The sequence below is a fragment of the Bifidobacterium olomucense genome, assembly GCF_012932375.1.
In the GTDB taxonomy this organism is placed as follows: domain Bacteria; phylum Actinomycetota; class Actinomycetes; order Actinomycetales; family Bifidobacteriaceae; genus Bifidobacterium; species Bifidobacterium olomucense.
Window position 1 is genome coordinate 1 of sequence record NZ_JAAIIG010000015.1, and the last position, 41,426, is coordinate 41,426.

General features: G+C 61.6%; 38 protein-coding genes, 2 pseudogenes and 1 CRISPR repeat array. Of the genes and pseudogenes, 23 read left to right on the forward strand and 17 right to left on the reverse strand.

From position 1 onward, the window contains the following. Window positions 1-170: 170 nt before the first annotated feature. From G1C97_RS10875 to G1C97_RS10905, 7 genes are all read right to left on the reverse strand, one after another. A complete protein-coding gene (locus G1C97_RS10875; protein WP_335341365.1) occupies window positions 171-1,361 on the reverse strand; it encodes an IS1249 family transposase in 1,191 nt (396 codons plus the stop codon). Between the two features lie 188 nt (window positions 1,362-1,549). Then, window positions 1,550-2,218: a response regulator transcription factor gene (locus tag G1C97_RS10880; protein ID WP_169241763.1), complete on the reverse strand. Its 669-nt coding sequence runs from the start codon at window positions 2,216-2,218 to the stop codon at window positions 1,550-1,552. Next, window positions 2,193-3,527 (reverse strand): sensor histidine kinase, encoded by a 1,335-nt coding sequence (locus G1C97_RS10885; RefSeq protein WP_240951123.1) that lies wholly within the window; start codon window positions 3,525-3,527, stop codon window positions 2,193-2,195. Before G1C97_RS10885 ends, G1C97_RS10880 begins: the two co-directional genes overlap by 26 nt. A 55-nt stretch (window positions 3,528-3,582) precedes the next feature. Then, window positions 3,583-5,019, reverse strand: a complete 1,437-nt coding sequence (locus G1C97_RS10890; RefSeq protein ID WP_169241765.1) for an FtsX-like permease family protein — start codon at window positions 5,017-5,019, stop codon at window positions 3,583-3,585. Beyond that, window positions 5,019-5,774: an ABC transporter ATP-binding protein gene (locus tag G1C97_RS10895; RefSeq protein ID WP_240951124.1), complete on the reverse strand. Its 756-nt coding sequence runs from the start codon at window positions 5,772-5,774 to the stop codon at window positions 5,019-5,021. The genes G1C97_RS10890 and G1C97_RS10895 overlap by 1 nt, the downstream gene beginning before the upstream one ends. A gap of 142 nt (window positions 5,775-5,916) precedes the next feature. Beyond that, complete coding sequence (locus tag G1C97_RS10900) at window positions 5,917-6,639, reverse strand: response regulator (protein WP_169241766.1); 723 nt, start codon at window positions 6,637-6,639, stop codon at window positions 5,917-5,919. After that, the gene (locus G1C97_RS10905; RefSeq protein ID WP_169241767.1) at window positions 6,633-7,823 is read right to left on the reverse strand and encodes a sensor histidine kinase; all 1,191 of its coding nucleotides are present in this window, start codon (window positions 7,821-7,823) and stop codon (window positions 6,633-6,635) included. The genes G1C97_RS10900 and G1C97_RS10905 overlap by 7 nt, the downstream gene beginning before the upstream one ends. 241 nt (window positions 7,824-8,064) lie before the next feature. On the opposite strand from G1C97_RS10905, the gene G1C97_RS10910 reads away from it, so the two are divergent. Together G1C97_RS10910 and G1C97_RS10915 are read left to right on the forward strand one after the other, a co-directional pair. Continuing rightward, window positions 8,065-8,856, forward strand: coding sequence for an ABC transporter ATP-binding protein (locus G1C97_RS10910; RefSeq protein WP_169241768.1), 792 nt, complete (start codon window positions 8,065-8,067; stop codon window positions 8,854-8,856). Next, window positions 8,853-11,387, forward strand: a complete 2,535-nt coding sequence (locus G1C97_RS10915; protein ID WP_169241769.1) for an FtsX-like permease family protein — start codon at window positions 8,853-8,855, stop codon at window positions 11,385-11,387. The genes G1C97_RS10910 and G1C97_RS10915 overlap by 4 nt, the downstream gene beginning before the upstream one ends. 46 nt (window positions 11,388-11,433) lie before the next feature. Here the strand turns inward: G1C97_RS10915 and G1C97_RS10920 are convergent, their stop codons facing one another. Together G1C97_RS10920 and G1C97_RS10925 are read right to left on the reverse strand one after the other, a co-directional pair. Next, window positions 11,434-12,720 carry a sensor histidine kinase gene (locus G1C97_RS10920; protein WP_169241770.1) on the reverse strand — a complete coding sequence of 429 codons (1,287 nt, stop codon included), beginning with the start codon at window positions 12,718-12,720 and terminating at the stop codon, window positions 11,434-11,436. Beyond that, on the reverse strand, window positions 12,717-13,481 hold the full coding sequence (locus G1C97_RS10925; RefSeq protein WP_240951125.1) for a response regulator transcription factor: 765 nt from the start codon (window positions 13,479-13,481) through the stop codon (window positions 12,717-12,719). Before G1C97_RS10925 ends, G1C97_RS10920 begins: the two co-directional genes overlap by 4 nt. A 62-nt stretch (window positions 13,482-13,543) precedes the next feature. Here G1C97_RS10925 and G1C97_RS10930 point away from each other — a divergent pair, with 62 nt between their 5' ends. From G1C97_RS10930 to G1C97_RS10950, 5 genes are all read left to right on the forward strand, one after another. Continuing rightward, window positions 13,544-14,185, forward strand: coding sequence for a hypothetical protein (locus tag G1C97_RS10930; RefSeq protein WP_240951126.1), 642 nt, complete (start codon window positions 13,544-13,546; stop codon window positions 14,183-14,185). A 10-nt stretch (window positions 14,186-14,195) separates the two neighbouring features. Beyond that, window positions 14,196-15,296 carry a peptidoglycan-binding domain-containing protein gene (locus G1C97_RS12360; protein ID WP_240951127.1) on the forward strand — a complete coding sequence of 367 codons (1,101 nt, stop codon included), beginning with the start codon at window positions 14,196-14,198 and terminating at the stop codon, window positions 15,294-15,296. Then, window positions 15,286-15,888 (forward strand): ATP-binding cassette domain-containing protein, encoded by a 603-nt coding sequence (locus G1C97_RS10940; protein ID WP_169241771.1) that lies wholly within the window; start codon window positions 15,286-15,288, stop codon window positions 15,886-15,888. The genes G1C97_RS12360 and G1C97_RS10940 overlap by 11 nt, the downstream gene beginning before the upstream one ends. An 11-nt stretch (window positions 15,889-15,899) precedes the next feature. Continuing rightward, entirely contained in the window at window positions 15,900-16,982 is a 1,083-nt protein-coding gene (locus tag G1C97_RS10945; protein WP_240951131.1) for a hypothetical protein, read from the forward strand. A 139-nt stretch (window positions 16,983-17,121) separates the two neighbouring features. After that, window positions 17,122-17,754 (forward strand): hypothetical protein, encoded by a 633-nt coding sequence (locus tag G1C97_RS10950; protein WP_169241773.1) that lies wholly within the window; start codon window positions 17,122-17,124, stop codon window positions 17,752-17,754. A gap of 379 nt (window positions 17,755-18,133) precedes the next feature. Here the strand turns inward: G1C97_RS10950 and G1C97_RS10955 are convergent, their stop codons facing one another. After that, the gene (locus tag G1C97_RS10955; RefSeq protein WP_169241774.1) at window positions 18,134-18,850 is read right to left on the reverse strand and encodes a hypothetical protein; all 717 of its coding nucleotides are present in this window, start codon (window positions 18,848-18,850) and stop codon (window positions 18,134-18,136) included. 265 nt (window positions 18,851-19,115) lie between these two features. Here G1C97_RS10955 and G1C97_RS10960 point away from each other — a divergent pair, with 265 nt between their 5' ends. Continuing rightward, entirely contained in the window at window positions 19,116-19,757 is a 642-nt protein-coding gene (locus G1C97_RS10960) for a hypothetical protein (RefSeq protein WP_169241775.1), read from the forward strand. A gap of 239 nt (window positions 19,758-19,996) precedes the next feature. Here the strand turns inward: G1C97_RS10960 and G1C97_RS10965 are convergent, their stop codons facing one another. Both G1C97_RS10965 and G1C97_RS10970 read right to left on the reverse strand, forming a co-directional pair. Then, window positions 19,997-20,710, reverse strand: coding sequence for a hypothetical protein (locus tag G1C97_RS10965; protein ID WP_169241776.1), 714 nt, complete (start codon window positions 20,708-20,710; stop codon window positions 19,997-19,999). Between the two features lie 33 nt (window positions 20,711-20,743). Then, on the reverse strand, window positions 20,744-21,412 hold the full coding sequence (locus tag G1C97_RS10970; RefSeq protein WP_169241777.1) for a hypothetical protein: 669 nt from the start codon (window positions 21,410-21,412) through the stop codon (window positions 20,744-20,746). Between the two features lie 1,341 nt (window positions 21,413-22,753). Here G1C97_RS10970 and G1C97_RS10975 point away from each other — a divergent pair. From G1C97_RS10975 to G1C97_RS10990, 4 genes are all read left to right on the forward strand, one after another. Then, a complete protein-coding gene (locus G1C97_RS10975; protein WP_169241778.1) occupies window positions 22,754-22,966 on the forward strand; it encodes a hypothetical protein in 213 nt (70 codons plus the stop codon). Then, window positions 22,960-23,250, forward strand: coding sequence for a hypothetical protein (locus G1C97_RS10980; protein ID WP_169241779.1), 291 nt, complete (start codon window positions 22,960-22,962; stop codon window positions 23,248-23,250). Before G1C97_RS10975 ends, G1C97_RS10980 begins: the two co-directional genes overlap by 7 nt. Before the next feature lie 332 nt (window positions 23,251-23,582). Further along, on the forward strand, window positions 23,583-25,706 hold the full coding sequence (locus G1C97_RS10985; protein ID WP_169241780.1) for a hypothetical protein: 2,124 nt from the start codon (window positions 23,583-23,585) through the stop codon (window positions 25,704-25,706). 430 nt (window positions 25,707-26,136) lie between these two features. Then, a complete protein-coding gene (locus tag G1C97_RS10990; RefSeq protein WP_169241781.1) occupies window positions 26,137-26,664 on the forward strand; it encodes a hypothetical protein in 528 nt (175 codons plus the stop codon). A 228-nt stretch (window positions 26,665-26,892) separates the two neighbouring features. Here G1C97_RS10990 and G1C97_RS10995 read toward each other — a convergent pair whose 3' ends face one another. From G1C97_RS10995 to G1C97_RS11005, 3 genes are all read right to left on the reverse strand, one after another. Next, window positions 26,893-27,342 carry a hypothetical protein gene (locus G1C97_RS10995; protein WP_169241782.1) on the reverse strand — a complete coding sequence of 150 codons (450 nt, stop codon included), beginning with the start codon at window positions 27,340-27,342 and terminating at the stop codon, window positions 26,893-26,895. Window positions 27,343-27,357: 15 nt separating this feature from the next. Next, on the reverse strand, window positions 27,358-28,365 hold the full coding sequence (locus G1C97_RS11000) for a hypothetical protein (RefSeq protein WP_169241783.1): 1,008 nt from the start codon (window positions 28,363-28,365) through the stop codon (window positions 27,358-27,360). Window positions 28,366-29,118: 753 nt separating this feature from the next. Then, entirely contained in the window at window positions 29,119-31,155 is a 2,037-nt protein-coding gene (locus G1C97_RS11005; protein WP_169241784.1) for a tyrosine-type recombinase/integrase, read from the reverse strand. A 513-nt stretch (window positions 31,156-31,668) separates the two neighbouring features. Between G1C97_RS11005 and G1C97_RS12365 the strand changes: the two genes are divergently transcribed. The 11 genes and pseudogenes from G1C97_RS12365 (at window position 31,669) to G1C97_RS11050 (ending at window position 40,417) form a co-directional block, all read left to right on the forward strand. Beyond that, a complete protein-coding gene (locus G1C97_RS12365; protein WP_240951128.1) occupies window positions 31,669-31,974 on the forward strand; it encodes an MBL fold metallo-hydrolase in 306 nt (101 codons plus the stop codon). Between the two features lie 17 nt (window positions 31,975-31,991). Then, a complete protein-coding gene (locus G1C97_RS12370; protein WP_335341366.1) occupies window positions 31,992-32,510 on the forward strand; it encodes an MBL fold metallo-hydrolase in 519 nt (172 codons plus the stop codon). 29 nt (window positions 32,511-32,539) lie between these two features. Beyond that, the gene (locus tag G1C97_RS12375; protein ID WP_240951130.1) at window positions 32,540-32,827 is read left to right on the forward strand and encodes a transposase; all 288 of its coding nucleotides are present in this window, start codon (window positions 32,540-32,542) and stop codon (window positions 32,825-32,827) included. Between the two features lie 5 nt (window positions 32,828-32,832). Then, window positions 32,833-33,663 (forward strand): IS3 family transposase, encoded by an 831-nt coding sequence (locus G1C97_RS11015; protein WP_335341367.1) that lies wholly within the window; start codon window positions 32,833-32,835, stop codon window positions 33,661-33,663. Between the two features lie 17 nt (window positions 33,664-33,680). After that, window positions 33,681-34,019 (forward strand): annotated as a pseudogene (locus G1C97_RS11020) (IS30 family transposase); the annotation flags it as partial. A 282-nt stretch (window positions 34,020-34,301) separates the two neighbouring features. Further along, the gene (locus G1C97_RS11025) at window positions 34,302-34,790 is read left to right on the forward strand and encodes a type I-C CRISPR-associated protein Cas8c/Csd1 (RefSeq protein WP_470287754.1); all 489 of its coding nucleotides are present in this window, start codon (window positions 34,302-34,304) and stop codon (window positions 34,788-34,790) included. Next, window positions 34,783-35,715: a type I-C CRISPR-associated protein Cas7/Csd2 gene (cas7c, locus tag G1C97_RS11030; protein ID WP_169241785.1), complete on the forward strand. Its 933-nt coding sequence runs from the start codon at window positions 34,783-34,785 to the stop codon at window positions 35,713-35,715. Before G1C97_RS11025 ends, cas7c begins: the two co-directional genes overlap by 8 nt. Before the next feature lie 107 nt (window positions 35,716-35,822). Further along, window positions 35,823-36,533 (forward strand): CRISPR-associated protein Cas4, encoded by a 711-nt coding sequence (gene cas4 / locus G1C97_RS11035; protein WP_169241786.1) that lies wholly within the window; start codon window positions 35,823-35,825, stop codon window positions 36,531-36,533. A gap of 3 nt (window positions 36,534-36,536) precedes the next feature. Next, on the forward strand, window positions 36,537-37,568 hold the full coding sequence (gene cas1c, locus G1C97_RS11040) for a type I-C CRISPR-associated endonuclease Cas1c (protein WP_169241787.1): 1,032 nt from the start codon (window positions 36,537-36,539) through the stop codon (window positions 37,566-37,568). A gap of 5 nt (window positions 37,569-37,573) precedes the next feature. Further along, window positions 37,574-37,864 (forward strand): CRISPR-associated endonuclease Cas2, encoded by a 291-nt coding sequence (gene cas2, locus G1C97_RS11045; RefSeq protein WP_169241793.1) that lies wholly within the window; start codon window positions 37,574-37,576, stop codon window positions 37,862-37,864. A 327-nt stretch (window positions 37,865-38,191) separates the two neighbouring features. Next, window positions 38,192-38,964: direct repeats of the CRISPR family, unit length 33 nt; unit sequence GTCACCCTCCTCGCGGAGGGTGCGGATTGAAAT. A 211-nt stretch (window positions 38,965-39,175) separates the two neighbouring features. Then, complete coding sequence (locus G1C97_RS11050) at window positions 39,176-40,417, forward strand: Fic family protein (protein WP_205832627.1); 1,242 nt, start codon at window positions 39,176-39,178, stop codon at window positions 40,415-40,417. Window positions 40,418-40,812: 395 nt separating this feature from the next. On the opposite strand, the gene G1C97_RS11055 is transcribed toward G1C97_RS11050, so the two are convergent. Both G1C97_RS11055 and G1C97_RS11060 read right to left on the reverse strand, forming a co-directional pair. After that, entirely contained in the window at window positions 40,813-41,076 is a 264-nt protein-coding gene (locus tag G1C97_RS11055) for a phage holin (protein ID WP_169241788.1), read from the reverse strand. A 76-nt stretch (window positions 41,077-41,152) separates the two neighbouring features. Continuing rightward, window positions 41,153-41,426: pseudogene (locus tag G1C97_RS11060) on the reverse strand (GH25 family lysozyme); the annotation flags it as partial.

Consider the following 41,426-nt stretch of genomic DNA (forward strand, 5'->3'; position numbering starts at 1 on the left):
AACAAGCCAACACGAAAAGTCAAGCACCCGACCGGATTAACGCCCGGACCGTTAATCACGCCCCGACACGCAAGACAGGAGAACGCCCAACCCCGGATTTAAGACCCACGTTTCTTTACTTAACCCCAAAATGTGGGTCTTATTCGCGTGTGTTATTGGCGTGGCGTGGGTCATTTTGAGCGTCCGGCCCATCCTGTCCTGATGCCGAATCCATTCTCGTAAGCGTTGATGCCGGTGGTGGGCAGTTGCACTGCGGTCAAGGTTCCCGGAACCGGCTCGTCGTGCCCCGCACTCTCCGCCTTCTTGGTTTTCCAGTGCTCGGGAATGATGAACGACATGGGATCGGGGTTAGCTGTGAGCATGTACACCGTCCACTCGCAGCAACGCTTCATGTGCATCTCGGACAGTCCTCGGTGATGGTCGAGCATGCGTTTGATTACAGCGTTAACCCCACCTTCCAACTGGTTCGTGGTCGACGGCAGAATCCCACCGTCTCCGACGACAGTGGGATTACAGAACGTGAACAGCATCCCACTGCGATTGAGTCTGGTGAGTCTGAAGTAGGCACGGCGTAACCGTTCATGTGTCCACCACCATTTACGTCCCTTCGCGTGTATGGGATCCTGCCGAGCGGTAGTACGCTCCTTGAGATAGCTGCCGTGTTCACTGTGCCATGTATTGAGAGCCGCAAGCCATGCGGCAGCCTCATCAGCGGTTTTCACTCTGGTGAGCTTGCGAACGAGCCTGAGCAATTCCTGTCCCGCCTTGCTTTTCGGCTTGTTCGTCAAGTCGATGCGAGTGTTGCGTAATACGTGCACGAGGCAACGCTGCACGGGAACTGTTTTCCACCGGGTCTCTACGGCTGCTAGACATCCTTGCCCACCATCACACACCAGCAATCCCGGTTTCTTTATGCCACGAAACAATTGCAGGTATGCCAGTCTCGTCTCTGTGGAGCACCACTGCCATCTCACCGGCCGACCATCCTCGCCGGTCAGGACCAGCAGGCACCAGCCATACGGCACGTACGTGCCATCCACCATCACATACCGGTGGAAACGGGAATCTCCTGGCAACGTCGGCTCCACGTTCCAGCACCACGCGATACGTCTTGAAAACTGCCGGCTCCCGGACAAGCCAAGGGACCTCGCGGCCTCGCTCATGGACTGTTTACCCGTAATCCACGTGAGGAACGCACGGAACTCTGTCATGCGTGTCCGGTCCTCCCGTCTCATGGTCGAACTCAACCGGCATACGTCGCATTTCCAGCGTTGCGTCCCGGCCTTCGTGAATCCCTTCTTACGCATCGACTCATTGCAAACCGGGCATTTCCTCGCCTTTGAAGACTTGCTCCTGCTCATGGAACAAGCCAACCTGAAAAGTCAAGCAACCGAATGGATTAACACTTAGAACGTTAATCACACCCCAACACACAAGACAGGAGAACACCTCACCCCAGATTTAAGACCCACATTTCGTCTATTAACCCCGGAGTTAAGTAAAAAAACGGGTTAAGGGTCAGACGTGGGTCTTAACACCCCAGAAAGTCCTATAGCCCGGATTTGAGCCAGCTGACGGCGATTTGCGTGCGGTCATGCAGTTGCAAGGTGGCGAGGATTCGACTGATGGTTCGTCGTATCGTCGCGGGTTCCAGTACCAGTTTGCGGGCGATTTCCTCGTTGGTCATACCTTCCGCGATCAGGGAGCATATCTCGCGTTGGCGCGGCGGCAGAGCCGCAAACGAATCCCGTAGCTTCTGCTGTTCGCGGCCCGCTGCGGGTCTGGGCATGCCGTGTTCGAGAATCTGCCGGGTGATGCGTGGCGTGACCACGGCGTCTCCGTTCGCTACCGCGTGAATCGCGTCCTTGACGGCTGCGGCACTGGCGTCTTTGAGCAGGAATCCGCTGGCTCCCGCGTCCAGCCCGCCGTATGCGTAGTCGTCCTCGTCGTATGTGGTGAGGATCAGCACGTGAATGGCGGGCCATCGGCGGGTGATTTCCCAGGTCGCGGTGATGCCGTCCATCACGGGCATGCGCACGTCCATGAGCACCACGTCCGGCAGCGGGCCTCCTTCCGATTCCAGTCGTTCGATTTCCGCGATGGCCTGCCGGCCATCGCCCGCCTGGGAGACGATCGTGATGTCGCTTGCCTTGCCAAGCATGAGTTTGTAGCCGAGCCTCGCGTATTGCAGGTCATCGACCAGCATGATGTTCGTCATCCACGTCACCCCTTTCCCTTGTCGGCCGGACGGACGTCAGCATCGCGGTCACCCGCCAGACACCGGTTTCCGCCCCGTCCGGCCCGTAGCGGAGGGATCCTCCGGCTCGGGCGAGGGCGTCCGCGATCCGCGCCAGACCGGTGCCTCCGGCATCATCGGAAGGCTTGGGGAGGTTCGTCGATCCGTCGTTGGTGATGGTCGCGATCATGCTTCCATCCGTCGCGTGATCCCATGAGACATTCAGGTGCGCGAGACCGGGCGCATGGCGTACCGCGTTGGTGACGGCCTCGCGGGTCACCCGGAAGCACAGGTCCGCCTGATCGGGATCCTCACTGCGTCGGCCGGTCTCGGTGAATGTGGCGATCACGCCGGAGACCCGTACGTGCGCGAGCACCGGCCGGATGTCGTCCCATGTGTAACGACTCTCCGATTCTCCGATCGCGTAGTGATTCATCTCGTATGGTCGCGTGTCGCTGGTGACCGTCGGGGTGCCGGGCAGGTCCGTGTCGGTGGCGGTCAGGGCCCGTAAGGCGTGCCGGGTGTCCTGCAGGCCGCTTTTGGCGATGTCGCGGATCGCGTCGATGGCCTGCATGATCTCCGGTTCCACGTCCCGGCCGTCCAGCTGTTCGGCCAGTCCTTGGGCCAGGGTGATGATGGTGGTCAGGTCATGGCCGACGCTGTCGTGCATCTCGCCGACGATGCCGCTGCGTTGCACGGCCGCGTCCCGTTGCCGGGCGAGCATGTCCGCGCGCAGACGCTCGTCGTGTTCGCGTTGGATCGCGAGGGCGGACAGGCGGCGGTTGCGGACCGCATAGCCCAACACGCCGATGACCATCATAGGGAGCATGCCGGGCAGCACGTCAAGCCAGATCGACCATCCGGCCTGACGCCAAGCGTCCCCGGCGAACGCCTGACTGCCCAGCACCATACAGGAGACAAGCCCGAAGCACAGGACCCGCAAATCACCGGCGACGGTCATGATCAACGCCCAATAGGCGATCATCGGCATGATCGGAGCCCATTCGCCCACTCCAGCCAGATCCAGCAGCAACGCGGGGACAAGCACCCCGGCCATCACCCATTCGGGTCTCTCGTACCGCCAGACCAGCGCGATGCCGCCGGCAAGGACGGCCGCCGCCAGCAGCATGAACACGATCGGCGTGTGCATGGCCCAATACGAGTGATCCGACGGGACGGAATCACGCTTGGTGGCCCACAGCATGCGAAGCATGAACAGCGTGACCGCGGCGGGAAGCCCATAGACCAGCATGCCACCCGGTTTCCTCAATTCCAACGGAGCATCGCCCATATCCCGTATCCTCGGCTCACGGTCAGACATACGCGCATGCGTATCCGCTCGGCGCTTATTCTCCCGCCGCATGCGCGATGACGACCGTCGGCGGTGTGCGTATGCCACGTTGCGCGGTGATCCACGAGCCGAGCATCGCCATGACGGCAAGAACGAGAACGACCACGAGCCACGGAATCCACGGCATGCCGAATACCAGCACATCGAACGACAGCCAGATGCCGATGGAGAACGAGACGGATACGAGCAGGCTGGGGACGAACGCGATCAGGGACGAGGTGGCGACCGTCATAAGCCCGTCCAATGCGGCAATGGCGTTGAGCTGACCCTGGGTTCCACCGCTGACGGACACCAGCGCGAGGTCGAGCTCCCGTCCCCGCTGGGCGATCAGATAACCCGAACACACCGCCGTCAGCACCAGGACCAGCGACGTGCCGATCAATGCTAGGATACGGGCGAAACCGGGCACCTCCACCGTCGGTGTTCCGGCGGGGAGCAGCCGCGTCCACGCGGTGATGGTCGCGGTGAGCGACTCGTATGACATGAGCAGCGTCAAACCGGCGGCCAAGGGAATGATGGTGGACGAGGACGCGCACACCCTGGCCCGGGTCTGCTGGCATGCGATACGCCATGCCGGCCAGGGAAGACATGCCACCGTCGTCCACGCGCGAACCGTCGCCGACAGCACGGCCGGGCCGGCAAGACAGACGGAGACGGTGAACAGCAGCATCGCGATCATGCTGCCATACGCCAGCGGCGACATGGACGAAAACGTGACCTGCACCGACATCCGCGCCATCGACGTCTTCCGCACATTCAGCAGACCGGCCGCCAATGAGACTAGTGCCCCGGCGAACATGATCCAAGCAAGGACGAGCCGGGGCGCGCCGACCGTTTTCGGAGGATCCGACGCCTCGCGCAACGCCTCGACCGGCGATATGCCGCCAATCGCACGCACCGTCAACAGCGAGCCGACCAAGGCCATCGCGAAACCGAAGACGACGCCGCAACCCCACGCCAGCAGCATGCCCGTCACATCCTGAGGCAGGAACGGCAATCCGTCCGCCTCCAACTGCCGGGTCGCGAACGGGTAGAGCCCCCGTGCCAACGCCGGCGAGACGACAAGCGAGACGACCGTGGCGACGACATCCAACAGAAGTACCTGCATGCAGACGCGCAACGTCAACTGTCCGGGAGTGGCGCCCTGCAACGCGATCAAGGCGAGGGCGCGGCGGCGCTGACGGATGGCCGAGGAGACCACCAAAAGCACCATGAGCATGCCCACGATGACCATCGGCACCAGAGGAGGACCGCTCAACTCCATATAGAACATCACCGCCCTGTCGTGCAACCCCGGAACCGCCATAGCCAGCCTCGCGTTCGACAGCATGACCATCACCATGCCCGACACACACTGCACCACGGCCAGCAGCAACAGCACCGCACCCCACACGACAGTCGCATCCCTGAAATCACGCAGCAGCCCACGCATCAGATCGCCTCCCGCCCATCAAGACCGGACGAATCGGAACCGACCTCGGCCAACACACCGTCACGCATCCGCACGACGCGATCGCACCGGGCCGCGACCTCGGGACTGTGCGTGACCATGACCACCGCATGACCGGGACGATCCGCGAAAGCACGCAGCTCATCGACCACGCGCCCGCCCGACTCGGTATCCAGCGCGCCGGTCGGCTCGTCGGCGAACACGATCTCGGGATCCGCGACCAGCACGCGGGCCAACGCCACACGCTGCTGCTCGCCGCCCGACAGCAACGTCACATTCTGCCTGCGCAACCCGAGAATCCCCAGACGGTCAAGCAGCCCGACCGCGCGATCCCACGGAAATCTCACGCCGCGCAGCGTGAACGGAAGCCTGAGATTGTCCTCCACGCTCATCGAAGGCACCAGATTATACGACTGGAACACAAACCCCAGATGATCACGCCGGAACCGCGCCGACCGCGCACGGCTCATACGGGTCACCTCCTGTCCCAGCACCCGCACCGAACCGTCGGAAACGGACTCCAACCCCGCCAGACAATACATGAGCGTGGACTTGCCCGAACCGGACGGCCCCACAATCCCCGTCATCTGACCCCAACCGGCAATGAAATCTACATGCCTCAGCACCGGCACCGTCTCACCCCTGCGCGGCTCGAAACTCTTCGAAACCCCCTCGGCCACAACCGGAGCCAACGCCATCGCATCGCTCCCCGTTCCTCTTAAATGCCGAATCATCATCCACCTTCCTCACCTGCGTATCGGACTTTTGATACCCACTCTCCATCGAGGGGACAATGAGCAGCAAGAAGACGCACGAAAATGTCATCTAGAGATGACGCATGAAACGGTTTTGCTGCGGACACTCTCCGGCAGAGGGCTTTCACAGTCCGTGAAGGTGCCGTGCGGCCCAGACGATGAGGCGCACGCGGTTGGTTTGGCCGGTTTTTCTGAGGATGTTGCCGATGTGGGTTTTGACGGTGGACACGCTGACGCCAAGGCGCGCGGCGATCTGCTCGTTGGAGTCGCCTTGGACGATGCGGGCGAGGATGGCGTGTTCCCGGCTGGTGAAATCGGGGAGATCGTTGTTCCCGCTATCCGAGGTCTCGCCGTCATCCGCGGATGCCTTTGCCGTCGTTGACGTTCGGGCGGAAGCGGCGGCGAGGCGCTGGTTGAGGCGGTTCATGGTGGTGGTGTCCATGACGGTGTTGCCCGAGACGGTGGCGCGTATGGCGTCGAGGAACCGTTCGGCGTTGCTGTTTTTGAGGAGGAATCCGCTGGCTCCGGCATCGAGCATGCCGATCGCGTAGGCGTCGGTGTCGTATGAGGTCAGCCCGATGATGTGTGTTTCCGGCAGATCGCGGATGATGGTGCGTGTGGTCTGGATGCCGTCGAGTCCGGGCATGCGTATGTCCATGAGGATCACGTCCGGTTTGGCCTGCCGGGCTGTGCGTATCGCGGTTTCGCCGTCCGTGGCCGTGGCGATGACGCTCATATCGGGCTGCGCGTCGATGATGCGTGCGAATCCGTCGAGGATCAACGTCTGGTTGTCGACCAGCATCACGCGAATGGGCCGTGTCCCGTCCATATTCGTCATCGTCAGCATTGCCATCCTCCTTGCCCGTGCCCGTCAGCAGTTTTGTTCAATGCCGTCGCCAACGGTTCCCGTTGATGGGGCAGCGGCCAGACGGCATCAACCGAACAGAGCCCATCCGTCATGCTGACGGTGGCGTGGCCGTCGTATTGCTCGCATCTCCACCGGATGCCGTCAAGACCGTGCCCATGCCGTTGTCGTTCGTTGGTGTTCGATGATGCCGATGCGCGGGGGAGAGCATCATACGGGTTTTCGCAGTGCAGTCGTATATCGTCGCCGGTGATGGTCAGGGACAGGTCGACGCAGCGGGGTTGCGCGTAGCGCAGCGCGTTGGTCAGGCATTCCTCGGCCACCCGGTATACGGCGTGGGACAGTCCCGTCGGCAGGTACGGCGATTGCGTATTCTCCTGATGCAGGTCGATGACCAGCCCCTGCTTCCGGTATCCGGCGATGAGATCGTCGAACTGGTCGAGCGTGGGTTCCGGCAAGCGGTCTTCTCTCGTGTTGTCGGATAGCAGGGCCCGTAGATCGGCGACGGCCTCTTGCGAGGCTTGGGAGATGTCCGCGAACACCGTGCGCGCTGCGGTGTCGGCGGTGGTCGTTCTGCCGCTTTCGGCTTGTACGGTGATGCCGGTGAGCGTGTGGGCGAGGATGTCGTACATCTCGTGGTTGATGCGCATGCGTTCCTCCAAGACGGCCAGTCGCGCACGCATGTCGCTATCATGTTCGGCCATGATCCGTCGTTCCTCCTCCGTCTCAAGCCTCATGTCCTTGGCGCGGTTGAGCCGGCCCGCCTGCCATGCGGCCAGCATCAGACTGCCCGCGAACAACCCGGCCACGGGCATCGTCCAATCCGAGGAGCGAGCGATCGCCAGATGCAGTGCGAAGGCGGTCACGGGCAACAGGCATGATGCCAGCCCGATCAGCCGGCAACACCTTACCCTGCTGGAACCGCACAGGAACGCGGATGCTATGGCCACGAGCTGGCCGATCAACGTGAACGAACCATAGACCGTCGTGTAGGCGGCGGGAACGGCGACCGCCAATACGGCGAATACGGTGAACCGCCGTCTCATGAACACGATGGAGGCGACGGCCACGCTCGCCCATACCCAATCGCCCATGCCCGCCGCACCGAACAGCATGCACACCAGCACGCCGAACAGGGCGATCGCATCCTCCGTATGAACCTTCATGCCAACGACGTTACCCGTGCCGGTTGGCCGATACCATGATTCGCAATGATGGTTTCCCATTCCTCATTCCACGGGAGTTCATACCTAGGTACCAGGTCGTTCGTACTTCGGTGCCGGTCGAGCGTGAATTGATTCATGCGGATGATATCCCGCACGATTCGGCCCCCGTAGGTTGATTCCTGAAAGGACGTTTCGGCTATCGATCACCGGAACGATTGGAACGCAACAGGAAGGTGCAGACATGACGGACACATGGGGAGCAAACAGCGGCTTGGACGCATATCCGGCTGCCGTGGAGGCGTTTGACGTGCGCAAGACGTACGGTTCCGGCGTGGCCGAGACGGTCGCGGTGGCGGGCATCACGGCCCGGTTCGAGAAGGGCAGGTTCACGGCGATCGTGGGACCGTCGGGGTCGGGCAAGACCACGTTATTGCATCTGCTGGCGGGTTTGGATACGCCGACTTCCGGCCGGGTGGTCATCGATGGCGCGGATATTTCGACGTTGTCGGATGACGCGTTGTCCGATCTGCGGCGTGACCGGATCGGGTTCATCTTCCAGGATTTCAACCTGCTGCCGTATCTGACGGCGGAGCAGAACATCGAACTGCCGTTCACGCTGCGCGGCAGGCAGCCCGACCGGCAGGCCATACGGGGGATCGCACGTGAGCTGGGCATCGAGAACCGGCTCGATCACAAGCCGCAGGAGATGAGCGGCGGGCAACGGCAGCGCGTGGCGGTCGCCCGCGCGCTGGCCGGGAATCCCGCGGTGGTGTTCGCGGACGAGCCGACCGGGGCACTGGACGTGAAGTCGTCGCGCCAGTTGCTGGCGATTCTGCGGGATATGGCGTCGCGGCGCGGGCAGACGATCGTGATGGTCACGCATGACCCGAACGCCGCCGCCTATGCCGACCGGGCGCTCGTGGTGCGCGACGGGCTGATCGCGGCGGACATCGCGCATCCGGTCGCGGTGGACGTGGTGCGCGTGCTCGAGCAAAGCGCCGAACCGGCGAACGCGGAAGCGGGTGCGCGATGATCCGGGTGACGTGGGCGCAGATCAAGCATTCTCCATCCCGACTGCTCGCCGTCCTGTTGGCGGTGGTCCTGTCGGCGGCGATGCTGGCGGGCACGGTCGTGTTCCAAGGCACGTCCACCGCGAGCATGGCCACGGTCACGGCCGCGCCGTTGAAGCCGGTGGACGTCATCATCGATCCCGGCGACGCCGACGCGAAGTCATTGAAGCCCTCGTGGGCCGAGGACGTGCTTGCCAAGGCGCGTGTCAACGACAAGGTGAAGGCGACGGCACCGTATTATGCGGCCACGGTCACCGCATACGGCACGGATGCGCGAGGCACGGCGAACGTGTATTCCGTCGCCCGCGACCCGTCCCTGCGCTGGTTCGGACTGGAATCCGGCGACTGGCCACGGTCCGCCGACCAGATCGTCATCTCGCAGGATACAGCCGACAAGCTCGGCGTGAACGTTGGGGGCACGGTCACGTTGAAATCATCCGACGGGACGAAACATGTGGTGACGGTCAGCGGTGTCAGTGATGTGCGGTTCAAGCCGATGACCGGCACCGACTACGCGATCTACGCCGACCCGACGTACTTCGGCGACGCGACGCCGGGCGAACTGTTCGTCAAACTCAACGACCCCTCCGACATCGATTCGGTCGCCCAACGTCTTGCGACGGCTGCCAGAGCGGATGGCGTCACGGCGGCCACGGGCGCGGAGATGATCCGGCAAGCGTCGGCGATGATGGCCGGCGGCAGCACGCAGCTGACCGTGATCATGGCGGTGTTCGCCGTCATCGCCCTGCTCTGCGCGATGATGGTGATCTCCAGCACCTACCGGACGTTGATCGCGCAGCGCACGCGGGACATCGCCATGCTGCGCCTGATCGGAGCACGCAGAGCGAACATTCGTTCGCTGGTATTGTCCGAAGCGCTGATCACCGCCATAGCCGGCACGATTATCGGCGCCCTGATCGGCATGGGCGGCGGATACGCGGCCATGACGGTGATGGGCCAGGCGTTCGGCGGATTCGCCGCCAACCCGCTCCTGCTGTCGGGAACGCTGCTGCTGACCGTTGCGGCCACGGTATTGACCGCATGGACGACCGTGCGCCACGCCACGCGCATCCCACCCATCCAGGCATTGGACGGAGTGGCACAGCCCGGCAGCGGAAACAACGACGTGAAGGCGGGTGGCAGGACGCATAACGGCAGTGTTCCGCGCATCGTGTTCGGCGCAGTGTGCGCGATCGCCGGCGTCGCGCTGTTATGGATCGGGGCGGCAGGCTTCCACATGCCCGTCGCACTGATTGGCGGACTCGCCTTGGCACTCGGATTGGTACTCGCCCTGCCCGGACTCGTCGCGATGCTCATGCCCGCCATCGGTGCGGTCTTGTCCGTCTGCGGATTGGCGGGCAAACTGGCCGCGGCGAGTCTGACGGCGAACGCGCGGCGCGCGGGCGGCACCGTCACCGCGGTCGCGTTCGGCATCAGCCTGATCGCCGCGCTCTCCTCGGCAGCGGCCACCGGCACCGCCACCATCAACGCCGACCTCGACTACCGCTACCCGGTCAGTGCCGCCCTCTACACGCCGGACGGCAATGCGCTCTCCGACAAGGTCCTGCAGCATGCCAGCGAAATCACCGACGCGCGAGGCTCTTACCCGATACGCACCATCGCCATCGACCAAACGCCGGACGGGGCGAAGACCACGCCCCAAGTACTCGACGTCATCCCCGACAAGGCCGCCGCCGTCTTTGCCAAGGATGGCCAGTGGCGCGCCAGGGAGGAGAACGGTGTGCCGGTCGCGCTTATCCACCCGCGCTACATGAGCGCCATAGGCATCAAGGAAGGCGACACGCTCACGCTTACCGTCGCCGGCGTTCCCGTCACGGTCAAGGCGCACGCCTCGCAACTCACCGAATCGCCGAAACTCGCGGTCATCATCACCGACGGCCAACTCGCCGCACTGCCTCACGCCGACGCCATCGAACCGGCATTGAAGACCAGCATGATCTGGTTCAAAGCCAAACCCGGCATCGACCGCGCCAAGCTCGCCGGCCAGGTCAACCGGCTGGCCGTGGCCGATCCGAACGCCACGGTCGGCGGTGGCATCGCGGAAAGCAGCGACATCCTCAACGTGCTCAACATGCTGCTCATGCTCTCCTACGCGATGCTCGCCATCACTGTCATCATCAGTCTGACCGGGCTCGCCAACCAGCTCGCGCTGTCCGTCATCGAACGGACCAACGAGATCAGCATGCTGCGCGCGCTCGGCACCAGACGCGGCGTAATCCGCACGGAGATCGCCATCGAAGCGCTGACCCTGACCATCATCGGCACTCTTATCGGATTGCTCGTCGGCTTGCCGCTCGGCATCGCCGGCGTCAAAGCCCAGATCGGCGGCATGACCAACCAATTCACCACACGACTGCCGTGGACGCAGATCGGCGTGCTCATCCCTGTCATCCTCATAGCGGCACTGCTCGCCGCGGCCATTCCCGCACGCAACGCCACCCGAATACAACCCGCACAAGGCCTCGCCAGCTGAGTGACGATTGTCAATATGACGCTTCTTTCCCAATAAAACAGAAAAACTACTGGCCGGCGCACTCTATCGGCAGCCGTACGGTGACGGTCAAGCCTCCGTGCGAGTTGGCGTGCAGGTTTATGGTGCCGTGGTGGAGTCGGACGATTTCGTCGCAGATGGATAGGCCGAGTCCGTGGTTGGGTGTGCCGTGTCGGTTGCTGATTCTGCTTTCCGGGCCGCGGTTGAACGTGGCGAGCAGTTCCGTCGGATCGATCCCGGTGAGGTCTTTGCCGGTGTTGGAGATCGTGAGCGTCGCATAGTCGCCGTTGTTGTCGTCATGGCCGGTTGCGGTGGTGATGTCGATGCTGCCGCCGGGTATGTTGTGTTGCGCGGCGTTGAGGATGAGGTTCGTGGCCAGTTGGCTGATGAGCATGCGGTCCGCCGATAGTGTTGCGGGCGTGAGCGATGTCGTTACCGTCAGTGGGGCAAGGGCGTCGTGTTCCCTGTCGAGAACGTCCGAGACGATGTCGGCGAGATCGAGGCGGGTGAGGTCCGTGTGGTCGAGGTGTTGGATGCGGGCGAGTTCGAGCAGACGGAGCACGAGCGCCGTTCCGCTGCGGTTGGCGTCGAGCGCCTTACGCACGAATGGGCGGGTCGCATCGTCGAACAGTCCCGCGTCGAGTGGTATTTCGAGGGCGGTCGAGGTGGCGGCGAGAGGGTTCTTCAGTTCGTGGGATGCGTTGGCGATGAACTGTTGCTCGCGTTTGATGGCGTCGTTCAGGTCGTGGAGCATGGCGTTGTAGGCGTTGGCTATGGTCGTGGCCTCGTCGTTGCGTTCCGGGATGCTGACGGCATGGCGTGCGGCCAGTGGCCCGTCCACGTTCGTGATCTGCCTGGCCACCGTGTTGATGCGTTTCTGGCTGTTGGTGGCGATGGTCCAGGTGAGGAGGGCCGCCAGCACGCCGAACGTGAGGATCGGCGCGATGGTCGTGGCGAGCACGAGGTCTCGCGTCCGCCTATCGCCCGCCGTCGCCTTGAGCGACAGTCCGTCTCCCCTGTCCTTGTTGACGTGAATGGACGTGTAGCCGGAATTATCGCCGTCGGGATCGTGCGATGACGGCTGGCGGAGTGACTCGTCCGCGGTGTCGGCGCCCATGCTCGTGTCGATGCCGCCGACCGTTATGGTGGACAGTTGCCGGTCCACGATGAGGAACGTGCCGGTGGTGACGGCGGCCGTCAGCAGCAGGAACGCAATGACGATCATGGCGGTCAGACGGCTTCGCGTCGACCATTGCGACGGGCGGAGAATGTGCGGACGCGGCCGTGGCGCGCGTGCGGCGTGCTGCCGGCTCATGATATGCGGTATCCCTGTCCGGGTATGGTCTCGATGAGGTCCGGGCCGATCTTGGACCGTAGCGTGTACACCGTGCTTTTGACGATGCTTTTCGCATGCGCGTGGTCGTCCTGCCAGACCTCGTCGTACAGCCGGTCGACGCCGACCACCGCGCCGTGCGCCTCCACCAGCATACGCAGCACGGCGAGCTCGCGTTGGCCGAACCGCAATGGTTCACCATTCATGCTGATGTCGCCGGTGCGGAAATCGGCCCGGAAACCATCGCGCACGAACGGTCCCGTATCGGCCAGGCCAAGCCTGCGTCGGACGGCTTCGACGCGGGCGAGCAGTTCCGCGTACGCGAACGGCTTGGTCAGATAGTCGTCCGCGCCCAGTCCCAGGCCTTGCACGATGTCGTCGGTGCGGGATGCGGCGGTGAGCATGAGGATGTGGACGGGATCGCGTCGCGCCCGTAGTCGCCGGCAGATCTCGTCGCCGTGCACGCCGGGCAGGTCACGGTCGAGGATCAGCAGATCCCACCGGCTGCCGTCCAGTTCGTCGATCGCGTCGCGTCCGTCGTAGATGACCGTCGTGTCGAAGCCCTTCATGCGCAGGCCCATGCCGACCACGTCGGCGAGGTTCACGTTGTCTTCGACGACCAGCACGCGCATCGACGTCTCCTTTCCGGTTGGTTGGTTGCGGCACATCATATCGGCCGCGGCGAACGAGGTCGGGAATCGGTCAAAAACGGTCGGAACCGGGTCGAAACCGCCAAAACCCATCGGACCGGCTTCTATGGTGTGTTCCCGTCAAGTCAATGTTCAAACGAAAGGAGCACATCATCATGCTGTCGAAGCGGATGCTGCGCGTGGTTGCTGCCGCCGGTGTGTTGTCGGTGGTGTTGGGTTTGGGGGCGTGTTCGATGCCGGGTTCCGGGAACGCCGGCTCGTCGGATGGGGGTTCCTCCTCGTCTTCGTCGCCTTCCGGATCGTCGTCGTATGAGGCGGAGTTGAAGCAGGCGTTGCAGTCGGCGTCGAGCGATTTCGAGCGCGGGGTGTTGGAGCGCGCGGTCAAGGCGGGCAGGATCAGCGAGTCGGATTACCGCGAGGCGAACGAGAAGTACCAGGAGTGCATGGCCGCCAAAGGCGATGACGTGGAGTTCGACACGGACCAGTCCACCGGGTTGATGCAGGAGCACATGAACACGGACGATAATTACGATTCGGCCAAGGCGAACGAGGACAGCATGGCGTGCGCGAAGGGCACGAACCTGCAGATCCGCGACCTGTACGAGCGGATGGTGCAGAACCCGTCGAACGCGGACGAGATCGAACTTGTCGTGGGGTGTCTGAAACGACGCAAGCTGGTGCCTGATTCGTTCACGAAGCAGGATTACCTGACCGAGATGGGCAAGCCCGAGGGGTCGTCGAAGCTGGACACGTCGTCGGACGCGTTCTCCCAGTGCCTGGCGAACCCGGGCAAGTAGAGGAGGGGTGATGCTCGTGTTTCGATCGGGAAAGAACAGCGCCCGCACGCGTCGGCGGGTGAACGGCGCGGGGTTCGTGGCGGCGTGCATGGCCGCGTGTCTGGCGGCGGGCATGGGCCTGGCCGTGGGGTTGGAGCGGACGGCGACGCCGCCGTCCCTGTCGGCTTCCACGGATGCGGGGAGTCTCGCGTTGGGGTCGGAGGAGTTCGACGACGCGCGTTCCCTGAACGTGGACGTGACGGCGTCGCCGGCCAGCGGGGTCGCGTTCCCGGTGTCGGGCAGGGTCACGTTCGCGTCGTGTCCCGCGGACGGGGTGGTGCGTTCGGGGTCGCACGAGTACGACGTGGACGGCACGTCTCTGGTGAGCCTGCACACGGACACGCCCCTGTATCGTGATCTGGCGTACGGGGACAAGGGCGACGACGTGACGGCGTTGCAGGACGAGCTGGCCGCGCTCAGCTACGGCGGCTCTCGGTCGGGCGTGTTCGACTGGGCCACGTGGGACGCGTGGCGGCGCCTGTACGCGGCGAACGCCGGCACGGCCGCGGCGGCGGCCCGAGTCCAGCAGGGCGCGTTATCCCGCGCGTTGGCGGTGTGGTTGCCCGCGCAGGCGATGAGCGTGTCGTGCGCGGCGTCGCTGGGTTCGACCGTGACCGGCGATTCGACGGATTCGCCCGCGTTCCGCGGCCTGGCCGGGGTTGCGTCGGTCAAGGCCGCGTCCCTGCCGGACGGCCGCATCCAGGGCGATCGCGTGGTCGAGATCAACGGCAAGGACTATCCCATCGGCGACGACGGCATCGTGTCGGACACGGCCGCGTTGCAGGCGATGGCGGGATGGTCCACGTACACGGGCGCGCGCAAGGACGGCGAGGACACTACGAGCGTGACCGTGACCTACAAGCTCAAAAAGCCGATCGGCGTGTACTCGGTGCCCGCGTCCGCCCTCACCGGGCTCAAGGGCAGCGACGGATGCGTGGTGGCGACCGACGGCACGAGCGTCAAGGCGCACGTGGCCGGCAGCTCATTGGGTCGCACGCTGGTCACGATCGACGGCAAGGCTCCCGCGCGCATCAAGGCCGATCCGGGACAGGCGGCGTGCGATGCGCGTTGACCTCGACCACGTCGGCCACCGGTACGCCGACGGTCCGCTCCTGTTCCACGATCTGACCGCGAGCCTCACGCCCGGGCACGTGTACGCGTTGACCGGGCCGAGCGGCGCGGGCAAGTCCACGCTGCTCGGCATCATCGCCGGCTGGACCACGCCCGCCGCAGGCCAAGTGACCCGACAGGGCATCGAATCGATGCGCTGGATCTTCCAGAACCCGCACGGCGTGGCCCAACGCACCGCGATCGACCACGTCAGCCTGCCCCTGCTCGCCAAGGGGCTCCCGCGCCGCGAGGCCGAGGAACAGGCGCGCACGCTCATGGACCGGTTCAACCTGACCCGGGTCGCCGACCGCAGGTTCGCGGAACTGTCCGGCGGCGAGGCCCAGCGCCTCATGCTCGCCCGCGCGTTCGCGGCCCAGCCATCGCTCATGCTCGTGGACGAGCCCACCGCCCAGCTCGACATGCACACCGCGGCCACGGTCAGCGAATCACTCTCCCGTATCGCCCGCAACGACACGATCGTCGTGGTCTCCACCCACGACCCGAACACGCGCGACGCGTGCACCGACATCATCGATTTGAAGAACTACCAATGAACCACACCACGATGAAAGCAACCTCCGTCATCTCCGAGGCATGGCGCTCCATCACCAGCGGCGCCGCCCGCCTCGCCCCGGCCGTCCTCGCCCTGGCCCTGACCGCCGCCGGCATGGGCGTCATGGACATCGCCGCCGGCTCGGCCATCCTTAATCAGGCAAGCGCATACCGGCAATCCGGGGCCGACATCCTCGTGCTCAACGCGTCCGACGGCATCGACGCGGCATCCTGCGAACGCCTCACCAGCCTCACAGGCGTCCAGGCCGCCGGCGCGATCCGTACGACGGACCCGCTCACCCTCGCCGCACTGCCCGACACCACCACACCCCTCTACCAGATCACCCCGGGACTGGCCAGACTCCTCGACACGAAACAGGACACGAACACGACCGGACTGATCGCCTCCCAACAAGTCGCCGAAACGCTCGGCACCTCCACCGGCGGCACGATCGGCCTCGCCGACGGGCGCACCGCGCACGTCAAAGGCGTCTACCAATACCCCGACGACGGACGCACCCCCGGATACGCGTACGCGCTCATGGAGGAAACCCCCGCCACCGGCACGTTCGACGCCTGCTGGGCCAAGACCTGGCCGCAAACCAGCCAGACACGCAACGCCCTCTGGTCCGCCCTCACCCCGAACGCGAAAACCACCGGCGGCGACGCACCCACCCTCGGCCAGCTCAACACCACCAAAGGCGACGGCTTCGACGGACAAACCCTCTACCGGCAACGCTCCACACGCATCCTACCCGCCTGCGGCGCGCTCATCGCCCTCGCCATCGGATACCTCCTCATACGCGGCCGCCGGCTCGAAATCGCCTCCGCACTGCACTGCGGCGTCCCCAAACCCGCACTCGCCACGCAGATCATCATCGAAACCGGCATCACCATCCTGCTCGCCACCGCCATCAGCCTGCCCATCGACATGACCGCCGCCAGACTCCTCATCGACACCACCGACCGAACCGCCATCACCCTCAACGCCATACAAACCACCATCACCACCAACACCGCCTACCTGCTCGCCACCACCATCACCACCCTCCACATCAAGGAACGACACCTCTTCACCTACTTCAAAGAACGCTGACAGGTTAGGTTCCGGAGCCTCCCTCTCCTCGTGGTTTGCGGGGATTGTTTTGGCGAGCGCGTCGTGCCGGTTGCCGCGCTATGATCGTTGCCACGAGACCGGCTCCTGGTGGTGGTCGCCTGACATTGCACTGAACTGAGTGGAGGGCGTAGCCATGCTTGATGATGCCGGGTACTGGTCGATGATTCGTGGAGCCGGGTATGGCCCGATGCAGGAAATCCTGATGCAGGAGGCGGGAACCCTACACACCGTGACTGGCGTTGCGGGCGTAACCCTCACCTCTCAGCTCATGCTCGCACTGGATGGAGTCCTCAGTATGGACGAGGGGGAGGCGTGCCGGATCGCGCCGCCCGACGAACCGAACCCGCTCCTCGCCATCCTGCGTGGAATGAGCAACAGGGCAGGCACCGGCTCCGAGGGCGAGAAGGTTCTGCTGCTCCTCATGAGCCGTCATGACTGGAATGGTCTGGACCTCGCGGTGCCGATCCGCCCGGCGTTCACGGACGCGGATTCGTGGTGCGCGTGGCTCATGGCGAGCATCACGGCCTACTGGAACGAGTGGAATGACCGCCGCTACCCGATGAGCGTCGAACTTGACGCGCTATGCGCGGTGCTGCGGGAACCGGTCGGTAACGATACTCGTAGGATACTCGGTCCGCCCGCGTACCGCATCATGCGTGAATGGCAATCCCTCATCTCCACCAAGCTCGGGGTACTGGAGGACATGCGTGAGTACCGGCGACGGAACCCAAGGATCCGGAAACGCTGGTGAACGATACCCGACGCGCGGCATGGGCAAGTCGGGCAATGCCCCCCGGCATCGGGGCCATCACTGATGGAACCGTCGGCGGTGCCGGTCGTCAAATCACTACTAGGAAAGGGGAAGAGCGGGCGCTGGTGGTGGCGGTTTTCCCCGGGCCCGTCATTCCCTCGAACAATACATCCCTGATGCTCAAGACCACTTGCGACCGCGCCCTTCCTTGTTCCACTTGCATTGCTCCTCGGCTTCTTGCTTCTTCGTTCGTCCTGTTCTGTGGTTGGTCTTCCCACTGGTTGCCCGGCAAGGAGAAGGGCGCCCCACACCGGTGTGGGGCGCCGTTTTTGGGTTTTGCAAAGTCTCGCAAAGCAAACCTGTTGGTTTTTGACTCAATTTATATATGTCTATTCGCTATGTGCGTGGTGGTCTCCTCACTGATCTGCTGCTCGTGCCGCCACCTCGTCCCTCGCTTCATCGGGTTCCCCGCGCCGGTGGCTCCTCCGGCTGCCGGGTCTGGGATGCTGGCATACGTGGTTGGGCGTGCGGGGAGGTCCAGCGAGCGCCACTCCTCGTATTGATGTTGCTCGTCTGGCGTGAGGTCGGCGGGGCTGGTGGTGAGGATTCGTCCGTCGTGGATGGCGTCGGTGCCTTGGTGGTGGATGCTGATGGCCTGCTCGGGTGTGAGGATTCCCGCTGTGACGTAGCGGGTGAGGTGCTCTGTATCGGTAAGGTCCTGCATGGTGAGGCGTGGTTCGATTTCGGCTCGTGCGGTGATGAGGAGCAGGTCGGGTATGGTCAGGTGATTCCATACGGTGATGGTTCTCGGGTCGGCTCCGGTTTCGTCGAGGTATCGGTGTGTTTGGACGAGACCGCCGCGCAGGTCGCCCCTCACGTACGTGTCGAGGATGGCCGCGTACGCGGTGAGGTATGAGCCGTCCGTAGCGCGTGTGGGGACCCCGGCGTTGGCGAGCGCGTCGTTCACGCTGAGCATGAGCGTGGTGGGGCCGGGCGTAACGTCGAGCATGAGCCGCGCGTTCAGGCTGATGATGGAGCCGAGCGCCATGAGCTTCGGGTCGGGGAGTATGCTGCTCCTTCCGGTTCCGCTGGACATTGTTTTCTCCTTGATTCGTGGTGCGTTGTGCTGCTGTTGTGCGGATATTTTCGGTGTTGGCGAGCGCCTTGGCGGCGCTCGTGCTGACTTTGACTCGTTCATATTCGATGTTCTTTCCTATTGGAGGATTGTGAGGTGTTCCGATGGCTGGATGGTGGATGCTGGAAAGCTGTCCGGTGAGGCTGGCGCGTGGCTCGACGGGTTGAATGGTCGTGTACGCGTCGCGGCCCGTGGACGGCTCATGATTCCCGGCATCGGTGATTGAATGAGTGTTCAGACGCATCGGATGAAGCGCGAACCCACGTCGGAGGAGTCGCGGCTCATCGATGCGATGAATGGGAAGTCGTTGCCGTGGTGTCGTGAGGCTGCGTTCCGTGCGTACTACGGGTCGGTGCGTGTGGACTACATGATGGCGAACTACGCGAAGGGCAAGAAGGAGGCGAACGCGCATGACTTCCTGCTCCTTTTCGATGAGGTTCTCCACGATGTGCAGTCCATCCCGGTCAAGTCGGTCACGGGGGAGGCGCGTAGCCGATACGGCATGGCCTACTTCCGTAGCCTCGTCAGGAGCGGTGTGCTCACGGAGCCGGATAAGCGGCTGTTGGTGGAGCATGGTGTTCCGGAGCGTTGGCTCACGATTCCCGGGGTGCCGTTCAGACGAAGGAACCGTGGACCGAACGGGCGGGTGAGCCGGCCTCTCAGCGAGGAGGACGTGAAACCGCTACTCGACGAGGGGCGAATCGATACCATCTGGGTCCTCATATGGCAAGGCGTCATCACCAAGGAAGAAATGGAACACGCTCCGCACGTACGGCGCAATCGCCCTCGACCCCGGGGACGGCACCATTCAGGTCCCGCCCGATATGAGCAGGACAGGAGCGCAGGAGTCGCAACAGCCCGACAATGAACGGGAACCCACCGCAGTTGAACGGCCACGCCTCACAAGAAACCGACGAAGGCGGGCGCACAGGGCCAACTACCCGGTGCCCGCCTCGCTATGATCCGAGCCGGAATCGGAACAGAGCAAAACGGAACGCGGCGCTGGTGGTTTGAGGTCTTTCCATGCGGGGTGACGGTCACCGAAAAACCAAGGCCATCAGCGCCAGTTCTTCTCTTCCTTCCCGTTCTCCCCTCCTGATTGTGCGGTCATGTTCCGGCGGGTTCGACGAGGCTGAGTAGGTCGTCGAGGATGGTGGGGTCGTTGCGGAGCGTGACGAGGAGTTCCTGAACGGTGGCGGTCCTCGCGTCCTGCCCCGCTTCCTCCTCCTGGCGCTCCTCGGTTGCCGGTTCCTCCTCGTCTTCGGTGTCGTCGGTCGGGCATGGTCCGGCGAGGTCTTTCCTGCTTGGTCGGTGTTCCGGCTGGTCGGCCAGCGGGTTCGCGGTGCCGGGTGTGTGGAGGCGTCGAGGCAGTCCCGTGTCGTCCACCGCCGCGAGGCCGTGCTCGGCGAGGAGCAGCCGGTCCTCTTCGCCGATGGCCTGGCCGTGGAGGAGCCGGTCGAGGTTGTCGGTGTCCCACACGGATTCCGTGGTGGGGAACGCGGGCTCGAGTCCCTGCGCGATGTCGAACGTGTGGAGCACGTCGTTGATGCACGCGCCATACTGGTCCCTGCGCTTCAGGTCCGCTGGTTTGAGGAACCGCTGACGGTAGCCTTCGAGGCTCGCGCGCCTGGAGAGGACGGGTCCACGGCACATGCCCCGCACGAGGTCGCGTGCCGCGCCACGGCTCCCCTCGGGGATGACGGGGTTGGCGAGGATCGAGACCCAATCGCCCAGCGCCGCCCAGTTGGACAGCGCGGCGTTCGCCCAGCCCCGCACGCGCTGGTTCAGCAGCTCCAGCTTGTCCTCGTCGTCAAGCGCCATGCCTGGTTCCCCTCCTTCCCCTCGTCGTTCGTGTCAGTGGATGGTGCCGTCCCGGTGCAGCGCGCCCCATCCCTTCGCTTGGATGGCGAGTCGTTCCTCGCGGGTGATGAACCGGTCCTCCTCCATGTACTGAAGTAGCTGGTGGTCGGGGTGCGCGTTCGCGAGGAGATCGACGGTGATGCTGCCGATGGATTCCCCATCGTTGTAGGCGCCAAGGCTGATGCACCTACCCCTGTCGTCGCCCTGCGGGTGGGCGCGCCACACGAGCCTGCGCAGGAACAGGAGGTTGCTGGGCTTGTCGCGCAGCACGTCCTTGTAGATCGTGCCCGGTGTGCCGAGCTTTGCAGCCTCGGTGATGAGGTCGTCAAGACCGTCGCGCATCCTCGCCCATCGCTTCGAGCCGGGCAGCTTGCCGGAGAACAGCTGCGCCGCGCGCGACGAATCCCATGCGTCGAGCACCGAATCGATGCGCTCGACCTTCTCCTTGTCCATGTACCCGCAGGCGCTGAGGAACCGGTAGGCCTTCGTGCCCTTCTGGACCTGCTGGATGAGCTTCAAGCCCAGCGCGCCAAGACCACGATCCGCGTCGTACCCGCGCTGCGGGTCGCAGGAGGCGAGCAGCGCTTCAAGCTGCCTCGATGCCCTGTCCATGAGGCACTGGTTCACGGCGGCGCGCGCCACCTCGTCCCTCTTCGCGGTCATGCCCGTCCCATACCGATGATTCATCTCTTCTGCTTCCTTCCCGCCATCCGTGGCGTTGTGCTCCAATCGCCGAACCCGGCGATTCCCCGTCGCGGGCCGTTCCCGCAACCGATGCCCCCATCATCCGGCGAACGGACAAGTGCCACGGAACAGGCAAAACCAAAGAAGTGATGGAACTGTGAAGAGTGGACGCGAACCCCAAGTGGGACAGGGGAAGGGCAGGTGCTGGCGCTGGTGGTCTTGGCTATCCAGGGCGATGGGCGGCGAACGACGCGGACCGCCCCGCGTCGTGACTCGGCGTGCTCCTCGCCGCCGCTCCCTCTCGTGCCTGTCCGTTGGTTTCCGGCGAGAATGATGGTCGTTTTGGTTGGTTTCGGCGGGGTTGCGGTTTCGCCGGTGCGGTGGTACATTGTGCGCACCAATCGGGTGGGGGAATCGAAAAATCATGCGGGGTACCAGGACCCGCGAAAAGAACCGATAGTGTATATTCTGTTCGGTTTGCGGTTTGTGTTCGGGAATGTTCGGTATTGTTCACTTGCTGCGGGGTGCATTTCCGGGGCAAACGGTGCCTGAAAATGAGACGATGGTCGAATGGTGAGACGAGAGGCCGCTTGTCACGGAATCTTCACAAATCATGTTCGGAGCGCACGGAATCGAACGGAAATACACAGAGAACCCATTTCTTCGCCTGTTTTGATTGCGTCAGACTCATCCTGCTGGTCTGACTGTCGATTTGCCCCGCCCATGCGCCATGGAATGGCGATGGAACCGGGTCGAATCATCGCCGATTGAGTTGTATGGCGGGGGAGCTGGGGCGGTCGATGCTCATCGAATCGAGTGTCGGCGGCGTGGTGAATGGCCTCGACGTCCCGTGCACTTTTCCATGACCAGACCAATGGCAGGGCTTTGCGGCATCCATGCAGGAATGCTCGACGGTCGGAACCGTCCGGAGCGTCACCGGCGAGCCGAACCGTGCATCGTCGTATCGTTGACCCGACGGAACGCCGACCGGCTCCCCACGGCGCTCGTATGCGAAGTCCCATGCGAGTCATCCACCACCGTGCCAGTCGGGAGGAGGGGCCGGAACGGCCACGGCCAAGCGCCGCGACGAAGTGCGCGAACCCGCCCCACGTCACTTCCCCATGCGCCGTATTAAGCAGGTGGGGAACCACATCCACCATCCAGACGCACCGCGACGCGCAAGGCCGACCCGGTCCTCGATGATCCGCCTCCATGCAGGCCCCGGCTCCGACCGGATACGCCAATGACGGGAAACAAGGCGGGGAAGGGAAACCCCGCCAAGGCAGCACGCCGATAGGCGAGCGGATAGGGAGGCAGACCATGGGCGAGGCGCTGAGGGAGAACACAAGGAACACGAAGAACGATGAGAAGCGGCAGGACGCCGCCATCGAAGCGCTCGTGGACCGAATCATGCCGAAACCCGCACCGATACCCGACCTGCCCGACGAGGCGGGCGACTACCGCAGGGTCGTGTTTCAGAGCACGCCGGAGCTGAAGAAGCGCTGGGCCGCGACGAGTACAAGGTCATGGTGAACACTAGGACCGGAAACACCGTCACGATGCTTCGCGACGGAACCGTATACAACATCAAACGCAAGGAATGCCGAGACCACCTCATCGAGCACCGTGACCAACACCTCCTCGCCGAAGGCATGGCCGTCACCATGCTTCTGCGCATCGCCAGGCCCGACCTCTACCAGCACAGCACACTACCCGACCTCCCCTTCGACCTGAACGAGGCAAGGGCAAGCCTCGACCTACCTGAATGGAACCCCGACGAGGAGAACCAACAAAACCGCGAAAGCATGACAGAATAGGCGGAAAGACGCGGCGCGGACGGCCTCCGACAATCAGACCGGCGAATAGGCAAGGCGCGCTCGCGAGTGGTCTTTGACAATCAGACCGGCGACGCACGTGTCGCGCTCGCGGGTGGCCTTGGGTCTTCCTGCGCATGATTCATTCCAAACAACGCAGACCACCTGCGCGGCGCTCCGTGTGGTCCCTGACGGTTCCTGTCGTGGGGATATTGATTCGTCATTGGGCGGGTCGCCCCAGCTGTCGCCGGTGGCGGTCCGCCCCGTTGTTGTTGCGCGGGCGAGAGAATCGCGCCCCGCGCGTTGTGGCTTTGTGAGTGGATTGGGGGATTGCGATGAGGGCGCACCTGACGAGAAGCAAGACTGGCGAATCCGTGTGGAGGGCCTGCCGCGCAACGAAGCGCGCCTGCCCGTTGGGCGAGGCGGCGCACAGGGAGTTCGACTCCACGAGGGCCATCCGCCAGTGGTCCGTACTCCAGCACTACCAGGACGACCTCGGCGTGCCCCTACCGGAACCGCTGGCCAGACTCGGCGTCGGCCATGAGGTGCCGGACGGCGTGTGGCTGGACGCGCTCGCGGAGATGCAGCCGGGCATCGAGGCCGCCGAGCAGCGCACCTACGAGGCGGAGCGATCCCAATCCGAGTCCGGGGAGGAATCCGCGACGGGCGGCCTGCGCAAGCGCGGGAATGACCGCGCTCTTCGGAAGAATGACGAGCCGGGTGATGGCGGCGGATCCGCGCCTGTCGTCTCCGGGCCGGTGGATGACGGGGAACCCAGCGAGGAGGAGCGTGCGGCGGGGGAGGCTCGCTCCGAGCGCATCACGACGCTCCTGACGGACCGCATCCCGCTCATGGATGACCGGCACGGCAAGGTCCCGGAGTTACGCTCCACGGATGACGTGGCGAAGGCGAACGGCAGGCTCGCCACGTACCTCGACAGGAACTTCGATGGCGACAGGGCGACGGCGACGCTCGACGCGCTCCGGTCCCTGTACCCCGGAGCCGACATCCAACCCCTCGACCCATACTCGCCCGCCGAGGGGCAGCCGACGAGCCAGCGGTTCCCGAACCGTGCCACGCGCGACGACTTCCTGCGCCGTCGCGCCGAGGAGGTGAAGCGCTTCCACGCGAACCGCGCGTTGGAGTCGGGCGACAAGGAATCCGCCACCTACTATGACGCGACGAACGACCGGGTCATCTTCGTGACGCGCGGCAAACGCACCACGAAGAACCTATACCCGAACGCCTACTTCCGTGGCACCGGGCAGAACCTCCGCAGCCTGAACTTCGGTTCCGTGCTCGCCGCATCGGCGGTCGCCCGCGAGATGGACAGGGAACCCGGCCTCGCGCCGAGCGCACGCGCCGAGGTGGTGCAGGTCATGCTCCAACCCGGCAGGGACAGCCAATGGGCGGCTGCGAACCACGCTTGGAAGTGGCATCCCGACTCCATCAGCGGCGACGCGACCGCCAGCCTCATGCGGAGCGTCGCGGACCACGTGAAGGGAAGCGGCGCGGACCCCTCCGGGTTCCCGGTGCTCGACCTCGGGGACGACGCCACCATCGCCACGGCGCAGCAGGCGATGGACTACGCGCAGCAGGTGCATGACTGGTGCGACCGGCGGATCGGCGAGATACGCGACCCGGACGGCTCGCCATCCAAGCGGGTCGCGCACCTCGAACGGCTGCAGCGGGACGTGAAGCGGTGGTCCGGATCCGCGAGGGTATGCGTCGAGGACCAGTGCGGCAGGTACCGCCGTGCCATCGGCAACATCCTCGACGACGAATCCAACGGCCAGATGAACCGCGCGTACGCGAAACGCGCCAACAGCGCCTCAAGGGCGAAGGTCTTCGAATACAAGAAGAACAGGGACGAGGCGCACGACATGGCGATCCGCTCCAGCAGCTTCGCCCGCATTTTCGGCGGTCGCCACATGGAGCTTGATGACAGCGCCGACCTCGCGAAGTTCCGTCAGCTCGACCATGAGTTCGACGGCTGGAGCCGCACGCTCCCCGAGCAGGTGGACCACGACACGAACTTCCGGTTCCGCTTCACCGGCAACCACAACGCCACGGGCCTCTACTTCCCCGGCATGAGGGAGGTCATCGTCGACCCGAGACATCCCGACAGCCTCACGCACGAGTACTTCCACAACCTCGACTACACGAAGGCCAAGGACGGGCAGCTCAGCATGGACCCCAAGTTCCGCAGCATCGTGCGCGACTACAAGGACAACATCGACCGGAAGAAGATGGGTGGAACCAACCCCGAACGCTACCTCGCTCCGACCGAGGTGTTCGCCCGAGCCGGGGAGCTATACATGAACTGGAGGCATCCCGACTCCGGCTCCAGCTTCCTCAAGACCAAGGAGACCTACGAGACGCGGTTCGACTACGCGCCCCTGCTGAAGCACAAGCAGGAGATCATCCGCCTCTTCGACGGCATGTTCGGCAAGCACTGACCCAGCACGACCGCCAGACACGAACGGGATTCGATACGGCGCGAGTGGCCTCAGGCCAATCAGCCCAAGGAAACAGGCGAAACGCGGCTCGGGTGGCCCAAGGTTTCCCTTGCTTTCCGGATTCGGAACGACGTAGACCATCCGCGCCCGCTCCCGGCGTTCCCTTGTGGTTGACCGTATGCTTCATCACCGGTCCCCAAGCGGGACAAAGCCTCACACGGCACTCTTCACCGTTCCATCACTTCTTTGCTTGAACCCATTCATCGGCGGCTTTGAAGCGCGGGTAGCGTTGCCGTTGAATCCGCGAGGGACGGGCGTGAAGACCCGCTCCGTGCGAGGACGGACCCAAGGATGCGCGTGAATTTGCGGTATTCCACGGGCAACAGAACGCCGGGGGAGAACCGGCGGCCAACGATGAAAGGACAAGGAAATGACAACGCTGAAGAGCATCGCCGATGACGTGATGGACAAGCTGCGCGAGGCCGGGGGCGAGCGCTACTACATGGGGAGCGGCAGCCGGTGGGGCTACTGGGACTTCTCCCACGAGTACGAGGTCCCCGATGGCGGTATCGCCATCGAACCGGAGGACACCGACTGGGGAATCCTGTACCTCTACAACGCCGACGCAGACTACGACCCCGACGCAGACCCCGACTACGCCGACGACCAATCCGACTCCGAGGTCACGAGCCTCGGCGTCCTCCTCGTATGGGCCACGAACGAAGACCGCGACGAGGTAGAGTCCGGCGACGAGTTCACGTACGATGCGCGGGACGATACGCGCGAGGAAGCAAGCGACTGGAACAGCACGGCGCTCCAGCTCAGGTACGCGGATGGTTGGAACAGCTGGGTTCGCGGATACCCGCACAGGGACACTGATGAGGAGGACCCCTACGGAAGCATGATCGAGGCAATCGCACAGTCCGTCAGGAGCCGCATCGAACGAGCCGACGACTGACACGCGCCTACGCGCCGATATGACGCAAAACGGAGGCGGGGAGCATCAACGGGGATGTTCCCCGCCTCCGCTATTTTTCCGCAGACGACTGCGGCGCGGGTGGCCCTAGGTTTTCTCGAACTGCCAGGCCCGGAACGACGCGGACCACTCGCGACCGCGCTTCGCCCCTTGCCTTGCTTGTTTTCCCGGTGCGTCACTGCGTCGTGCGGGGCGTGCGTGGTGTGTGGTTCACCATGCGTATCCGGTGTCGTGGAGGTCTCCGCGTTTGCCTTCGATGTAGAGGGCTTCGTACGTGCCGGGGCCGGGTGCGTCGATGGTGCGTTGCACGACGAGGCGCTCCGGGTCGATGATGGCCACGAGCCTGGCACCGTGCTTCGCGTTGGGGCTGGTGCGCGCATACTCCTCCTGCTCCTCGGGCGTGACGGTGAGCGCGGTGAGGAGCAGCGTGCCCCACATGCCCCGGTTCCATTGGTCCTGCGCCGAGCAGCGTCCCTGCCGTTTGAGTTTGAACCGCGCCGCGTCGGCTCGCCGGTTCACGATGTCGAGCACGTAGCCGCTCCCATGCCGCTCCACGCGCGTGCGCCATGAATCGTCCGCCTCCATGCTCCTGCGTTCGGCCTCGATGGCCATGTATTGGAGCGCGAGGTCGGTGATGTTCCGGTCCCCGGTCCTGCCCATTGCCGTGCTCATTCTTCACCTGCCTTCCGTTCCCGTCGTCGTTCCTATTCGCCGGTCATGCCGTGAGCGCGGGTTCCCGATTGTGCGCATGGGGTCCGGCGCGTCGTAGTCGACGTCCACCTCGCCCGTGGCCGTGATGCAGTACGAGGCGTGCTCCACGAGCTGGTCGGATTCATGCTCCGTGAGAATGCCGCCTGGGTTCCTCGCCCCGAATAGGCGTATCGCCTCGTCAGTGTTCGGGATGATGGCACCGCCCCGCATCATCACCGGCAAGTCGCGGTTCACGAGCGCGTCGCGCAGGAGTCTCGTCCTCGCGGACTCCGGTTCCGCGCCGAGCCGTTCAAGCGCGGATTCCCGCTGGGCTTCGAGCATCCGCTCCGAGAACCGTTCCACTCCCGTGACGGGCGTCAGGTCCAGCGATCCGTTCGGGCTGGTCCGTTCGTTCAGCGTGCGCCGGTTCCAATACCGGTCCTCCGTCCATAGATGGCGGAGTCGGTGGTCGGCCATGAGGCTCAATGTCTCGGGTTGGCCCATCGCCGCGTGCAGCACGAGCATGGACCCCATCCACAGCGCCTCGTCCGCCTCGCTCATCCACATGGAGTGGTGCGTGGAGTACGCCCGGTCCAGCTCGGAATCCAGCGCCGCGAGGCCGCGCAGGTCCGAGGCGGTCACCACGCGGTCGATCGCCTCGGCGTCCCGGCTCCGCTCCGGGTCGAGGCCGAGCAGGGACAGCAGGTCGATGATGTGCAGCCCGGACGCCCTCCACGATGAGACGCGCTCCCGGCACTCCGACATGATTCGCTCGCGTAGGCGGCTTGTCCCGAGCGTCACGGCGCACACGGGCTTCGCACGGCGAGGGAAGGTGAAGTTCATCCAATCCACGGCACCGGCGGCTATCCCCGCGTCCACGGCCTCGCGCCTCGTCAGGTAGTGCCTGCCGCAGGCGCACCTCGCCCAACCCCTCGGGTCCTCGCAAGGCTCGGGACGGTTCGTGAGACGGCCAAGATGGAAGACCTCAATCATGCCAGACCACCACCAATCGAACAAATGTACGAAGTATTGCGATCCAATGTATCACACGACATACCCCACGAAAACCCAATGGTTCCAGACCATCCGCGCCCATCCTCGAACTGTTGTTCGACTGGTGTCCCGCTTGGTTCCGGCGATGCCTTTCCCGTTGGCTTGTGGTTTGCGGAACGTTTGTTCGATTGCCGTTCCCGCCGTGGCGCGGCTGGTTCCGAGGGCTTGGGTGTGTTGCTGAAATGCGACTACCCACCGGTGGCCACCATGCGCTGCCCCGTGATGGTCATCGGGAACGCGGGTCGCGCATTCCCGATGATTCCGATGCGTCGCACAGCTGGGCGTGGGGGATGGCTGGAATCGCTTGTGCGACTCGCACGGCACCGATGATGGGCGTGTGCGACTTCGCACAGCCGGGGTGAACGAGGCGTGTGTGCGACTTCGCACAGGAGGAAGAAGCCGGTGCGAAGGCAGTTCCGAACGAAGGTATGCGCCTCGGCGAACAAGGCGAATCGCGGCACTGGTGGTCCGCATCCAATCAAACCAAGAGGAGAACGAGGGCTGGCGCTGGTGGTCCTGAGTTTCCGGTTGGGCGGTTTGATACTGGTTTTGCGTTTTTCTTGCGATTTTTGATGGCTTTTTGCGTTTGCTTTGCGTTTTCGTGCCGCATGGCCATGCGGCACGTCTTGTGCGAAGTCGCATAGGCCCCGCCCCTATGCGAAGTCGCACGGGCGGGGTCTGCTCCTTGTGTCTTCAGTATTCGAATCCGCTGGGCGGGACGGATGCCTGCGCCTCGTTCAGCACCTGGATGTATGCGTTGATGGTCGTGGAGAGGCTCGCGTGGCCGAGTTCCCTGCTGATGAGCGTGAGGGGAACGCCCATGGCGATACGGCTGCTCGCCATGTAGTGGCGCAGCGAATGGTGCGTCCATCCCTTGCGCCCGCCCTTCGCATCGGGGTCGTGGCCCTCCGGGTACGCGCCGGGGAAGAGCTGGAGCCGGGCGCTGACGTAGTCGAAGATGGGGTTCAGGTCCGCCTGGAGGTTCGAGGGATGGATGTAGTTGCCGGTTCCGGGGATGACGCTGACCTGGCCGGTCCATCCCTCGGGTCGTGTGATGTCCGTGTTCCTCGCGGCTTCCTTGTCCTTCACCGGTTTGCGGGTCGGGAAGAGGAGCATGCGCTGGTAGTTCGCCTGCTTCTCGCCGAGGAGCACGTCGTGTGTGAGCGCGTCCGTGGAGGCGCGGTCGAGTGCCTTGTTGTTCCACAGGTCCGTGAGCCGCTGCAGGAGGATCCAGCCGATGGGGACGTATCCCTCGGCCCAGAGGGTGCCGACCTCCGTGGGCGTGCTGCTCCAGAACGAGGCGTCGTTCTCGGGGTTGTCGTGCGGCTTGAACCGGGGGGCGTGCTCGGCTATCTGCTCGCGCAGGCTCCGCTTGTCCCCGGAATGGAGCGGGGACGGCAGGTAGTACGGCAGGTGTACGGTTCGGCGCTTCATGTTGCCGGGGGAGTTCCACTTCGGCAGTCCGAGCGCGAACGTCGAACCGACCTGCGTGAACTGCTCGTCCACGCGGATGGCTCCGTAGAACCCCTCGCGCGTGGGGCCGGGCTTCATGGCGTCGATCTTCCATGCGTTCTCGGTCTCCTCGTCCCATCGTTGGATGTGCGCCGTGACGAACAGGAACTCGGACTGCGCGGGAGTGAGGAGGTGGCTGATGCGGAGCGCGAGTTCCTCGCCGATGCGCAGGCCGCCGCCCGCGCCGATGCCGAACCATGCGGCGAGCATGCGGTAGCGCTCGGCACGGTCGAGGGTCTGCCTGCGCAGGAAGCCCTGCATGTCGCGCGTGTAGTGGGGTGTGCCGTAGGGCTTGATGAGGAACTGCTCCGGCAGCCCCCTGCGCCAGAGGTCGTCGGTGGGGTTCGCCCTCACGTACCCCTCCATCGGCACATCGACCCATGGGCTGGTGCGCAGCTTCTCGCCGGTGATCGGGTCGATGGTCGTGATGCACTCGGGTTCTTTGTCGGTTCCGTCCTCGATTGAGGAGGCGGTGGCGGGGTCGAGCAGCTGCTTCATGTGCGGGGAGCGCAGCCGCATCATCTGGTCATGGGCGTCGAGGACCGTGTCGAGCGGCGTGACGTTCATCGTGGAGGCGGTGAGCGTGATGAGGGACGCGATGTACATCGTGTTGGGGATGAGGCCGAGGCTCACGACTCGCTTCGCGGCGTTCTCCTTCGCGATGCTCGCGTTCACCTTCATCTGACCCGCGTAGAAGGTCCCGTCCTGCGTGCCGTACAGCTTCTTCGTGTAGTCGAACAACGCGCGGACGTTCGCCCTGAGCCGGGTCTGCTGGTTCGTGGAGATGCCCTCAAGGTCGATGCGCTGGATGTCCTTCGGCGTCACCTTCATGACGCTCAGGTCGCCGATGGCGAGGAATACGCGGCGCATCTGCGCGGTCTTCGTCTGCGTGGTGCCGCTGTTCCAGGCGTCGTGCGCGTCGGACCTCGCGTACTGGTCCCAGGCTTCGCGGACCGTGGGGTATGAGGTGCTCACGCCAGGCACGTAGAAGCCCAGCTTCGCCTTCGCTTTCTCCACCACGGCGTCCCTCGTCGGTGCGTTCACGTCGGAGGTCCGTCCATCAGGCAGCGTGACCCTCGCGCGCCAGTACCTGCCCTTCCCGTCGTTGCTCGTGGGTTCGTAGAGCCTCACGTTCGGCAGGTAGTCGATGGGCTTGCGGCGTACCCGCTTCTCCTTCCTCTTCTTCGAAGCGTCGCCGCTGTCCTTGCTGCTGGCCATGGTCGTTGCCCTTTCATGCTCTGCGGGTCGCCTGCCGCCCGGCTCGGTGAGTCAGGCTCCGTTCGGTGCTATGTTGGGCACCAAAGACCGTGATGATGACAGGCTATTTTTTGCTTTCGCGCGGAGCCGAGTGGAACGGTTCCTGTGCGAAAGACCTGTGCGAATCGTTTTCTGTGCGAAACACAAACCGCATAGTTCCAACGATTCCACAAGGTCGAGACCATGTAGAATTTGAGACTCACCGAGTTCAAGTTCTCGCCAACGTCTAAGAAGTGATTGCTTCATAGCGCAAAGGGCCTTGGAATTCCAGTGATTCCAAGGCCCTCATCAAATGGGGAGCGCTGGCCGTTGCGGCGTGGTCTGTGTCGGGAACGGTGCATCGCCGAGGTCTGCGCCCGGTGTGACGGACGATTGGATCGGAGAGAAAGCCACAGGTGCCAATCGTGGACATAATCGCGTTTTGTGTAGCGCGAAACGAAGCCTCTCCATCACACGGCGTTCTGTAATGGAGCCATGACCAACAACAGTGCCAACAACTCAGCAATCTCCATTCAGGTTATGGTGGCCGGCCGTGTTCGTGTCTCACCGGATCTGCCTTTCGGCAACGGGTGCGGACTGGTCCGCGGTTCGGGCTATTTCGTGCCCGCGTCCAAGCGCATATGGCTGCCCGTGTGCGCGTTCCTCGTCACCACGCCGCACGGCTGTATCCTGTTCGACACCGGCTGGGGCCGGGACATGAGCCCGGGCGGCGTCTACGACCGCGGGGCGCAGATCCGCTCTCTCGGCTCATGGTCCCTGTACCGGGTCAACCAGGTGTAGTGGGTACGGGGATGACCGTGCCTGAGCAGCTGGCCGCGCAGGACCTGTCCCCGGCTGATCTCGACGTGGTGGTGATCTCCCATCTCGATTGCGACCACGCGAATGGACTGCGCGGCGTGAGGAACGCCCGGCGCATCATGGTATCTAGGGACGAGATGCGGTGCGCCACGCGGTTCCCGAACAGTCTCGTGCGCTTCAATGCCTCGTGGTGGAGGGGAATCGACCTCGACCTGTACGACTGGAACGACCATGAGGGCCCCGCCGGACGATCCTACGACCTGTTCGGCGACCGCAGCGTGCAGCTCATCAACATCCCCGGCCACACCGACGGTCAGGTGGCCATGAAGATCACGGCGCCGTCGGGCCGGTACGTACTGCTGTTCGCCGACGGCGGCTACGCCACGCGATCATGGAGGGACATGGTTACGTCGGGCATCGTCTACGACCGTCACGCGCAGCGCTCCTCGCTCGAATGGATCCGCGAGCAGAGCCTGTCGCCGCTTGGATTGGCTCCAATGTATTGGACGGTTCATTGAGGGACTGGGCAACGAAGGAGTTGATGGTCATGGCCGATCCGAGGCATCCGCGCAGGTTCACCGAGGAGTTTAAGCGGCAGATCGTGCAGTTGTACGAGAACGGCAAGCCGCCTGTGGAGATCGAGCGCGAGTACGGCATCTGCCATTCCACCCTGCACCGGTGGGTGCGGGGGATCCGCAACAGCGGCTCGACCAGGGCGGCCGACAACCGCACGCCCGAGGAGAACGAGCCGGTCGAATTGCGCAAACGCAACCGCCAGTTGGAGATGGAGGTGGATGTTCTGAAACAAGCGGCGCCGGTATTCGCGCGAAAGTAGAGGTCATACGGTCCAACGCCGGCCGTTACCCCGTATCAGCGCAGTGCAGGATCCTGGGCGTTGCCAAGTCGACATACTACTGGATGCTCGAGCACCCCGAGACCGAACGCGTCGATCCCCATAAGGGCGATGTGGAGCGCGTGTGGAGGGACAGCGGCGAGGTGTACGGGGCCAGGAAGATCAAGGCCCGGCTGCGCCGTGAGCATATCGTCATGTCGCGCCGCCGCATCAACCGGATCATGAAGGCCGGGGGTATGGCGAGCTCGTATTCGAGGGCCCGGTACCGGCCGCATCCGTCGAAGCCGAACGACGATCCGGCCCCGAACATCCTCGGCCGTGAGTTCGACGGCTATAGGCCGCGCACGCATCTGGCCTCCGATCTGACCTACGTGAGGGTGGGCAATGGTTGGGCGTACGTCTGCCTGCCCGGCGACCTGGCCAACCGGCAGATCGCCGGCCATTCCGTGGGAGTCAGGCATGACACCGATCTCGTGCTGGCCGCGTTCGCCGCGCTGCGCTTCCCCCTGGATGAGATCGAGGTGTTCCACACGGACCGCGGCGGCGAGTTCACCGGGGAACGCATCGAACGCATGCTCGACGTGTTCGGCATCACGCGTTCCCTTTCCAGGCCGGGCAGCCCTTACGACAACGCGGTGGTGGAATCCACCAACCGGCTCGTCAAGAAGGAGCTCATCCACAGGAACGTCTACACGAGCGTGGATCGACTGTGCTCGGACGTCAACCGGTACGTGTGGTGGTACAACCACCAACGACTCCACTCGACCCTCGGATACCTGAGCCCCGTGGAGTTCACACAACAAGGAAAAACCCTCTAGAAACAGTCCAACACACTGTTGCCAATCCAATCATCGACCAGATGGGACGGCTCCCGAAACATCTGCGCAACTCGCTGACGTGGGATCAGGGCAGCGAGCTCGCGCTCCACAAACGCGTCTCGACCGCTCTGGGCATGGACGTGTACTTCTGCGACCCGCACTCCCCGTGGCAGCGGGGCACGAACGAGAACACGAACGGGCTGCTGCGCCAGTACTTCCCCAAGGGCGCCGACCTGGGCGGGTGTTCACAGGCGTATCTGGACGCGGTCGCGGAGGAGATGAACGACCGGCCGAGGAAGATCCTCGGATTCCGGAAACCCTCCGAAGCCGTCCTCGATCTGCTCGACGCGGCATGATACGATCCAACGCAACCAGATCAGACAGCAACGAAGGTGTTGCAACGATCACTAGAACCCGCCTTGCGATCAAGCATTTTGGGACCTGCACGCGCATGGAGGAATACTGCGTGATCCGGATCCTCAGCGTATATCGTCAATTCCGAATGTCCCGGTTCTTGAGCTTGTTATGGCAACACCCGGCTACAAAGCGGACCAGTATATTGACGGTTGCCGTGAGTTGATTGGTATGGACTTTACGATTACCGATTCCAGCGGCGGTATTATGCTATTGAGATACGCATTAATGCTGAGCGTGATATTTCGCCTGATAAAGCGGCAATTATCAAAGCATATTATTTACGAAAAACAACAAACGAGCAGTTCAAGGAGGTACTGCAAGTGGATATTAATAGAGACAGTGATTACACGCCATATATACTTGGCCGGTTGTTCTCTATATACGAACAGATCCAGTTGGCGGCCATTCCTAGCATTAATACGACGATTAAGGATAAATATTTCACCAGTGCATCCACGACTCCTGCCCGTATATTCCCGATTCTAGGTGATCTCGCAGCAAAACATATGCGTAAAACCTGGCAGTCGCAAGGCTATAAGGTCAAGCTGGAAAAGGCTTTAGGCGAATTGACCGGGAAGGTGGGTGACCACTATCCGTCAAGACTTACGCTCGAAGAGCGTGGGGCTTTCCAGCTCGGATACTATTTCGAAAATCAACAGCGATTCAACAAGACCATCAAAGACGATAACCAAGGAGCAGACAATGACTGAACGCAAGCCCATTGAAAGCCGTTATGACTTCACTATTCTCTTTGATGTGGAAAATGGTAACCCGAATGGCGACCCTGATTCGGGTAACATGCCGCGCGTCGATCTTGAAACCGGTAACGGACTGGTGACTGATGTGTGTATCAAACGTAAGATTCGCGACTATGTGCAAACTGCTATGGGCGAAGAATCTCCGTGGCGCATGTACATTCAGAAGCGGAAGACACTCAATCGTCTTGATAGTGAGGCATTGGAGGCTGAACACATTGATGCAAGGCCTGAAGACAAGGACTTTGCTAAGGAAATAAAAGCTTTGAAAAAAGACGATCCTGAACTGGATCGTCGCCTACGTGATTATATGTGTGCGAACTTTTTTGATATTCGTACTTTTGGCGCAGTAATGACGACATTCGTCAAAGGCAGTCTGGCCTGTGGGCAAGTTCGCGGTCCGGTTCAGCTTGGATTTGCCCGTTCGATCGATCCGGTGAGTATTCAGGAAATTTCCATCACTCGTGTTGCTGTGACTACGGAAGCGGATGCTGCGGAAAAAAATAATACGATGGGTAACAAGTTCATCATCCCTTACGGTTTGTATCGTATGAATGGTTATGTGTCTGCAAAGCTCGCACAAAATGTCACCGGGTTCAGCGATGAAGATCTTGACATGCTATGGCAGTCAATTCTGAACATGTTTGAATTTGATCGTTCTGCAGCGCGAGGCAACATGGCGGTGCGCAAACTGTATGTGTTCAAGCATGATAGTGCGCTTGGCGATGCACCTTCATGGAAGCTGTTCGATAGTATCGACGTTTGCAAACGTGATGGCGTTGATATTACGCGTAGCTTTGGGGATTATGCAGTGAACGTAAACAAGGATTTGATTCCAGATTCTGTTGCCGTAAGTGAAATGGTTGATGGCCTACTGTAAGTAGACGGTGTGGCCGGGCTGGCGGTTCTTCCATCAGCCCGGCCATGCTCATATGCGCAGTTCATTTTTGGATGAACCTTATAAAGACATGAGGCAAAGGGGTCTGTGTGGTGGAACCAACAAGTTATCCAGAAGAGGATTGGTTGGCTCTTTCGGGTATCCAACATTTTTCATTTTGTCGACGACAATGGGCGTTGATTCATATTGAGCAGTCGTGGGAAGACAATGTGCTGACTACGGCCGGATCACTGGAACATGAGCGGGCACATGATTATGACGCTTCGGAAAAGCGAGGAGAGCTGCTGATTCTGCGCGATTTGAAGGTATTCTCGCGTCGATTAGGGGTGACTGGAGCCTGCGATGTTGTAGAGTTTCGGATGTCTCCGGATGGCGTGCCGCTGCAAGGGCGTAGTGGTTCGTGGCTGCCTTATCCGATTGAATATAAACATGGGCAGCCCAAAGTGCAGGATGCTGATCGGCTGCAATTATGCGCTGAGGCAATATGCTTGGAAGAGATGCTGGCCTGCAATATACGTGAAGGAGCGTTATTTTATCAGGGAACAAGGCATCGAGAAATCGTTGAATTTGATGATTCATTACGTAATGCGGTAACGGAAATGTTCCGCCAGATGCACGATTTGTATACGCGTGGACATACACCGAAAGTCAGAATCGGGAAAGAATGCCGCGCATGTTCGCTTAAAAACATATGTCTTCCTGAACTATCAAAAAAGAAATCGGCACGAGTCTATATTAATGCGCGTATTCGTGAAATCATGAACGTTTCTGAAATTAAGGATATTGAATCGAGGAGGTGAATAATGCGAACTATGCTGAATACGTTGTTCGTAACCAGTGAGGACGCTTATCTCTCGTTGGAGAATGACAACGTGGTTGTCCAGAATGGTGAAAAGACCTTGGCAAAGGTTCCGTTACGTTCTATTGAGCAGATTCTTAGTTTTTCGTACAAAGGAGCTTCTCCTGCACTGATGGGCAAATGTACTCGTCTTGGTGTCGGCATGTCTTTTTATTCGCCATATGGACGGTTCTATTGCTCGGTGCTGGGCGAGAATAATCGTAACGTTCTGTTGCGAAGGGAACAGTTTCGCAGAGCGGATTCTCCAGGTCCTGCTCGGGAGTTCGCTGCTGCATTCGTTATTGGGAAGGTGTTCAACTGCCGTTGGGTTGTAGAGCGAACGAAGCGTGATCATGTATTACGGGTGAATGTGGAAAGATTAACGCAACAGAGCGCTTTGTTGAAAGACGGGCTAGAAAGAATTTTGGCCTGTACTTCGGTTGATGAGGTACGAGGTATTGAAGGCAAGGCCGCAAAAGACTACTTCTTTACGTTCGATGACTTGATCCTCCGAGACAAGGATTCGTTTTTCTTCGAGCAACGTAGCCGGCGTCCTCCTATGGACAGAATGAACGCGTTGCTATCGTTTACATATGCCTTGCTGACGAACGATTGTGTTGCAGCCCTACAGGGAGTTGGTCTAGATCCATATGTGGGATTTCTGCATGTCGATCGTCCGGGTCGGGCTTCTCTTGCCTTAGATCTTATGGAAGAGTTCCGTCCGGTTGTGGCTGATCGCTTTGCTCTAACTCTGGTTAATACTGGTGCCGTACGGGTTTCTCATTTTGAAGAACGGGAAAACGGTGGCATATTTTTGACTGATGTAGGACGAAAAGTTGTGCTTGCGGCGTGGCAGCGGCGGAAGACCGAACAAATTACTCATCCTTTTCTTGGAGAGAAGATTCCATGGGGATTGGTTCCGCATGTGCCGTCATTGTTGTTGGCGCGATGCATACGCGGTGATTTAGATACCTATCCTCCATTCATGTGGAAGTGATAATGATGATGGTTGTGGTTGCATATGATGTGAATACTGAAACGGCTTCCGGAAGAAGACGTTTGAGGCTCGTGTCGAAAGCTTGTATGAAATATGGCCAGCGTGTGCAGAACAGTGTTTTTGAATGTTCGGTTTCGCCGTCAGACTATTTGCAGCTTCGTCATGAGCTGGATGACATTATCGATATGGAAAGCGATAGTCTTCGTTTTTACAATCTAGGTGCGAAGTATGCGGATCGTATTGAAAATGTCGGTAAGCAGCGGCATTTGCCAGTTGATGATGTCATGTTGATATAAGGCAGCTTGATGTGCTGCGTATCTTCGTTTGACCTGAGTTTGTTTCTGGGGCGCGATGCTCGATATCGTGAATGGGTGCGATGTGTGAGCTGTCATAAAACTAACAGAGGTTCGCACCGCCGCTGATGGGGGGATGAGCATAATCTTTATGCGATTCGGCAATATTCCGGACTTCATTTGTCGTTTGATAACTCAATAGTGGCTGGGTGTCTCTGATATTTAGGATGCGATATAAGTTTAGGATGATTTAGGCGATGAATAGCTGATAGACTGCAAATATCTGTGAATATACTGCCCAAAATGTGGACTGGATATCTCATGGATGCGGTCACCCTCCTCGCGGAGGGTGCGGATTGAAATATCGACCCGCAAGCCGGCAAGGCCACGGTCGGCAGTCACCCTCCTCGCGGAGGGTGCGGATTGAAATATTACGAATAAGACAGGTAGAGTGCTGGTTTTGATGGTCACCCTCCTCGCGGAGGGTGCGGATTGAAATTTCGCCGAACCGCTCGCCAAGACCGGCGCGGCCGTCACCCTCCTCGCGGAGGGTGCGGATTGAAATTCCCTGTCGGAGGTGTGGACGCAGGACTCGACGGTCACCCTCCTCGCGGAGGGTGCGGATTGAAATAACAAAGTCGCCGGCGTGGTCGCCTCCAGCCTCAGTCACCCTCCTCGCGGAGGGTGCGGATTGAAATTGGGGCAACGACCCCACGCATCCGGTCACCCACGGTCACCCTCCTCGCGGAGGGTGCGGATTGAAATGGCGGCAAGCGCGCCGCCGCGCCCGTGGTCTGGCGGTCACCCTCCTCGCGGAGGGTGCGGATTGAAATTTCTGGAAGACCGTCACCCAGTAGTAGCCGCCCGGTCACCCTCTTCATGGAGGGTGAGGATTGAAATTCAGGCGTGTAAGAGCAGGGCGCAGCGGCAACGTGTCACTCTCTTCATGGAGGGTGAGGATTGAAATAAATCCAGTTTCTCGCCAATCGTTTCCATGCCGGAGTCACCCTCCTCACGGAAGGTGAGGATTGAAATAACCAGAACGGCGTGAAATGCCGCGACCGCTTGCAGTCACTCTCCTCACGGAGGGTGAGGATTGAAAAGGTGACGAACGCGATGCTGGTCGGCGGCATCACCGCTTGTCCCTATTGCACGAACCTCCTCAGATGACGCGAATAAGCTCTACTGTGGGCTGTATCCAGTCGTATTTAAACGATAGATTATATCATCAATACACATCCATATTGACTTCAATTCATTTCTATCTTATAGTTTATATAACTTAACATCAGTCAATAGAGGTGAACCGTTCTTATGGGTATGAAATATAGAAGCTTGGCACGTTTGTTTCATGCCGACAGAACAAACGATTCATACAACAATCATGATCGACTTGCAAGGCAGCGTCTTGAAGTCGAGTCCACATTCCGCACCGGCGTCATCACCCCATTAGGCGAACTGTTTTGTGCCACGCCACGTGAAACGAGCATGCTCACCGAGCATATACTTCTCGCCGAACGGCGCGTATCAGGATTATGGAATCAGATACCCGGCGTGATGCGTTGGGACTGGATCAGGCATTCCATCAGCGAGGAACTGTTTGCCACTAACGATATGGAAGGTGTACGCAGCACTCGCAAAGAGACCGAACTTGCGGTCGCGGCGGCGGAACGATCGATGAAGGAAGGAGGTGAATCACAAACACGGTTCAGCGAATTCGCGAAACTCTATCTGAACCTCACCGGTGAGGATGCCTCGCTTCCCGCCGATATAGCTGATATACGCGCCATCTACGATAAAGTGGCGTTGGATGAAATCGAAGAAAGGCACAGGCCGGATGGCGAACTCTTCCGCAAGGACGACGTGGAGGTGCTCGGCCCTCACGGACTGCCGATACATAACGGCGTCAAGGGAGAGGGAAACATCAGTTCTCTGCTTGCCGACATGATCCATTTGGCGGAATCGGAATCGATTCCACGTCTGCAGGCTGCAATCATGTCGCATTTCCTGTTCGAATATGTACATCCGTTCTATGACGGCAATGGCCGAACGGGGCGCTATTTGCTGGCCCTTTATCTGAATCACGATTTGACCATGCCGACCGTGCTCTCCTTGTCCAGGACCATAGCCGAGAACAAGAACGCTTATTACAAGGCGTTCACCGAAGCCGAGGACACGCTGAACTGCGGGGAACTCACATTCTTCGTGAACACGATACTCGGCTTCATCCAAGAAGCCCAGGACGAGTTGATTGACGAATTGGGAGAAAAAGTTGATCGGCTCGTTAAAGGCGGCGACATCTGCAAACGGATCTCCGAAGAACATAGGCTTTCCGCCAATGCCGACGAGTTGCTGTATTCCCTCATGCAGGAGGAGATGTTCGATTCGATGAAATACGTTTCCTTGGATGACGCAGCATATCATCTCAAACTATCCAAGCAAAGTGCGCGAAAATACGTCGGCGAACTACTGGATGCAGGTCTTGCCATCAGAATCGGCACACGTCCTATGAAAGTGCGGGCTTCAGAACAGTTGAGAAGAGACCTCGCGTTGTAGTACGTCTTGTAGTTCGTTCAGCATCGCAAACAAGCAGACCACTCTTGATTGCTCGTTGCGGTTGCCGAAAGGCTTCAGCCCAACCTTCGGCTCGCGAATATATTCCGGCATAATATCGGAAACGAACAGGGTCTTGGAATCGATTGGATCTCAAGACCCTCGACGCTACCCAACAATCACTTCTTAGACGTTGGGGAGAACTTGAATGTCGCGGCACTTTCGTTTTTCCAATGTTTCCAATGTCTCCGGGCGTCCCGTTCCACGTCGGGCACTCTAAAGGCACTCTATATTCGTTGTCCATTCTATTATATGCGACAGTGCATTCGACTTCATAAACGACGAAAAGCCCCCGACCCTGCCGCATTGGATGCGATAGGGTCGGGGGCTTGGTTTTGTCAGGCCTTGGATGCGCGGGCCTTGAGGGTGCTTGCGCCGATGACGACGCCGATGGTCAGGGCGACGGCGCTGATGGTCGTCGCGGCCGGATCGGCCCACGTCCAGCCCCACACGGGGCCGAGCGCCTGCACGAGCGTGGCGATGGCTGGCAGCACGATCAGCGCGAGCCATTTGAGCACGTCGTAGGCGCGGTTCGGCAACAGCCAATCCGGCATGGCTGGTTCCGTGCCGGCGGTGTTAGGTTCAATGTCTTCTTTGGTCATGTCAATCTCGATTCCGTGGTTGGAACCTGGGAACCTTGCCCGGTATCGAGTGCAAGGTTCCCAGGTCGGGTTCGGGTCAGTTGTGGCAGATCACGTCGCCGGGATAGACGAGATGCGGGCTGCCGGACGGGGTGGTCACGTTCCACCAGTCGGCCCAGAATTTGCTCACGTAGTCGCCGTAGACGAGGGTCACGCACTGCCGTACCGGCTGGGATTGCATTGATCCCCCGCCGTTGTAGGTGACCACGTCGCCCACCCAGTACCGGTTGATGTCGCCGGACGGCGTATGCCATGCGCTCAGGGGCCATGCGTCGTACTGGACGGCGAGCCCCCAGATGGTCTCGCCCCAT

Excerpts from the sequence above, each read along its gene's own strand:
- G1C97_RS10875 (WP_335341365.1), bottom strand. The coding sequence starts at position 1,361 with ATGAGCAGGAGCAAGTCTTCAAAGGCGAGGAAATGCCCGGTTTGCAAT.
- G1C97_RS10880 (WP_169241763.1), bottom strand. The coding sequence starts at position 2,218 with ATGACGAACATCATGCTGGTCGATGACCTGCAATACGCGAGGCTCGGC.
- G1C97_RS10885 (WP_240951123.1), bottom strand. The coding sequence starts at position 3,527 with ATGGGCGATGCTCCGTTGGAATTGAGGAAACCGGGTGGCATGCTGGTC.
- G1C97_RS10890 (WP_169241765.1), bottom strand. The coding sequence starts at position 5,019 with ATGCGTGGGCTGCTGCGTGATTTCAGGGATGCGACTGTCGTGTGGGGT.
- G1C97_RS10895 (WP_240951124.1), bottom strand. The coding sequence starts at position 5,774 with ATGATGATTCGGCATTTAAGAGGAACGGGGAGCGATGCGATGGCGTTG.
- G1C97_RS10900 (WP_169241766.1), bottom strand. The coding sequence starts at position 6,639 with ATGCTGACGATGACGAATATGGACGGGACACGGCCCATTCGCGTGATG.
- G1C97_RS10905 (WP_169241767.1), bottom strand. The coding sequence starts at position 7,823 with ATGAAGGTTCATACGGAGGATGCGATCGCCCTGTTCGGCGTGCTGGTG.
- G1C97_RS10910 (WP_169241768.1), top strand. The coding sequence starts at position 8,065 with ATGACGGACACATGGGGAGCAAACAGCGGCTTGGACGCATATCCGGCT.
- G1C97_RS10915 (WP_169241769.1), top strand. The coding sequence starts at position 8,853 with ATGATCCGGGTGACGTGGGCGCAGATCAAGCATTCTCCATCCCGACTG.
- G1C97_RS10920 (WP_169241770.1), bottom strand. The coding sequence starts at position 12,720 with ATGAGCCGGCAGCACGCCGCACGCGCGCCACGGCCGCGTCCGCACATT.
- G1C97_RS10925 (WP_240951125.1), bottom strand. The coding sequence starts at position 13,481 with ATGGGTTTTGGCGGTTTCGACCCGGTTCCGACCGTTTTTGACCGATTC.
- G1C97_RS10930 (WP_240951126.1), top strand. The coding sequence starts at position 13,544 with ATGCTGTCGAAGCGGATGCTGCGCGTGGTTGCTGCCGCCGGTGTGTTG.
- G1C97_RS12360 (WP_240951127.1), top strand. The coding sequence starts at position 14,196 with ATGCTCGTGTTTCGATCGGGAAAGAACAGCGCCCGCACGCGTCGGCGG.
- G1C97_RS10940 (WP_169241771.1), top strand. The coding sequence starts at position 15,286 with ATGCGCGTTGACCTCGACCACGTCGGCCACCGGTACGCCGACGGTCCG.
- G1C97_RS10945 (WP_240951131.1), top strand. The coding sequence starts at position 15,900 with ATGAAAGCAACCTCCGTCATCTCCGAGGCATGGCGCTCCATCACCAGC.
- G1C97_RS10955 (WP_169241774.1), bottom strand. The coding sequence starts at position 18,850 with ATGTCCAGCGGAACCGGAAGGAGCAGCATACTCCCCGACCCGAAGCTC.
- G1C97_RS10960 (WP_169241775.1), top strand. The coding sequence starts at position 19,116 with ATGAGTGTTCAGACGCATCGGATGAAGCGCGAACCCACGTCGGAGGAG.
- G1C97_RS10965 (WP_169241776.1), bottom strand. The coding sequence starts at position 20,710 with ATGGCGCTTGACGACGAGGACAAGCTGGAGCTGCTGAACCAGCGCGTG.
- G1C97_RS10970 (WP_169241777.1), bottom strand. The coding sequence starts at position 21,412 with ATGACCGCGAAGAGGGACGAGGTGGCGCGCGCCGCCGTGAACCAGTGC.
- G1C97_RS10975 (WP_169241778.1), top strand. The coding sequence starts at position 22,754 with ATGGGCGAGGCGCTGAGGGAGAACACAAGGAACACGAAGAACGATGAG.
- G1C97_RS10980 (WP_169241779.1), top strand. The coding sequence starts at position 22,960 with ATGGTGAACACTAGGACCGGAAACACCGTCACGATGCTTCGCGACGGA.
- G1C97_RS10985 (WP_169241780.1), top strand. The coding sequence starts at position 23,583 with ATGAGGGCGCACCTGACGAGAAGCAAGACTGGCGAATCCGTGTGGAGG.
- G1C97_RS10990 (WP_169241781.1), top strand. The coding sequence starts at position 26,137 with ATGACAACGCTGAAGAGCATCGCCGATGACGTGATGGACAAGCTGCGC.
- G1C97_RS10995 (WP_169241782.1), bottom strand. The coding sequence starts at position 27,342 with ATGGGCAGGACCGGGGACCGGAACATCACCGACCTCGCGCTCCAATAC.
- G1C97_RS11000 (WP_169241783.1), bottom strand. The coding sequence starts at position 28,365 with ATGATTGAGGTCTTCCATCTTGGCCGTCTCACGAACCGTCCCGAGCCT.
- G1C97_RS11005 (WP_169241784.1), bottom strand. The coding sequence starts at position 31,155 with ATGGCCAGCAGCAAGGACAGCGGCGACGCTTCGAAGAAGAGGAAGGAG.
- G1C97_RS12365 (WP_240951128.1), top strand. The coding sequence starts at position 31,669 with ATGACCAACAACAGTGCCAACAACTCAGCAATCTCCATTCAGGTTATG.
- G1C97_RS12375 (WP_240951130.1), top strand. The coding sequence starts at position 32,540 with ATGGCCGATCCGAGGCATCCGCGCAGGTTCACCGAGGAGTTTAAGCGG.
- cas7c (WP_169241785.1), top strand. The coding sequence starts at position 34,783 with ATGACTGAACGCAAGCCCATTGAAAGCCGTTATGACTTCACTATTCTC.
- cas1c (WP_169241787.1), top strand. The coding sequence starts at position 36,537 with ATGCGAACTATGCTGAATACGTTGTTCGTAACCAGTGAGGACGCTTAT.
- cas2 (WP_169241793.1), top strand. The coding sequence starts at position 37,574 with ATGATGGTTGTGGTTGCATATGATGTGAATACTGAAACGGCTTCCGGA.
- G1C97_RS11050 (WP_205832627.1), top strand. The coding sequence starts at position 39,176 with ATGGGTATGAAATATAGAAGCTTGGCACGTTTGTTTCATGCCGACAGA.
- G1C97_RS11055 (WP_169241788.1), bottom strand. The coding sequence starts at position 41,076 with ATGACCAAAGAAGACATTGAACCTAACACCGCCGGCACGGAACCAGCC.